This is a genomic window from Pilosibacter sp. NGB245 (assembly GCF_057397225.1).
Map to the genome: position 1 here is coordinate 2,040,810 of NZ_CM171584.1, position 57,671 is coordinate 2,098,480.

Here is a 57,671-nt window from a genome sequence, read left to right on the forward strand (position 1 = left end):
CATTCCGTGGGCTGTGTTGTATCCAACGAAGGATCCGATATCAGCACCTGCACCAGGGATGATACCGATCATGGTTCCGATGAGGCCCGTAACCGGAGCAACGCGAAGGATCGTCTTCACATCTTCCTTTGTCGGAAGAAGTCTTGTTACGCTCGCATCGATCTCATCGGTGCTGTAGATATCCTCGATGGTCTCGAAAGCCTGGCTCATCGCGAAGAGACCGATCATAACCGGAATGTACTGGATACCGGAGAGAAGGTTTGCGTTGTCTGTGAAACGAATATAGCTTGTTACGCTGTCGATACCGACAGTAGCTGTTAAGATTCCTAAGAATCCGCAGATCAGGCCCTTTGCCATGTTCCCGCCGGAGATACTCGCGATGATACAGAGGCCGAACACCGCAAGTTTCCCATAGTATAATACGTCCTCGTTTATCCCGCAACCAATTTTTAACCCCTGATCCGTTTCGTTTTCATCACCACATCCCCTTATTTTGGGACTTCGGCAAGAGCCTGCGTATAAAAAAGAAAAAGGAGCCGTCCCTAAAGGAACAGCCCCTGTACGCTTATTAGTTGTACTTGCGCTTTCTTGCCGCTTCAGACTTCTTTTTACGTCTTACGCTCGGCTTCTCATAATGCTCTCTTTTACGAATCTCCTGCTGAATACCTGCCTTTGCGCAGTTTCTTTTGAATCTGCGTAAAGCGCTGTCCAGGCTTTCGTTATCTTTAACGATTACGTTTGACATAGCTCACACCTAACCTCCCTCCAGTTGTGTAATTGTGCATAATACAACTGTTTGGGTATTTTTTAGCACTGGTATGATTATATCATAAATTACACATTCGTCAACCCGTTTTTACCGGAAAAATACATTTTTTTAAATTTTTTTGATTATATTACGATTTTAACTATTTTACCTGCTCAGAAACGACTTCCGCAACCTTTGCGAGTGCGTCCGCAACGCCCTCCGGTTTCTTTCCGCCGGCCTGCGCCATGTTCGGACGTCCACCGCCGCCGCCGCCTACAAGGCCTGCGATCGCCTTGATGAGGTTTCCTGCATGAGCGCCCTTCTTCTGGGCCTCATCGGTCACAGCAGCCATCAGGTTTACCTTGCCGTCGAGAACAGATGCGATCACAACAACGCCCTCGCCAAGCTTCTCCTTTAACTGGTCGCCCAAGTTTCTCAGACCATTCATATCAACGCCGTCTGCGCGGACTGCGAGAACTTTTACGCCCTTCACATCCTGAACCTGATCCATAACATCGCCCATTGCCTCTTTGGCAAGTTTGCTCTTTAACTTCTCATTCTCAGAGTGAAGCGCCTTGATCTCCTCCATCATGGACTCGATCTTTGTCTGTAAGTCTGCCGGAGTGGATTTTGCTGCAGCCGCTGCCGCATGAAGCTCCTGCTCCACATTCTCATAATGATGGATCAGACCATCGGAGGTCAGTGCCTCGATACGTCTCACACCTGCTGCAACGCCAGCCTCAGAGAGGATCTTGAAACAGCTGATCTCAGAAGTATTCTTTACATGGGTTCCGCCGCAGAGCTCTGTGGAGAAGTCTCCCATTCTTACGACACGGACCTTATCGCCGTACTTCTCGCCGAAGAGCGCCATCGCGCCTGTCTTCTTCGCGTCCTCCAGACCCATAACGTCTGTAACCACCGGAAGTGCCGCACGGATTTCTTTATTTACGATCGCTTCTACTTCCTTGATCTCAGCCGGAGTCATCGCGGAGAAATGAGTGAAGTCGAAACGAAGTCTGTCTCTTGTCACAAGGGAGCCAGCCTGCTCAACATGAGTTCCGAGAACGGTTCTCAGAGCCTTATGGAGGATGTGGGTCGCACTGTGGTTTCTTCCGATCAGGGCACGGTTCTCCTCATCTACCTTCAGAGTTACCGCCTCGCCTGTCTGGAACATACCGCTTACCATGTGTCCGATGTGTCCGATCTTTCCGCCCTGAAGGTGGATCGTATCTTCTACCTCGAACTTGCCGTTTGCGCTCTCGATCACGCCGCGGTCGCCGACCTGACCACCCATGGTTCCGTAGAACGGAGTCTCGGATGTGATGACACATGCCTTCTCGCCGTCTGTCACTGCGTCTGTGATCTCATCCTCGCCCTCTTCATCGGAAGCAAGTCTTACAAGAGCTGTCAGTCTGGACTCAGCTTCGAGCTTATCATATCCGACAAAAGCGGATGTTAAGGATGCGTCGAGTTTCTGGTAGATATCGTCGCGTCCCATGTAGTTTGTAGTCTTTCTGGCGCTTCTCGCAGTCTCTCTCTGAACCTGCATTGCCTTGTGGAAACCTTCCTCATCGACAGTGAGTCCCTTATCGTCAAGGATCTCCTTTGTCAGATCGATCGGGAATCCGTAAGTATCGTAAAGTTTGAACGCATCCTCACCTGCAAGGACTTTTGTTCCCTTTGCTTCCATGTCTTTTTCAAGGTCAGCAAGGATCTCAAGTCCTTTGTCGATCGTGTTTGCGAAGCGCTCCTCCTCCTGGTCGATGACGCGGAGGATCATATCTTTCTTCTCTTCCAGTTCTGGATAACCGTCCTTGGAGAGGTCGATCACAACCTGGGCGAGCTTTGTCATGAAGTTTCCTTCGATCCCGAGGATACGTCCGTGACGTGCAGCTCTTCTTAAAAGTCTGCGGAATACATAGCCTCTGCCCTCGTTGGACGGCATGATCCCGTCAGATGCCATAAATGTGCAGCTCTTTACGTGGTCAGCGATGATACGGAGGGAAACGTCTTTCTTGTCGTCCTCCTCGTATCTGCAGTGAGCCAGAGTGCCCACCTCGTCCATCAGAGCGCGGTTTGTATCTACGTCGAAAAGGGATGCAACATCCTGGCAGACAACAGCCAGTCTCTCAAGTCCCATACCAGTATCGATGTTCTTCTGGATCAGATCGGTGTAATTTCCGTGTCCGTCATTGTTGAACTGGGAGAATACAACATTCCATACTTCCATGAAACGGTCTCCTTCGCCGCCCATAACGTCCTCCGGACCTGTTCCATACTTCTCTCCGCGGTCATAGTAGATCTCAGAACACGGACCGCACGGACCTGCGCCATGTTCCCAGAAGTTGTCTTCCTTGCCGAAACGATAGATCCGCTCTTTCGGGATACCGATCTCCTCATTCCAGATACGGAAGGCCTCATCGTCATCAAGATAAACAGACGGGTAGAGACGGTCAGCCGGGATTCCCACGCACTCTGTCAGGAACTCCCATGCCCAGTGGATCGCTTCTGTCTTGAAGTAATCGCCGAAGGAGAAGTTGCCCAACATCTCAAAGAATGTGCCGTGGCGGGCTGTCTTACCGATATTCTCGATATCGCCGGTACGGATACATTTCTGACATGTGGTGACTCTGCGTCTCGGCGGGATCTCCTGTCCTGTGAAGTACGGCTTTAACGGTGCCATACCGGAGTTGATCAAAAGTAAGCTGTTATCGTTGTGCGGAACGAGGGAGAAACTCTTCATCGCAAGATGTCCCTTGCTCTCGAAGAATTCAAGGAACATTCTCCTCAGTTCGTTTACACCATATTTCTGCATGGTACTGCCTCCTGGTTACTGTTGTGTACTTTTTTTATCTCTGAATTTCTTACCCAGAACGATTCCCGCCAGGGCAACTGCGGCCAGAATCACAGCTTTGACGGCTGTTGAAACAAATGATGCGAAAAATGCGGACATAAAAACGCCTCCTTTTCCGGCTGTCCAAAATTCAGACGCCTGTGTTTAAAATGACACATTTGTACAGTTTCTATAATATTATTTTTTCGTAATCTGCCCGTAAAGCCGGTGGTCCGGTCTTTGGCGCAGATTCTCATAACTTATACTATAATCGTTTCTTGTTCGGTTGGCAAGATGTTTTTTACTTTTCCCCCGGATCTTCCCCAGGTTCCAGATAGTCCCCATAGCTCTTTAAGAGTTCATAGCACCGGTCCATTGTCATATTGGCCGATGTCCGGACATACTCGACGCTCTGGGCAGGTGTACCGGATCTTTTTGCGCTGGCCTTATCTGCCGCAAGATCCCTCTTTTTGATCCACTCCACCTCCTCGTGCCGGAGCGATTCCGCCGCATTCTCGTCCATCGCTTTGTGGATCTCTGCGTAGATTATATTCAGCTCCCGGTCCCAGAGATTCCGCACATACTCCGCCGCAGCATACCGGGAAGTCTGGCTCATCGACGGATCATCCTGGTATTTTTCCGCCTCGGTCCGCGCCGTCTCAAGACGTTCTTTAAAGTCTGAGAGCGTATATTCCGCCGCAGATTTCTCGTTCTTCTGTGCCTCCGAAACGGCACTGCCTGTTTCCAGCGGGGATTTCACGGTCTCCTCAGAAGCCTGCAGATCTTTTGCTGCGTTCTCCGCCGCTGCCCCTGTTTCGCTCTCCTCCACTGCCATCTCATTCTCTGCCATTGCAAGGGCACTGACTTCCGCATCTTCCGGAGTCTGTGGATCCGGCGTTCCCGCCGCCTTCATCCTGTTTTCTACCGCATAGGGATTTCCCGCGTCCACAGACCCCTGCGGCAGGGCATCCGCCTCAAAACCAACGACAGCCGCGGTATCCACTCCCCGTGAGGAAACAAACCGTTCCACTGCCCACGTGATGGATACCCCGGCTATCAGGATCCCGATAATGATCAACCATATTCTGCGTCTGCCCATATATGCTCTCTCCCGCTCTTTTCAGTCTCTTGTAACTGTTCGGTACTCTCACAGTTACAGCCCCTTTTACAGCTGCTGTCATTCTACTAAAAAGATACCATATCGGAAGATCTTTGTGAACAAAAAACGCAAATTAGTAATAGATTGTAAGACTTTTGTAAAAAGTGTCATCAAGCGACCGTGCAGACCAGCGGACTTTCATGCTGGAATACCCGGGTATTTGACAGTCCTAGTTTTCTACTCCTTCATCCACCAGCAGATTCCCTCCGTCCGCGGCGCCGGTGGCCAGCCGGTCACAGCGCTCGTTTCCGGGATGTCCGTCGTGGCCTTTGACCCAGTGGAACGTCACTTTATGCGGGTTCATCGCGGCAAGCAGCCGTTTCCAGAGGTCCGAGTTCTTCACCGGTCCTGTCTTCGGGCGGACCCAGTTGTTTCTCACCCAGCCATCGATCCATTTCTGGTTGAAGGCATCCACCAGATATTTCGAATCCGAATAGAGGTCCACCTCACAAGACCTGTTTAACGCCTCAAGTCCCGCGATCGCGGCCATCAGCTCCATCCGGTTATTGGTGGTCCGCACATATCCCGCGGACAGCTCCTTCTCGTGGAGAACCCCGTTTTTATCGATAAACTGGAGCACTGCTCCGTATCCGCCCGGCCCGTCCGGGTTTCCGCGGGCCGCTCCGTCTGTATAAAGTGTCACTTTCATGTCGTATTGTTTCCTCTCAGGATGTCTTATTTCATGATATTCCGGGCTCACTCAGTCATAAGCCGCAGTCAGAGATCCCATTTTTCGCAGAGTGCATTGACCTCCGCCGTAAACTTCTTGATATCCTTGTTTGCACAGTCGCGGTTCTTCTGGATGATCCGCACCAGACGTTCTCCTGCAGCCACGAGAAGAGCGAAGATCGACTTGTTCTCCTTCTGTCTTGCAGTCTCCTTCTGGATCGGAACGCCGACGGTCTGTTTGAGCCATACACCCGCTGCCAGATCGAACTCCGATCCCGAGAACGGGGCGTCCGCCACAAGGTCGTAGTCTGACCGCAGGAGATTCGCGAACTTCGTGCACACAAGGTCATCGCCGTGTACCATAAACACGCGGCCCGGTTTCTTCTTGAATGCATTGATCCAGGTGAGAAGTCCCTCCCTGTCCGCGTGACCGGAAAGTCCGTCTAACCTCACGATCTCCGCTTCCACGTCGATCGTCTCACCGAAGAGCTTTACGACCTCCGCACCATCAATCAGGCTTCGCCCAAGCGTTCCGATAGCCTGATATCCGGCGAATACGATCGTACATTCCTGCCTCCAGAGGTTATGTTTTAAGTGGTGGCGGATTCGTCCGGCATCACACATACCTGCCGCGGAAACAATGACCTTCGGCTCTGAATTGAAGTTTATAGCCTTGGAATCGTCACTGCTGACGGAAAGTTTCAGTCCGGGGAATCCGATCGGATTGATACCCCGGTTCACAAGATCCATTGCCTCCTCGTCAAAGCACTCGGAAATGTTTTTATTGAACACATGGGTCGCCTCGACAGCCAGCGGGCTGTCCACATAGACCGGGAATCCGTCATGTCCGGTGACGAGTCCCTCTTCCTTGATCTTACGGATAAAGTAAAGGATCTCCTGAGTCCTGCCCACCGCAAAGGCCGGGACCACAACGTTTCCTCCGCGGTCCAAAGTTCTCTGGATGATCTTCGCGAACTCCTCGATGTGCTCATGGGTCCTGTCATGGGAGCGGTCGCCGTAAGTGCACTCCATCACCACATAATCCGCCTCATCCGTATACTGCGGGTCCTTGATCAGCGGCTTATTCTTGTTTCCGATATCGCCGGAGAACACGATCTTTTTCTTTACGCCGTCCTCGTCGATCCAGATCTCGATGGACGCGGAGCCGAGCAGATGGCCGACATCAGTAAAGCGTACCTCGATCCCTTCACAGATCGTCAGGATATCGCCGTAGTGGCACGGGACAAAGTGCTTTAAGACGCCCTCAGCGTCATTGACCGTGTAGAGTGCCTGAACTTCCGGATTTCCGGCACGTCTCGCCTTTCTGTTCTTCCACTCTGCCTCCATCTCCTGTATGTGGGCACTGTCCTTTAACATAATGTTGCAGAGATCACAGGTCGCCTGGGTCGCAAAGATCTGACCCTTGAAGCCCTTCGCGTAGATCAACGGCAAAAGGCCCGTGTGGTCGATATGGGCGTGGGTGATAAAGATGTAATCCACATCGGAGAACGGGATTGGAAGATCCGCATTCTCATAGACGTTTCCGCCCTGTTCCATACCATAATCAATCAGGATGTTTTTTCCAGCCGCATTGAGATAATGGCAGCTGCCAGTCACTTCATGATCCGCGCCGATAAATGTCAGTTTCATGGAACCCCTCCTCGCGCTGCAAATCAGCTGTATTATTTGTATCTATTATAGCAAATTTCAGATAATTATGCAAATCATTCCTCCATTACTGTCATTGATAATTTTCTGTAGCGTATCCTGGAGTTTCATCTGGCAATCCTCTGTCATCTGGGAGATCTTCGCCTGCATGCCGTCCTCCACGATCTGTTCCACAGATTTTCCAAAGATATTCGTATCCCAGACGCCGTCCTCCGTCGCTTCCCCGTCCTTTATGTACGCGATCAGATCCTTCGCCTGCTGCTCGTTTCCGACGATCGGGGCGATCTCCGTCTCGATCCGCGCTTTGATAAGATTGATGGACGGAGCCTGGGCATGGATCTTCACCCCGTATTTGCTGCCGTGGCGGATCAGCTCCGGCTCATCCAGGGAAATCTCCGTCTTATCCGGCAGGACGATGCCGTATCCTTTCTGCCGGACCTCCGCCAGGGCATTTTTCACCTTCTCATACTCGCCCTGCATCTCCGCTGAATCTTTTAGGATCTTAAACAGGCTGTATTCATCGCGCACCGGCAGTCCGGAGATGTCGCTCAGGACCTCAAAGTACGCATTCTCGTCGACGACGACCCGGATCGTCACGCGCCCGCTCGCAAGATCGAGTTCATCCGCGATCAGCTTTTTCACCGCCCGGTCTTCTTCCGGGACCGTCTCCTTCGGCACATCTTTCATCTGAACAGAACGTTTTAAAAGCTTTTCCGCCTCCGCGATCATGTCCGCCTTGATCGCATGGGTATCCGGCAGGATCTCCGCCCACTTCGGGATCTCGAGGTCGAGTTCCGTCACGGGGAACTCCAGAAGGACTGTCCCCAGGATCTCCTCAATGTCCTCCTTCTTTAACTGCTCACAGTTTGCCGCCCGGACCGGAACTCCGTACTGGTTTTCCATCTTAAGCGCCAGCGCTTTCGTATCCGCCGCATACGGTCTCGTGGAATTGAGCACGATCAGGAACGGCTTTCCGATCTCCTTTAGCTCTGAGATTGTCTGCTCTTCCGCTTCCCGGAAGTCCTCCCTGGTAAGCTCCCCAAAGCTCCCGTCGCAGGCCACGACAATACCGATGGTGGAATGGTCCCGGATCACCTTTCTCGTCCCGATCTCCGCCGCCTGGGTAAAGGGGATCTCGTAGTCGTACCAGGGAGTCTTCACAAGCCGTTCCTCCCCGTTTTCCGTGTGTCCTGCGGCGCCTTCCACCATAAATCCCACGCAGTCGATGAGCCGCACCTTCGCCCGGATCCCCTCCGCGAGTTCCAGCTCCGCCGCCTCCTTCGGGATAAACTTCGGCTCCGTGGTCATGATCGTCTTCCCAGCGGCGCTCTGCGGGAGTTCATCCCTGGTCTGCGACTTTTTCTGCCCGTCCGGAAGGTTCGGAAGAACGAGAAGTTCCATAAACCGCTTGATAAACGTAGATTTCCCGGTGCGCACGGGTCCCACGACGCCCACATAGATCTCGCCGCCCGTCCTCGCCTCGATATCCTTGTATACATGGAAATCATCCATAAAAATACCCCCTCGCATATACTGTTTCAGTGTATGCGCGAGGGGGATGTTTTTATTCACTCATGCGGCAGGTCTGTCCGGATCTTTATTCCCACGGAAGGTCGCTGTGCTCGATGCGCTTGTCGCGGAGCATCAGGTCAGCAACGGCCTCTTTCGCCGGTTTTCCTTCAAACAGGACCTCGTTGACCTGTTCAACGATCGGCATGGAGACGTTATATTTCTTTGCAAGCGCTCTCGCAGCCTTTGCGGAATAAACGCCTTCCACCACCATCTGGACTTCCTTCATGGCTTCCTCCATCGTGTATCCTTTTCCGATGAGGATCCCGGCACGGCGGTTTCTGCTGTGCATGCTTGCACATGTCACGATCAGGTCTCCGATCCCGGAAAGTCCTGTGTAAGTCTGATATTTTCCGCCCATGGCAACGCCAAGTCTCGCGATCTCCGCCATTCCGCGGGTGATGAGGGCCGCTTTTGCATTGTCCCCGTAACCAAGACCGTCAGCGATCCCGGCCGCCAGGGCAACAACGTTCTTCAACGCTGCTCCTGTCTCGATCCCCAGGACATCCGGACTCGTGTATACACGGAATACCGGACTGATGAAGGTGGACTGGATATACTCCGCGATCTTCTTTTTGTGGGATCCCGCAACACAGAGCGTTGGGAGTCCGCGGCTTACCTCTTCCGCGTGGCTCGGTCCGGAGAGAACGGCCGTCTCAGCCATCGGGAGCTCCTCTTTGATGATCTGTGTCATTGTATCGAGAGTATTCTCCTCGATCCCCTTTGCGACATCGACAATGAGCTGGCCATCCTTACAGAACGGTTTCATCTTCTGCGCCGTACTGCGCACGAAAACAGACGGGACTGCCATCACAAGAAGATCTTTATCCGCCATCGCCTTTTCAAGATCCGCAGTATAGATGAGTCCTTCCGGAAGTGTCACACCCGGAAGATTCCTGTGGGTCCTTGTCTTTGCCATCTCCTCGATCTCTGCCGGGATCGCGGACCAGAGTGTCACCTCATGTCCGTTATTTACCAGCAGTACCGCAATTGCGGTTCCCCATGTACCGGAACCGATAATACCAATCTTTTCCATGTTCAGGAACTCCTTTTTCTACGCCCTAAGGTTGATTTTCTTATGTACGCACCTGATGCCGGTTTATTTCTTTCCGCCCCAGAGCTTATTCTCCGTACCGGATAACAGTCGTTTAATATTTGCCCTGTGTCTCCAGATCGCCATCGCCATCAGAATAAAGGAGATGGCAAAAAACTCCATGAGACTTCCTTCGGACACACGGTAATCCCCCCGTGATCCATAGATCAGCATCTGGATGAAGAATGAGATCACGACCAGGATCGATCCCAGGGACACATATCTTGTGATGATCACAGAGCCGAGAAACAGCGCCGCACAGACGAGCGTCACGCGCCAGTCCATGGACACGAGGATCCCCGCCATGGATGCGATCCCTTTTCCGCCTTTAAAGTGCAGATAGCACGGGAAATTATGTCCAAGGACAACTCCGAGACCCGCATAGAGCACATAGAGGTCTGTATCCGGGCTTGCTTTAAAGATGATCCGGGCTGCAAGACATGCGAAAACAGTCTTTAAAAAGTCGCCCGCAAAGACGATGAGTCCCGCCTTCTTTCCGAGAACCCGGAGCGCGTTTGTCGTTCCGGAGTTTCCGCTGCCGTAATTTCTGATATCGATATGGTTCATTTTCCCGTAAAGATATCCTGTCTGGAATAATCCAAACACATAACCTATAACAAGACAAAGCACTCTGCCCATCGCTTAATCCTTCTCCTTCCTCTCACGGATGATGAATTTCAGGGATGTTCCGCGGAAGCCAAAGGCCTCACGGATCTTGTTTTCCAGGTATCTCGTGTAGGAGAAATGCATTAACTCCTTATCGTTCACGAAAATTACGAAGGTCGGCGGTTTTACCGCAACCTGGGTCACATAGTAGATCTTTAAGCGTTTGCCCTTATCGGACGGCGGCTGCTGCATCGCGACAGCTTCTGTCACGATCTCGTTTAAGACGCCGGTCGCCACACGGAGCGTCTGGTTCTCGCGGACCATATCGATCAGCTCAAAGAGTTTTTCCATTCTCTGTCCGGTCAGTGCGGACACGAAGATATACTCCGCATACGGCATATAGGACAGGGTCTCTTTTAATTTTCTTGTGTACTCATAGATCGTCTTATCATTCTTCTCGATCGCATCCCACTTGTTGACAACAACGATCACGCCTTTTCCGCGGTCATGGGCGATCCCGGCGATCTTCGCATCCTGCTCGGTGATCCCCTCAACGGCGTCGATGACCATGAGGACCACGTCAGCGCGCTCAACGGCTGTTACCGTGCGGATGATGCTGTAGCGCTCGATATCCTCTTTGATCTTGCTCTTTCTTCTGAGACCGGCCGTATCGATAAAGATATATTCCGTGCCGTTTCTCACGATCTCCGTATCAACGGCATCTCTCGTTGTTCCGGCGATGTTGGACACGATCACACGGTTCTCGCCGAGAAGCTTATTGATAATGGAAGATTTTCCGACATTCGGTTTTCCGACGATCGCGATCCTCGGACGGTCGTCCTCGCTGTCGTCATACTGGTCCTCACGGAAGTATTTTACTACCTCGTCAAGGAGCTCACCGAGACCGAGTCTCGACGCTGCGGATACCGGAACCGGATCGCCGATTCCGAGGTTGTAGAATTCGTATACATCATTTCCGAATTTTGCCATACTGTCCACTTTGTTGACCGCAAGAACGACCGGTTTCTTGGACTTTCTGAGCATGTCCGCAACCTTGGAATCCGCGTCAACAAGTCCCTGGCGGACATCGACGATGAAAATGATCACGTCCGCGGTATCGATCGCGATCTGAGCCTGTTCCCGCATCTGGGCAAGGATGATGTCCTTGGAATCCGGCTCGATTCCGCCTGTATCGATCAGGGTAAAGTTGTTGTTTAACCAGGTGCAGTCCGCATAAATACGGTCTCTTGTCACACCCGGAGTATCTTTTACGATCGAGATCGTGCTGCCGGCAAGTACATTAAAGAGTGTGGATTTTCCCACATTCGGTCTGCCGACGATCGCCACTACTGGTTTACTCATATTTTTTCCTCATTTCTATACTTCGCCGTCCCAGTCCGGAATGACTTCTCCGTCTTCCGTGAGTCCGGCGTCTTTCATTGTAAGCTCATATGCCCCGTGTTCCGCAGTCTGCTCTCTCGCCGCTTCCGGATCGAGGATCGCATCGACAAGGTCATATCCGCTTGATTTTACTATATTTATCGGAATCTGTAAAGCATCTTCCGCCTGGGTCTTTGTGATGTCATCCAGGAAAACTTCTTCTCCGCTTTTGAACATGACGGCCGGAAGAAGCAATCTCTCTCCCAGCGGTCTTTCTTTCAGCTGTGCGATCAGATCCTGCCCCGTGATGAGGCCGGCCACCGTGATCTTCTCCCCGAAGAAGTCATTCCGGATCCGATATACATGGACGTTTCGTCCCGGATAGACCTTTTCGATCTCCCTCACAAGCTTTTCCAGATACGGGTACGGCAGGTATCCCGTCGCGATCGAGAGTTCTTCCTTCACCCCGTCGTCCTTCTTCCCGTCCAGAGCGTCCATCACCTCTTCCTGAAGGAGACGCAGCATGCCGACGCCATTTTCCAGCTGGATGTATCCGTCATAGCGTCCTTCCTCCGGCATCTCCCGTTCCGCCAGAATATACCACTCGTCGCTTGCATGGATAAAATGGATCCCGTGGCGCTCATAATTGATCTTCTGCCATTTTTCGATCAGGTCGATGACCTCACAGGCATCTTCCTTTGTAAACGGTTCCAGCGGATAAAGGCCGTCACGGTATTTCGAGAGTCCGACCGGAACAACCGACACACTCTGCATTACCGGCGCATACTTTGAGAGCTGCTCGATCGTGTACGCCAGTTCCTTTCCGTCATTGACGCCTTTGCAGAGAACGATCTGCCCGTTCATCTCCGTCTCCGCCTCGTAAAGCCGGTCGATCTTCTTTAACGCCTCCCCCGCAAACCGGTTGTGGAGCATTTTGCAGCGCAGCTCCGGGTTCATCGTCTGGACCGAGATATTGATCGGAGCCAGATGGAAACGGATGATACGCTCGATATCCTTGTCCTTCATATTTGTCAGGGTGATGTAGTTTCCCTGGAGGAACGAAAGTCTCGAGTCATCGTCCTTAAAGTAGAGAGTTTCACGCATTCCCGGCGGCATCTGGTCGATAAAGCAGAATATGCACTTGTTGGAACATGACTTGTAGTCACTCATGAGTCCGTTCTCGAAGGTGAGTCCTAAGTCCTCCCCGCCGCTCTCGATCTCAAGTTCCCACTCTTCGCCGTCTGCTTTCCGGACGACCATCACGAAGCTCTCAGCGTCCGTCATATAATCATAGTCGAAGATATCTTCCAGTTCTTCCCCGTCTATGGTAAGAAGCACATCGCCCGGCTCCAGTTCCAGTTCTTCTGCGATGGAACCGGGAGCGACTGCCGTAATTTTATGTCCCTGATATTTCACTTTATTTTCCCTTCCTGCATGGTTCTAAACACAATCATACCAATCTTCCTCCAATTTGTAAAGGAATGTTCTGACGAATTTTCATGCGAAACTATTGACGAAAAATGTCCGAAAATGGTATACTCGGCGTGGAATGCCTGCTCATCCCGTATAATAAGGAAATGCAGGTCAAAAATATGATCGGACAGTCTGACCTGACAAGAGATCAGACCGCACCACTAAAAATCGGAGGATTATCTGACATGTCTAATCAGTACGTTTTCAACGACCGTCTGCCGCTCGCACCGCTTAAGATCGCTGCTCTTGAGAGCTGCCGTGATCTTGCGCAGAAAGTCAATGACCACATCGTAAACTTCCGCCGCAACGATACGGAAGAATTAATTCGCCGTCAGGGCAATTTACAGTACCGCGGCTACGATGTTGACTCCTACCTTCTCGACTGCGCATGCCCGCGTTTCGGAAGCGGTGAAGCAAAGGGAATCGTAAATGAGTCTGTTCGCGGAACCGATATTTTCTGCATGGTCGATGTGACAAACCACTCTCTCACCTACAAGATGTCCGGATATGTAAACCACATGTCCCCGGATGACCACTACCAGGACTTAAAGAGGATCATCGGTGCAACCGCATCAACTGCACACCGCATCAACGTGATCATGCCGTTCCTTTATGAGAGCCGTCAGCACAAACGTACTCACAGAGAGTCTTTAGACTGCGCAATGGCACTGGAAGAGCTGGTAAACATGGGTGTTTCCAACATCATCACTTTCGATGCGCATGACCCGCGTGTCCAGAACGCGATCCCGTTATCCGGCCTTGACAACTTCATGCCGACTTACCAGTTCGTAAAAGCACTGTTTAAACATGACAATACCTTAAAGATCGATAAAGACCACTTAATGGTCATCAGCCCGGATGAGGGTGCTATGAGCCGTGCCGTATACCTCGCCAACAACCTCGGCGTTGATATGGGTATGTTCTACAAGAGAAGAGACTACTCCAAGGTCATCAACGGAAGAAACCCGATCGTTGCCCATGAGTTCCTCGGAAGCTCTGTAGAAGGAAAGACTGTGATCGTTGTCGACGATATGATCGCATCCGGCGAGAGCATGCTCGACACCGCAAAAGAGTTAAAGGAGCGCAAAGCTGAGAAGGTTGTTGTATGCTGTACCTTCGGTCTCTTCACTGCAGGCTTCGACAAATTCGACGAGTTCTACCAGAAGGGTTATATCGACAGCGTTGTCACAACAAACTTAAACTACCGTTCCCCGGAACTCTTCACAAAGGAATGGTATGTGGAAGCTGATATGAGCAAGTACATTGCTGCCATCATCAACTCCTTAAACCACGACGTTTCCATCGGAAACTCCCTGTCCCCGACAGACAAGATCCAGAAGCTCATCAGAAAGTACAACGAGGGACTTCTGTAATCCTGAATTTTAGAAAATCTTTTACGCCGCCCGGTTTCTATTATGGATTCCAGGCGGCGCTTTTTAGTTTCATAAGAAAGTGCGGACTTTGGCTCGCTGTTCGCGCAAACTGGAAAAAGGGCGGGAACCCTGACACTTCTGCCGGGATTCCCGCCCCTTCTTATATTATTGCAATTTTTAGTTTCCGTTCGTACGTCTCACCTTGCTGATATCCAGCTTATCGGCTGCGGAGGAGTCAAACTCGACCGCAAACTGTACATTGTCAGGAAGTGCTTTCTTCTTCAGGACCTCGAAGTACTGGGATGCATCCTTGATGACAAGTCCTGTTGTATTCCAGTTGTCGCCCGGAAGGATCCATACCTTTACGTTTGCAACTTTCAGCTCATACGGAAGCTTCTGGGATACCCACTCGGTCTTTCCGTATTTGGACAGACAGTTATATACATCGCCCATCGTAAGTTTTCCAGTCGATCCGTCAAAGAGTTCCGTCTTCTCGTAAGTGTTTGTTCCGCCCTTGTCGCTTGCCTCCTGGAGCGTATCGGCATTCAGTTTCAGATTTCCGGAATTTACGGCTGCTGCCTGTGTCGGCTGCGGATTTGCCTTTGTGGTCTCCTTCACAGTTTCTTTTACCGCCGCTGTCGTCTCCTTTGCCGCAGCGGAAGTTTCCTCTTCGGTCTCTGCCGCCGTTTCTTCTTCCGTTTCATCTGCAGCATCCGTCTCATCGCCGGCTGTCTCATCATCCTCATATGGATTGTGATCCAACAATTTTCCGTCCACATCCGCGAAACGTCCGTCCGGAGTCGTGTCGTCCACCAGCATTCTTCCGTCATCCTCGAAGTAATATACCGCGCCGTCAAGCTGCTGGTATCCTGTCACTGCACTCGCATAGAGGCGTCCGGCCGCCGAGCTGAAGTAATAAGAGCCGCCGGTCTCATCCGTATACCATCCAAGTCTCCAGGAACCGTCCTTGTTAAGGCAATATGTATAATCTCCACCGCTGATCACGCCCGCGTCATAGTTGGACGGAGCCAGTGCGAACGCACGTTTGTAATATTGGGAAGCGCCTTCCACATCTCCGGCCTCCAGGAGTTCATCTGCTTTCGCATATGCCTCATCCGCTGCGGAAGAACGATAACTGTCCAGTTCCTCTTTATAGCTCTTATTTCCAGGTCTCATGGAAGCTGCCTTCTCCCAGAATTTCAGGCATGCATCCATATCCTCAAGTTCCATATAATAGGAGGATGCTGAATTTAAGAATTCATCCAGCTGCTCATCCGTCACCGTGGAATTCTGGTTGACAAATCGCTCCAGTCCGCTCTGGACGATGCTCTCCGCCTCTTTTGCCTTTCCGGTATCAACATACACGGTGATCAGCATGGAATACGCATCGATCCGGTCCGGAGCCTCATCGATCACGGCCTTTAAAGTCTCAATCGCCTGGTCATTTTTCCCTTCGTCATAACAATACTGCCCGTAGGAAATTCTCGCCTCCAGCAGAGCACTTTTAATACTCTCATCGTTCTGATCCGCTTTCTGGAGGACTGCCACTGCGTTTTCGTAGTCATCCATCATGGAGTACGCTTCTGAGAGCTGTAAGGAGTTCTCCACGGTAACCCCGTCGATCTCCTGAAGCTTTAAGAGCCACGGGATCGCAGTCTCATAGTCTTCATTGTCTGTCAGGACCTGGCAGATCGAGCGGATGCAGTTCTCCTGCTCTTTCTCCAGGGACGGATCTTTCGTCTTTTCATATCCCTGTTTTAAGATTGTCTCCGCCTCGTCATATTCCTCATTTCCGATATATGCCTTGGAAAGCTGGATATAAGCTTTGCTGTAATTCGGATCGAGTTCAATACATTTTAACAGTGATTCGATCGCACTCTCATAATCTTCTTCTCCAACATACCCGGCTCCTTCCTTATAAAGGCTCTCCGCTTCTGTTGAACTTGCCTGCGCTTCCTGGGTCACACCGTTCACCGAAGTGTCTTTCTTTCCGCACGCGGAGCAGAGTACAAGCGCCGCGGCCATGATCAAAAACCATTTTCTCATTCTAATTCCTCATTTTCTGTCGGAGCATTCTGCATCCCGGAAATCTTTTATCCGATCAGCAGGCTGTCACGTTCCAGTCTTTGTTCATAAAACGATCATCCATAAACTGTAACGATTTTTCCGTTCATTCGTCTGCATTTATAGCTTATCAGTTAATAACTATACCATTTTTCTCTCTTTCTGTCCAGATGGAAGTCAATGGAAAACTATGGCATAAGTTCGGCAAAACTGTGAACGTTCCGGGAAATCTCCTCACTCCTGTCAGGAAGTCTGTATTTTAACAAGACCACGGAAGTCTCTTACCTCTTCTGCAAGGTAATAGGCAGGGAATGGAATTTGCCTGTATCAGGCGGAACGTAAATATCTTTTGACCTCAACAAGTGAAAACACGCTTCGCGAGTTTCCCCTTGTTATCGCGACAGTCGCCAAGGTCTCGCGCAAGAGCGGACTTTGGCTCGTTGTTCGCGTAAAAAAGGGGACCAGCCTTGCGGCTGATCCCTGAATTCGTAGTCTGTTCGTAACTGTTCAGTGCCCTCACAGTTACGTGCAAAAACCCATTCCAAATCAGCTCCGCCGATGGGATTTTTGCCTTCCGTCCCATGTTTTATTACGGTCAGCGCAGCAAGTGCGCAGACCTACTGAATAGTTACCTCTATTCTTATCTTTCAAAAGCTTTAAGCGTCCACTTCTCCGCCTGCGGTTCTCGCTTCCACTTCTTTCTTCTGTACATCGCCAGGAGCCTGCTCGTAACGGCTGAATTCATAGGAGAATTCTCCGATACCGCCGGTCATGGAGCGGAGATCCGTATTGTAGCCGAACATCTCGGACATCGGGACATCCGCCACGATCTCCTGTTTTCCGCCATGGAGAGAGTTCATTCCGAGAACGCGTCCTCTTCTTCTGTTCAAATCACCCATAACATCGCCGGTGAACTTATCCGGAACAACGACTTTCACAGAGGCGATCGGCTCTAAGAGAACAGGATTTGCTTCCATAAATCCTTTCTTGAAGGCCATTGTTGATGCCATCTTGAACGCCATCTCGGAGGAGTCTACCGGATGGTAGGAGCCATCGAGAAGAGTTGCCTTGATGCCGACTACCGGGTATCCTGCCAGAGGTCCCTTTAAGCAGCATTCCTGCACGCCTTTTTCAACTGCCGGGAAGTAGTTCTTCGGAACCGCTCCGCCGAATACTTTCTCTTCAAAAATATACGGGGTCTCAAGGTCGCCGGACGGTTCAAAGGACATCTTGACATCACCGAACTGTCCGTGTCCACCGGACTGTTTCTTATAGCGGCCAGGAGCTTCCACTTTCTTGCGGATCGTCTCGCGGAACGCAAATTTCGGTTTGGAGAGTTCCACATCGACTTTGTAGCGGCCGAGAAGCTTGCTGACTGTAACTTCGAGCTGCTGGTCACCGATTCCGTAGAGTAAGCTCTGACGATTCTCCGTATCGTTCACAACGCGGAGTGTCAGATCCTCCTCCATCATTCTTGCGAGTGCGCTGGAGATCTTGTCCTCGTCTCCCTTTGTCTTGGCTGCAAACCGCATATAAGTGTACGGTGTGGAGATCTTCGGTTTGTGGTATACGATCGGAGCAGATCTGAGGGCGATCGTATCGCCGGTCTGTGTCACGGAGAGTTTCGCTACAGCACCGATATCGCCGGCCCTTAACTCCGGAACCTCGATCACGTCCTTGCCTCTCAGCACGTAGACTTTTGCGATCTTTTCTTCTGCGTCTTTATTTACATTGTAAAGGGTGCTGTCCGGTTTTAATGTTCCGGTGCATACCTTCATTAAGGAATATTTTCCGATAAACGGGTCAACGATGGTCTTGAATACTCTCGCAGAGAGGGAAACCTCGTCATTGTATTTTGCGGTGAAATGCTCGCCGTTTGATACGTCAACGCCGACGCACTCGCCCTTATCCGGTGACGGGAAGTAGCGGTCGATCGCATTTAACAGCGCATTGAAGCCCTGGCAGTTGGTTCCGGAACCCATCATGACCGGAACGATCGAACCGTCGCACACATGAGTCTGTACTGCAGTATAAATCTCATCCTGCGTGAATTCTTCGCCGGAGAAGTAACGTTCCATGTACTCTTCACTCGTCTCGGCAACTGCCTCGATCAGGGCGTCACGGATAATTCCGAGGTTTTTCTTTGTATACTCCGGGATCTCGCAGTCCTCATAATCGGACAGGTTCGTAAAGCGGCGGCCCTGCATCTTGACTGCGTTTACGAAACCGACGAATTTCTCGTTTTCGCGGATCGGCACCTGGAACGGAGCGATCTTTCTTCCGAACTTCTTCTCAAGTTTTAAGATCAGTTCACGGAAGGATGCGTGATCATCATCCATGTTTGTGACAAATATGATTCTCGGGAGTTTATATTCTTCACACAGATCCCATGCTTTTTCTGTACCAACTTCGATCCCTGCCTTGCAGTTTACAACAATGATCGCTGCGTCAGCGGCGCTGACAGCCTCTTCCACTTCACCAACGAAATCGAAGTAACCCGGGGTATCAAGAAGGTTGATCTTGATCTTTCCTTCTGCTCCCTCGTACTCGATCGGAACCATTGTAGTGGAGATCGAGAACTGTCTCTTGATCTCTTCTTTATCATAGTCACTGATCGTATTTCCGTCAGCAACCTTGCCCATTCTCTTTGTAACGCCGGTCAGATAAGCCAGTGCCTCGGCTACCGTCGTCTTACCGGCGCCGCCGTGCCCTAAAAGTACAACATTTCGGATCTGTTTTGTTCCATAAATATCCATATGAATCCCTCCCGTATATGTTTTTTTGCCATTTTTTCAAAAGACTTCCGCAAATTACGGAGTTCAGATGTTCTGGCGATACTGCTTATTGCCTATGGTCATATTTTACCAAAACTTTTCGAATTTTTCAAGCTAAATATCGAAATTGCACAAAATATTTTCGATTGTTTTTGGGATATTGCGGAAAACATGGGCGTTTTGGCGGAAAAGCTTTTAAAAATCTGGGTGGGTTTCTTATTTTCTGCGATATTTTTGAGATTAAGGAAAGATTTGTTTTGCGGTGAGTTTCCGGGTGGGAGTGCCGGGATGCGGGGAGGGTTCCTCTAAGCGTGCAGGAGACTGCTAAAGGCGGAGAACAGGGGACACAACTCGCTACGCTCAGACAAGTGTCCCCTATTCTCCAACGCAGTCACCTGCGCGTCAAGAGGAAGCCAGCTCCCCGGATCAAGCACTCCCAGGAAACTCACCGCCCGCGAATGGAATGGCAGCGCGGGGTTTTCAATTTATAAAGTTTTATAGAATGTGAATAGGATCTCTCCTCCGCAGTCGTTACAGTGCCGTGCAGTTTTCTAAGTCAGAAAAAAGATAAGAAATGCATCGATGATCCGGGTCTTGATTTTGCCACTTTAAAGTGTTGATTTTTTCTGTTGACATTCCCACACCCATGTTATAAAATCGAAGAGATAAAGGAGGGATTACAAAATGTCTGATTCTACTTTTGGTTTTATCGGTCTTGGTCTCATCGGCGGTTCGATCGCCAGAGGCCTGCGCCGCGCAAATAAAGATATTACCATTATGGCGTACATGCGGACCCGCTCGAAGCTTGAGCAGGCAAAGAAAGAGGGGACGATCGATATCATCCTTGACGGGATCGATGAGACGCTCTCCGCATGTGACATCATCTTTCTCTGTACCCCGGTGGAGTACAATGCCATGTATCTGGAAAAGGTCCGTCCGTTCTTAAAACCGGGTGCCATTATCACGGATATCGGCAGCACAAAGACCGACATCCACAAGGCTGTGGAACGGCTCGGATATGAGGATGTCTTCGTTGGCGGTCATCCGATGGCAGGCTCTGAAAAGACCGGTTATGAGAGTTCAACTGACCATCTTCTCGAAAATGCCTACTATATTATTACTCCGACCGCAAGATCGACTCCGGAACAGATCGACCGGATCCGCGAAGTCGCCCTGGCGATCGGTGCCCTGCCGCTTGTTCTGGATTACCATGAGCACGATTTTTCTGTCGCCGCGATCAGTCATCTCCCGCACCTTGTTGCGTCCAGTCTCGTCAATCTTGTCCATGACAATGATTCGAAGGACGAGATCATGAAGCGGCTGGCGGCCGGCGGTTTTAAAGATATCACGAGGATCGCCTCCTCCTCCCCTGTCATGTGGGAGCAGATCTGCATGACAAATACTGAAAATATCCTGACTCTCCTGAAGCGCTACATCGCGTCCCTGGAGTCCATCTGTGATACGCTCGAGCACCATGACGGAAGTGCAATCTACCGGATGTTCGAGGAATCAGGAAAATACCGTTCTTCCTTCCCGAACCGCGGCCGCGGTCCGATCGAGCGCGATTATTCCTTCAGTGTCGATGTTCTCGATGAACCGGGATCCATCTCCGTCCTCTCCGCGATCCTTGCCGCAAAGGGCATCAGTGTCAAAAACATGGGCATCAATCACAGCCGTGAGGAAGGGGAAGGCGCTCTCCGCATTTCCTTTTATAAAGAAGAACAGAAAAATGAGGCAGCAAGTCTCCTGAAGAGTCACAACTACGTTCTGACAAAATAACAAGTGAAAACACGCTTAGCAAGTTTCCCCTTGTTATCGCGACAGTCGCCAAGGTCTCGCGCAAGCGCGGACTTTGGCTCGTTGTTCACGCAAATAAAAACATCGAGGTATTTACCATGAAACTCCATAAAGCAGCTCATATCCGGGGCGAGATCACTGTCCCGGGTGATAAATCCATCTCCCACCGCAGCGTCATGTTCGGCTCCATTGCGAAGGGGACTACGGAGATCCACAATTTCTTAGAGGGCGCTGACTGCCTTTCGACCATCAGCTGTTTCCGCCGCATGGGGATCGAGATTGAAAATAAAAACGGTACCGTAATCGTCCACGGAAAGGGCATGCACGGGCTGACCGCCCCGTCCGGGACGCTTGACTGTGGAAATTCCGGAACGACAACGAGACTCATCTCCGGCATTCTTGCTCCTCAGAATTTTGATGTAACACTGACCGGTGACGAATCGATCCAGAAGCGCCCTATGAAGCGGATCATCGAACCACTGTCCATGATGGGCGCTGACATCAAGAGCATCCGCGGCAATGACTGTGCGCCGCTTAAAATCTGTGGAATGCCGCTCGCAGGCATCCACTACACATCAAAAGTTGCCTCCGCCCAGGTGAAATCCGCCATTCTTCTCGCAGGTCTCTATGCAGACGGTCTCACGACCGTCACTGAGCCGCAGGTATCGAGAAACCACACGGAACTCATGCTGAAATTTTTCGGCGCTGAACTGGAGTCCAAAGAAACTTCCGTGACGATCTGGCCGGCAACGGAGCTTTTCGGCAACCAGATCGATGTCCCGGGTGACATCTCCTCATCCGTCTATTTTGTCGCAGCCGGCCTCATCCTGCCAAATTCCGAAGTCCTGATAAAAAATGTCGGGATCAATCCGACAAGAGCCGGACTCATCAAAGTCTGTGAGGCGATGGGCGCTGATCTGACGCTCTTAAATGAGAACCACGGGAACGCGGAGCCAACGGCCGATCTCCTCGTCCGTACCAGCAGCTTAAAAGCCTGCACCATCGAAGGGGATATCATCCCGACGCTCATCGACGAACTTCCGACGATCGCCATGATGGCATGTTTTGCAGAAGGTACCACCGTGATCCGCGACGCCGCCGAATTGAAAGTAAAGGAATCCAACCGGATCGCCATCATGGTCGAAAACCTGCGTGCGATGGGCGCTGATGTCGAAGAGACGGAAGACGGCATGATCATCCACGGTGGAAAACCGCTCCACGGCGCTGTCATTGACAGCCATAAAGATCACCGGATCGCAATGACCTTCGCAGTTGCCGCGCTGGCCGCTGAGGGGGAGACGGAAATCCATGACGCAGACTGCGTGAATATCTCCTATCCGGCGTTTTACGAGGAACTGGAGAGACTGACAGAATAAGAGCAAAGATTCGTATAAAAAAGGACATGGAACCATCCAATAACTGATGGTCCATGTCCTTTTTATATGGATCGAACACACGTGAGACTTCGTGCGTATTTTGTGGAAAGTCTAAAAAAGGCAAAGAAAAAAGATAACCCCAGGCACATAGGAATGCTCAGTACTAAGCGCCTACCCCATTTTGGGACCCAGTGTTAATCCTTCACAAGTTATCTTATTTGTATTATAATATTATGTTTGATCTTTGCCAATGTATAACATTAAACAGTAAAAAAGTATCATCACGGCAAGACCAATCAAGAATACAAATCCAAGCAGGGCCGACATTTTTTATGGATCCTTGATCATCCCATTGCAATCCGGTACAAAAAGCATACGTCAAAGCACGGAAGAGGTGGCAAACATCATGTCAGACACGCTTCTGAATGATCCTGTAGTTGTCAATCACAGGTAAAAATTCAACAGTAGACAAATAGTAGACAAATCACCTTTTTTGCCCTCTTTCGGACCTACTTTTCAAACCTGTAAAAACACGAAAACCCCTTGATTTCTCAAGGGGTTTTGTAATCAGCTCCCGGCCGGACTCGAACCGGCGACCTACGCATTACGAATGCGTTGCTCTACCAACTGAGCCACGGAAGCACCTTTAAAAAATGCTGCTGCTTACGCAACAGCAAGTGACCTGTCCGGGAATCGAACCCGGGTTTACGCCGTGAGAGGGCGTCGTCTTGACCGCTTGACCAACAGGCCTTGATTTGTATAAGTCGAGGCGACAAGATTCGAACTTGCGACCTCTGCGTCCCGAACGCAGCGCTCTACCAAACTGAGCCACGCCTCGATTACATACGTAAGTATAATACAGATTTACGGAAATGTCAACAGCTTTTTTTGATTTTTTTCTATTTTTTGCATTTTTTCTACATTAGCTACACTTTTGGCGTTTCTTCACTGTAAAACAGCCTCCTGCCAGGGAGTCTCTGGACTCCGCTCACTCTCCCACAAGCTGCTATCAGAGGTTTTGTATACTATTTTCACTCTTCTTGCGGATCACCTTTTCATTATCCTGAATTTCCGCAAAGAAATTAACAGAAAAGTTTTCCATTTTATCAAAATTGTGGTATAATATCTGTACACAAATATATTCATCCGAGGGGGCGTTCTTATGAAGGCAATCAGAATCATTCTTTCTATCGCAATGCTGGTCACTGCCGGTCTCGGCGCATTCAATGTGATCCCGCTTCGGACCGCATATTTCACACTGATCATTCTCGTTGCCGTTACGGTCTGTATCCGCATCACCCGCAGGATCATCAGCAATGACACCCCGCACACAGTCGTCCGCATTATCAGTGAGATCATCGCATCCCTCTGTATTCTGGGATTCGCGTTTTTTACTTACCGCACGATCGGATAAATGTTCATAAATCGCAAAAGCCTGGCATCGCATATATGATGCCAGGCTTTTATAATAGATACTATGCGGGCATGCTCACCACAGACTGCCCGTTTTCCGATTGCATGACTGACAGCAACTCAGGCGGCACTTCACCACAAATATATTTTTTACATCATCTTCTTGATCGTCTCACAGAGCTCTGCCACCGCAGTCTCCTCATTCCCATTCCGGATATCTTCCACCACACAGGTTTTGATATGATTTGACAGCAGGACCTTACAGAAGCCATTCAGTGCAGACTGCACCGCCGATACCTGGACCAGGATATCCGGGCAGTAGCGCTCGTCCTGGACCATGGCTTTGATGCCGCGGACCTGTCCTTCGATCCGGCTCAAACGGTTTAAAAGGTCCTTCTCTTCTTTTTCTGTCCTGTGTTTGTGGCGGCAGTGACAGACTGCATCATCGGTCCCTGCATCCGCAGCTGCCGCGTTTTCTGCCGCTTCTGCGCCTGTTTCCATATTTATGTTCATTGCCCCGTCTCCCCCGGAACAACAACATGATCGTTTTTCCATGTGCGACCTCCCAAATTTTTATATGTCCATGATAGCAGGAAAAGCCGCCCCGGAAGTATTTCATCCCGGGACAGCACATCTTCGACATCTGAGAAAATGCCATGATCCGTCTGAAAAACTGATCAGCCGATCACCTTATAATCCTTATCCTCGATCGCTTTCTTTAACACTTCTGTCGGAACATCCTTTGTAAGTGTCACAGTCGCAGTTCCTTTTACGTGATCTGCCTCTGCAGCAGATACGCCGTCGATCGCCTCGAGCGCCTTCTTTACAGTTGCCTCACAGTGACCGCACATCATACCTTCTACTTTCAGTGTCTTTTCCATAGTTTTACTCTCCTTCTCTTTCTTATGAGATTTTGTTTTTATCTTTTTGTCCCTGTCGGAACGCCGGATATCAAAGAAATTTAAACGCAAGGCGTTTGATACGACGCAGAAGCTCGATAAGCTCATCGCCGCAGCGCCGAACATCGGATTTAACTTCCACCCGAATACCGGGATCCAGAGTCCCATCGCGAGCGGAATTCCGATCACATTGTAGAAAAATGCCCAGAACAGATTCTCGTGGATATTTGTGAGTGTCGCGCGGCTCAGGCGGATCGCTGCCGGAACATCTGACAGGCGGCTCTTCATGAGGACCACATCCGCCGCATCGATTGCGACATCCGTTCCCGCTCCGATCGCAATTCCCATATCGGCTCTCGTGAGCGCCGGGGCATCGTTGATCCCGTCACCGACCATGGCAACCTTGCCTTTTTCTTTCAGCTTCCGGATCACGCTCTCTTTGCCGTCCGGAAGGACTTCGGCGATGACCTCGTCGACGCCGGCCTCTTTTCCGACCGCCTTCGCGGTGCGCTCATTGTCTCCGGTCAGCATGACCACATGGATTCCCATGTTCTGAAGCTCCCTGATCGCCTGCGGGCTGTCTTCCTTGATCATATCCGCAACGGCGATGATGCCGATAAGTCTCTCATTCTCTGCAAAGAACAGCGGAGTCTTTCCACTCTCCGCGAGAGTTTCCGATTTCTGTTTCATCTCTTCCGGCACATTCACATGACTTCCGATAAAGTTCATGTTTCCACCGTAGATCGTATTTCCGTTTAATTTCGCAGAAAGTCCGTTTCCCGGAAGAGCCGCAAAGTCTGCCACGTCGGCTGCGGAAAGTCCCATCTCCTCGCCTTTTAAGAGAACTGCCTTTGCGAGCGGATGTTCACTCTTCTTCTCGAGCGCATACGCCATCGATAAAAGTTCTGTCTCTGTGATCCCCTCCGCCGGGACAATGTCTGTCACGCGGGGTTCGCCGCTTGTGATCGTTCCCGTCTTATCCAGGGCAACGATCTCCACTTTGCCCGTCTCCTCAAGGGAAACCGCTGTCTTAAAGAGAATTCCGTTCTTCGCTCCCATTCCGTTGCCGACCATGATGGCAACCGGAGTCGCAAGGCCTAACGCACACGGGCAGCTGATCACAAGAACGGAAATTCCTCTCGCCAGAGCGAATGCCATCGTCTCACCCGCAAGGAGCCAGCCGATCGTCGTGATCACTGCGATCGTGATGACTGCCGGCACGAACACGCCGGAGACTTTATCTGCGATCTTCGCGATTGGAGCTTTTGTGGCTGCCGCATCGCTGACCATTTTGATGATCTGGGAGAGCGTCGTGTCCTCTCCGACTCTGGACGCCTCGCAGCGGATAAATCCGGACTGGTTTAAGGTTGCTGCCGAAACAAGATCGCCTGCTGCCTTATCGACCGGAATGCTCTCACCCGTGAGGGCGGACTCGTTCACCGCGCTGTTTCCTTCCAGCACGATACCATCCACGGGTATATTTTCACCCGGGCGGACAACAAAGACATCACCTTTCTTGACCTGTGCGATCGGGACTGTGGTCTCCACGCCGTCCTTTTCGATCACCGCAGTCTTCGGTGCCAGCTTCATTAAGCCCTTTAAGGCATCGGTGGTGCGGCCCTTTGATCTCGCTTCCAGCATTTTTCCGACCGTGATCAGCGTCAGGATCATCGCAGCAGATTCAAAATAGAACTCGTGCATATATTCCATGACCGCGTCCATGTTTCCCTTTACCTGGGCATCCGTCATCATGAACAGCGCGTATGTGCTCCACGCGAAGGACGCACTCGATCCAAGGGCGACCAGAGTGTCCATATTCGGGGCGCCGTGAAGCAGACTCTTAAAGCCGCTGATGAAGAATTTCTGGTTGATCACCATGACGATCACGGTGAAAAGAAGCTGTGTAAGCCCCATCGCCACATGGTTTCCATCGAAAAATTTCGGAAGCGGCCAGTTCCACATCATATGCCCCATGGAGAAATACATGAGGACCAGGAGAAAACCGATGGAGGAGACAAGTCTTTTTTTCAGGACCGGAGTCTCATGGTCTTCCAGGGCCGATTCATCGTAGAGCGCGCTGTCTCCGTCTCCATCTGATTTTTCTGCACCTTTTACGGACGCCCTGTATCCGGCAGCCTGGACCGCCGCAATAATTTCCGAGGAAGAAGCTGTCCCTTCGACTCCCATCGAGTTCGTGAGCAGACTCACAGAACACGAGGTGACGCCAGGCACTTTGGAAACCGCCTTTTCCACGCGGGTCTGGCAGGCAGCGCAGCTCATTCCTGTAACTGTATACTGTTCCATATCGTCGTTCCTTTCTGTTGCTGTATACCCATACCGGGTATATGTAAATAGTAACATAGAATACGGAAATGTCAAGGGCTGTTATTGAGATTTTTTGTCACTGATCCGTATACATGCAATCCGCCAAAGTCCTGTATCATCGGTACTCTTCTTGCACATTCCATTCTTTTATTCTATAATGATCGTAAAATATTATGCAGGAATACTCTTCTCTTAAAGAACACCAGAATCAGAACAAACAGGAGGAACTAAAATGGCAGTTGTAAAACCATTTATATGCATCAGACCAGCAAAGGAACATGCAGCGGAAGTAGCTGCTCTCCCCTATGATGTGTATAACCGGAAAGAGGCATGTGCGGCGGTAAAAGGAAATCCTCTTTCTTTTTTAAATATCGACCGGGCGGAGACCCAGTTTTCCGATGATGTCGATACCTATGCGGACTGTGTATACGAAAAGGCAAGAGAGCTGCTCGATTCGCAGATCGCGGACGGGATCTACGTGACAGACGCAGGGGATCACTACTATCTTTACGAGCTGACGATGGACGGACGCAGCCAGACAGGGATCGTCGCCTGCTGTTCCATTGATGATTATGTGAACGGTGTGATCAAAAAGCATGAAAACACCAGGGAGGAAAAAGAACTGGACCGCATCCGCCATGTGGATACCGTCAATGCGCAGACAGGTCCTATTTTTCTGGCCTACCGGCAAAATATAGCCTTAAAGGAGATCGTTGCAGAAGAAAAAACGAAACCGGCTCTCTATGATTTTGTGTCCGACGACGGGATCCGCCACCGGGTATGGCGGATCGACGGAGCAGACCGGACAGACGCCATTGAAGCTGCATTTGCTGCGATTCCGTCCACCTACATCGCAGACGGGCATCACAGAGCCGCCTCCGCCGTAAAAGTCGGTCTGAAGCGCCGTACAAAGCATCCCGGTTATACGGGTGAAGAACCGTTCAACTATTTTCTCTCTGTATTATTCCCGGATGAGGAACTTATGATCCTCCCGTATAACCGGGTGGTCAGGGATCTGAACGGGATGAGCACGGAACAGTTTTTTGAGAAATTAAAAGAAAAATTCGAACTGGAAGAAATCGGGAAAGAACCTTATGCTCCGGTTCAAAAAGGAACCTTCGGCATGTATCTTGACGGGACATGGTACGTGTTAAAGATCCTTCCGCAGTACAGAAGCGCTGATCCGGTAAAGGGACTGGATGTCTCGATCCTTCAGGATCATCTTCTTGCACCGGTTCTTGGGATCGGTGATCCGAGAACCGATAAACGGATCGACTTTATCGGCGGAATCCGCGGATTAAAGGAGCTGGAACGCCGCGTTGGTGAAGATATGGAAGTCGCATTTTCCATGTATCCGACGTCCATCGAAGAACTTCTTTCCGTGGCGGACGCAGGACTCCTGATGCCGCCGAAGTCTACCTGGTTTGAGCCGAAGCTCCGAAGCGGATTATTTATCCACCGATTAAGCTGATCACAAGACGCCCGCCCAGTGTTCATTCACCGGACGGGCGTCTGACCAGTTCAAATCCTGAACCGACAATATAAAACTCTAGTAAAGCGGACATTCGCAATCCGCTTCGCTACTTGCTCATGAACGCAGTCGCTTCGCGATCTGTCAGTGGGAGCTTTCAACTCCCACTGACATAAGCATCCCACTCACCCACCGCTTAGTGCTCCGCGCACTTGAAGCGGGGGAATGCTTATCTGCGTTCAAAATGAATGTCAACCGTTTTTTCGGGCGGTACACTTACTGTCTACAGGATCCTCCTGATCCTCTCCAGACACTCCTCCACCGTCTTCCGAGACGCTGCCACGTTGATCCGCTGGAATCCGGCTCCCGTCTTTCCAAAGATCTTTCCGCTGTCAAGCCACAGCTTTGCATCATAGATAATCCTGTAGTCAAGCTCGTCCGGATCAATTCCTGTCTTACGGAAGTCAAGCCACAAAAGATAGGTTCCTTCCCCGTCGATGACGTTTACGCCCGGCATATGATCTGCGATATATGCTTTTACATAGGCGATATTCTCCCGCACATAGGAAAGCATCGCATGATACCACTCATCGCCTTTTTCATACGCCGTCTGGGCCGCCACGATCCCCAGTGCGCTCAACTGGCTGATCCCCGCGGCATCCACTTCGTGCTGGAACTTCTTTCTCATCTTCTCACCAGGGATGAAGATATTGGAGATCAGCATGCTGGCCAGATTGAACGTCTTGCTCGGAGACGTGCAGACCACGCAGATATCCTCATATTCCTTCTTTACAGAGGCGAACACCGTATGCTCTCCCTGGAATACGAAGTCGTTGTGGATCTCATCGCTGACTACCTTGATGCCGTATTTCACGCAGAGATCTCCCATCCCGGTCAGCTCCTCCTTCGTGAACACTCTTCCGGACGGATTGTGCGGGTTGCAGAGAAGGAACAACTTCACATCATGATCCACGATCTGCTTTTCGAAGTCTTCCAGATCAATGTGATACCGGTTGTCCTCACCGAGAATCAGGTCACTGCTTACGATCACACGGTCATTGTCCCGGATCACCTCCGAAAACGGATAGTAGACCGGCTGCTGGATCAGGACACTGTCCCCAGGTTCCGTAAATGCTTTCACTGCCATCGCGAGGGCAAATACCACACCGGGCGTCTTGATCAGCCACTCCTCCCGGATTTTCCAGTGGTGATGGCGCTCCATCCATCCGGCCACCGCATTAAAATACTCCTCCTGGGTATCACTGTAACCAAAGATCCCATGCTCCGCCCTCTCGATCAGGGCATCCACCACATAGTTACATATAGGAAAAACCTATAACGAGTCGATAAAAAGAAACACCAATCCGGGGCATAGAACCGAATCATTTTCTAAAAAAGATGGGAGTCTTCTCGACTGAAATAAAAAACGAGCAACAAAACCGGATTTACACCAGTCTGCTACTCGTTCATCAACAATGACATCTACTGTTTTCCGAAAAAATCAAACAGAATTTTGTCCAATATGCTCAACGATCGTGTCGACGATCTCCTGCTTCGGCTTCCCGATGGCTGTTCCCAGTTCCTCATACAAGAGCTTTTCCGCGATCTGGAAATATTTCGTATCCGTCGCTGTGCATTTCTTTCCCTGCGCGAGTCGCTGCTGCTTCCGCTGGTAGATCATCTTTATGATCACAACCAACGCCTTCGGGTCATTCGCCTTGATCGCCTCTTTATACTTCTGCTCCCGCATCTTCTCGTTCTCCGTCCATGGCGTCGAAATTTCTGGGATCTTTTCGATCAATTTCCACGCATTCTCTTCTGTCAGGCATGGTCTCAAAGCAGAGTCCGAATTCGACACAGGCACATATATCGTTTCCTTTTCATCCTCCACCGGATGCATCCGATAATACAATTTATTGTCCTTCTTCCCCTGCGCATCCAGATACAAAATATCCTCTATCCTGCACACTCCTGTGACCGGCTTGCTGACAAAATCTCCAATCTCATATCTCATGAAATCATCCCCTTGCTGAACACTGACTTCAGGTTTCACACATCTGATCTCTGCCTCTAAAACCGCCGGATCAGCTCAGATAGTCTCCCACCGGAGATGTATTGTACTGCTTTTTGATCTCGATCACAATCGCTCCATCTTCATTCGTCTTTTCGGATAAAATTTTATACTTTGTCCCGCTTCTGTCCAACTGTACCTTATACTTTTCATATTCCTGACAGATCATCTTCTTCGCATATTCACTCGTATCACCGTCATGATTTGAAAAATACACCATCTGGGTAATGCAGGCTGCCTTGATTCTTTTCATTGTAAATACCTCTCATCTCTATTCTACATTTCGTGATCATCGAAATACAGAAATATATTTTGTGCTATATTTATTATAACAATTTTAGAGATTACATTCAAAAGGCATTTTTTACAATCTTTTACCGGCATTCTATTGGTACTTTTCACTATACCACATGAATTTTCCCAAGTGTATTCCGCTTAAACCGTAATCTCAACCTGCTCTCCCTATATCTTTTTCAAAATTTCTTTATGCATCCCTTGATACGATCGACCGACTTTCCATTTAGTTTCCGTTTATCTCCAGGACTTCGTCTTCTCGACAAGCTTCGCATACACCCGCTCCACAAACCACGGCTCCGTAGATTTCTTTAACGCCTCCTCCGGCGTAAACCAAGCGACCCCACTGTTCTCATCCGCCTTCACAGACACCTGTTCCTCAGAATCCGCTTCCAGAAGATACGTCACATTCAGATGCAGATGACTGGACACATACCGTCCTTTTTTCACATGTCCGTCAACGGTGAGTGATTCCAGCGAAAAAATCTCCTCCGACACTGGCCGCACATCGGAAATTCCTGCTTCTTCCTTTACCTCCCGGATTGCAACCGCCAGAAGATCTGTCTCCCCATCCGCATGCCCGCCAAGCCATGACCAGGAATGATAAATATTGTGATACACCATAAGGACTTTACTTCTGTCCTTATCCACCACCCAGGCCGAAGCCGTCATGTGCGCCACCACATTATCCCTAAGGAACGCGTCATCATTCTTCTCGATCCAGTTTAGGATCAAAGCCTTATCCGCCTCTTCCTGCTCATTATAAGGCACATACCTTCTGATCTGACTTACCAGTTTCTGCCGATTCATCGCATAATTTCCTTCCAATATCATTCTTCTCTATCTGATAAAATGTGTCCGCACGACCTCTTCCTTCTCCGGAAGACCATACTTCTCTTTTCCAAGCTCAATGCTCTTCATGAGAAATGTCATATTTCTCGCAAGAACCCGCATCGTCTGAAGACCTTCCGCATCCCCCACAGCTTCTCCCGGTCCGCGCCCGTGGATGGAGTTCCAGTACTGACTAGATGCGATCGGCATGTTGCTGATCGTAAAATACTTATTTAACTCGTCAAAAGTCGCCGAACATCCCCCGCGTCTCGCACAGGCAACGCTCGCCCCGACTTTCATTGTCTTATCAAAGGATGTACTATAAAACAGCCGGTCCAGAACCGCGATCAGGGTCGCATTTGCGGACGCATAATAAACAGGGGTTGCGACCACCAGTCCATCAGCCTCCGAAAGCTTCACCGCCAGCTTATTCACCACATCGTCGAACACACACTTCCCAAGCTCCGCGCATCGATTACAGGCAATACATCCTCTTACCGCCTCACTGCCGACCTGTACGATCTCCGCATCGACTCCCTCTTTTTCAAACACCGTCTTCATCTCATTCAACGCGATAGATGTATTTCCATTCGCCCGCGGGCTTCCATTGATCATCAATACTTTCATTATTTATCCTCCACACTCAATTTCAACACGTCCGGTCTCGCGTAATGTCCACAGACATCATGCTCCATCCGGCTCGCCGGGACCTTCTGCATGTCGAGGTCCGCGTAGATGATCTCCTCTTTATCCCACACAGTCTCACTCACCGCATGCCCGTAAGGATCGATCACGCAGCTTCCTCCCCGGCACACGATATCATTTAACTTCGCAATCTCCTCATCCCCGCTGGCGGTCTTCGGGTACATATCCTTCGTGAAATACATATCCGCATTGATGAAGAAGCAGTGTCCCTCGATGGCGATATGGCGGATCGTATTCTGCCACTCCTCATTGTCATTCGTATTCGGGGAAATATAGAGCGCAACTCCCTTCTGGTAAAGCGCCACTCTCGCAAGCGGCATGTAGCTCTCCCAACAGATCAGATTACCCATCGGTCCCCAAGGTGTCTCCATTACCGGGAAAAAATCCTTATCCGCATCTCCCCAGATCACACGTTCGCTGCCGGTAGGCTTCAGCTTTCTGTGATTCATCGTCTGTCCGTCTGGTGCGATCATGATATTGGAATTATAAAGTGTCGCCGTCACAGCGTCCCGCTCCGAATACCCAACACTCACATATACCGAATGTTCCTTCGCGCAGTCAACGATACTCTGCATCTCCGCTCCATCCGCCAGGATCGAATTGTCATAGTAAGTCTTCCAGTCCTCTCTTCCCGCCCTGCTGCGGCTTCCGACAGTAAATCCATAAGTCATTCCATATGGGTATCCCGGAATAAAAAGTTCAGGAAAAACGATCAGTTCCGCTCCCTTAGCGGCCGCCTCCCCGATCAGGGCGATGATCTTCTCCACACACTTGTCCTTATCGAACATGACTGGTGCTGCCTGTACCAGAGCGAGTTTACATGTATCCTTCTTGATAATCATAGTATTTTTCCTCCTGTCATTGCTGCAATCTTATATGTAAAACCTACCTGACGCCGATGATCTTTTTCTTTTCCCGCTTTCTCCGGCCTGCAACACTGTGAAAATTCATATATCTTCAAAACATTTCTCCCAACTATCTCTAAATCAGAAAAACTCATTCGCCTTATCCGGCTGACAGATCATTTTCAGTTTCTCCGAAATCATCTGGACCTTTTCAGGATTCCCGCTTCTGGCACTCTGCGGACAGATCTCCACACATCTCATACATGAAATGCAGACTTCTCCGTTCGTCATCTTCGGATCCTCAAACGGTATCGCTCCAACCGGACAGCTCTCCACGCAGCTTCCGCATCCCATACATTCAGCTGACACCTGGATGTCCATCGGCAGAACCTTGTATTCCTTATAAGGCCTGTTTCCCGGCACCTCGACCTGACAGACATTCCCCTTCAGGCGCTCCTTCACCTCAGCCGCAAACGTATCAAGTTCATCGTAATCCTGCGCCGACGGACGCCCCGCTTCGATCTGATGGGCGATCGAATGTTCCGCCACAATCGCAGCAGCCCCAATACAGACAAAGCCCTGAGCCTCAAGCACATCCTTCAATTCCACCAGAGTATCTTCATACGCTCTTCCGCCATATGTAACCAGCAAAAATGCCGGCGTGCGGTCACCCTTTATTTTCCGAAGTCTCTCGGTCGCAATTCCCGGAACACGTCCTCCGAAGGACGGAACTCCCACAATACAAAAATCCCCCTGTTCCATTTCATGATTTTTCATATCCCGTCTCGACAGGTCAATATTTTCCATACTGCCAAAGCTTTCTCCCATATGTTTTACGACTCTTTCCGTCGTGCCCGTCGGACTAAAATAAATATTATAACTTACCATAACTTTCCCCTTAAAAAAGCTCTCCTGAATAATTCAGGCTAAATAATAAAAATACATTAATTGTATTTATATGCTCCAGTATACCACTCTCCCTCAAAAACACAATCCCAACTCCCTCGACCACTCCACAATTTCACAATGCACCAACAGCCTTCACACCGCCACATCAACCTCGCGATGCCGCGGCGCCCAAAGGGCCCCGCGCATCGTCCAGCTTCCGCCACCCCCCTCTCTCCCACCACAACCTTCCCTTCATCCCTCACTCCCGCCAACACCCAGCGCCGGTGAGACTCCGGGCACGGACCGCCTGGGTGGAGGGAGCTGGCTTCCTCTTGGCTCGCTGGAAAATGCGTTGGAGGCCCGGGGACACTTGTCTGAGCAACGCAAGTTGCGAGTTGTGTCCCCGGGCCTCCGCCCTTAGCATTTTTCTGGGAGCATAGAGGAACCCTCCCGGAATCCCACTAAGCGTTCGCGCCCGGAGTCTCACCGGCGCGTACCCCAGCCACTATGAAATTTAGAAATCAAACAGCGACAGCTGATTCGACTCCGGAAGTCCCTTCAGGATTCCCAGCTCCTCCATCAGATCACAGATCGTCTTACTGACCTTCGTTCTGTTCCGGAAATCCTCCTTGGAGAGGAATTTTCCGGCCTTTGCAGCCTCCTCGATGGAATCAGCCGCTTTTTCTCCCAGACCGTCAATACTGTTGATGGAAGGCATCAGCTTGTCCCCCACGACCTGAAAATGTCTGGCCTTCGCCGTATAAATATCCAGCGGCAGAAAATCAAACCCACGGGCGTACATCTCCTGCACGATCCTCATATCCCTCAGCGTATCCTGCTCCTTCTTCGAAAGCGTATCCGCCCTCTTCTTATAATCCGCCAGATGATACTCCAGCTTCTCACGCCCCAGACACATGATCTCGTATGAAAACGCACTGGCGCGGATACTGAAAAACGCCGCATAATACGCAAGCGGATAGAATACCTTGCAATAAGCGATCCGCCATGCCATCATAACATAAGCTGCTGCATGGGCCTTCGGGAACATATATTTGATCTTCTTACACGACCAGATATACCAGTCCGGAACCCCGTGCTTCGTCATCTCCTCTTCCCACTCAGGCTTCAGTCCCTTGCCCTTACGGACCGCCTCCATGATCGTAAACGCAAGACCTTCCTCAAGTCCCTGCTGTATCAGATAGATCATGATATCATCACGCGTACAGATCGCAGTCTGAATCGTCGCCTTGCCCTCCTGGATGAGCGTCTGGGCATTCCCCAGCCATACATCCGTACCATGGGCCAGACCCGCGATACGCACAAGGTCCGAAAAATACTTCGGCTTCGTGTCAATCAACATCTGCATCGCGAAATCCGTACCGAACTCCGGAACCCCGAGCGCGCCAAGCTTACAACCGCCGATATCCTCCGGCTTGATCCCCAGCGCATCCGTACTCTGGAACAGACTCATGACCTCCCGCGAATCCAGAGGGATATCCTTAACAGGATCAAGTCCCGTGAGATCCTGCAGCATACGGATCATCGTCGGATCATCGTGTCCGAGAATATCAAGCTTCAGCAGGTTGTGGTCGATGGAATGGTAATCAAAATGGGTCGTGATCGTCTTCGTGGTCATATCGTTCGCCGGATGCTGTACCGGGGTAAACGAATAGATCATCTCGCCGAGCGGCAGAACAACGATACCTCCCGGATGCTGTCCCGTTGTCCGTCGGACGCCGACACAGCCCTGAACGATCCGGTTGATCTCACAGTTTCTCTTCCGCTCTCCATGCTCCTCAAAATAGTTCTTCACATAACCGTACGCCGTCTTGTCCGCCAGCGTACCGATCGTCCCCGCGCGGAACGTCTGGCCTTTACCGAAAATAACCTCCGTGTAGTCATGCGCACGGCTCTGGTACTCACCGGAGAAGTTTAAGTCGATATCCGGCTCCTTATCTCCCTTGAATCCCAGGAATGTCTCGAACGGGATGTCAAACCCGTCCTTCACCATCGGATGTCCGCAGACCGGGCACACCTTATCAGGCATATCACATCCCGCCATTCCGGCATACTTCTTCACCTCGTCCGAGTCAAAATCATAATAATGACAGTTCGGGCACGAATAATGCGGACTTAACGGATTTACCTCCGTGATACCGGACATCGTCGCGACAAAGGATGAACCGACCGATCCTCGGGAACCGACCAGATATCCGTCCTCATTCGACTTCCACACGAGCTTCTGCGCGATGATATACATAACCGCGAATCCGTTGGAAATGATGGAGTGCAGCTCTCTTTCCAGACGGTCCACAACGATCTTCGGAAGATTCTCGCCATACATCTCGTGTGCACGGTTGTAACAGATATTTCGCAGCGTCTCATCCGACTTTTCGATGACAGGCGGACACTTATCCGGGCGCACCGGCGCGATCGGCTCACACATATCGGCGATCATCCTGGTGTTCGTGACAACGACCTCGTAGCACTTGTCGCTGCCCAGATATTCGAACTCTGAGAGCATCTCCTCCGTCGTCCGCAGGAACAGCGGCGCCTGCTCGTCCGCATCCTTAAAGCCCATTCCGGCCATCAGGATCTTCCGGTAGATCGCGTCGTCCGGGTCCATGAAATGCACATCACAGGTCGCGCAGACCGGCTTGTTGAACTGCTCGCCGAGGGAGACGATCTTCCGGTTGATGTCCATGAGATCATCCACCGTCTTTACCGTGCTCTTCTCGTCCCGCAGCATGAACATGTCGTTTCCGAGCGGCTGGATCTCCAGATAATCGTAGAATTTTACGATCTTCGCAAGCTCCGCATCCGGAACCCCGCGGAGGATCGCCTGGTAAAGCTCTCCCGCCTCACAGGCCGAGCCGATGATCAGACCTTCCCGGTACTCATTCAGCACACTCTTCGGGATCCTCGGTCTTCTCGAGAAATACTTCAGGTGCGACCATGACACGAGGCGGTACAAATTCACGCGTCCCAGATCATTCTTTGCGATGATGATGACATGGTACGTCGGCATCTTCATGATCGTCTCGTCACTCACATGACTGAACTCCTCGAGCTGGTCGAGCGTCGTCATATCGTGCTGTTTTTTCAGCATTTCCACGAATTTCAGGAAAATTCCGGCAGTTGCCTCCGCATCATCGACCGCGCGATGATGGTTTTCCAGAGAGACGCCGAGCGCCTTCGCCACCGTGTCGAGCTTAAACCGGTTCAGGTTCGGGAGGAGCGCTCTCGCAAGCGTCACCGTATCGAGGACGGTCGGGTCGAACGGCAGTCCCAGAAGTCCCGCATTGTGGGAGATAAAGCTCACATCGAAGGACGCGTTGTGCGCCACTAACGCCGCATCCCCGACAAACTCCAGGAATCTCGGCAGGACCTTGTCCACCGTGTCCGCGCCCATGACCATCGCGTCGTTGATCCCGGTCAGGCGCTCGATGTCAAACGGGATCGGGACCTCCGGATTTACAAACTCATCCATCCGGTCAATGATCTCCCCGTTTCTCACCTTCACGGCGCCGATCTCGATGATCTTATTCTTTGTCGGGGAAAATCCTGTGGTCTCGATATCGAATACGACATACTCGCCGTCAAGACTCTGGTTCCTGGAATTGACGACCATCTCCTTCATGTCGTCGACGAGGTACCCCTCAACTCCATAGAGGACCTTGAAGGTATCTCCCTTGTCGAGCGCATGGTTCGCGTCCGGGAACGCCTGGACGCAGCCGTGATCCGTGACCGCGAGTGCCGGCATCCCCCACTTCTTGGCACGCTTTACGAGGTCTTTCACCTCGGAGACACCGTCCATGTCGCTCATCTTCGTGTGACAGTGGAGCTCCACACGCTTCACCGGGGCATTATCCACACGCTTGGACGTGAAGTCCTCGCTCTTTTTGATGCCGACGATGGAACCGATCGTGAGCTCACCGTCGAACTTGTCGATCGTCGTGATGCCCTTGATCTTGATGAAGTTTCCTTCCTTGATCGCCGCAGTCGCATCTTCCTCCTGGCCTTCCCTGAGGAACATTTTGACCGTGATGCTGTCCGTAAAGTCCGTGATATCGAAGATCATGAGTTTGTTTCCGCTCCGGAGCTCCCTCTTCTCCGCGCGGATCACCTTGCCGCGGATCACAACCTCGCCGATCTCACCGTCAATATCGTGAATATCTACCGCATCGCCTTCAAAATCGCGCCCAAACAGAACATCCGGATTCTCCGATTTCCGGTACGGGATCCTTCCGTCGGAACCTTTCCGGAAGCCGCCGGAAAAGCCGCCTTTTCCCTTCTCGCCGAAAGTCTTCTTTGTAAAACCGCCGCCGTTCTGTCCACCACCGGCAGACTTTCCGTTCTGGTTTCCGCCGGGCTTTCCTGCCGCATCCGTCTTCTGCTTCGATGCTCCGGAACCAGACGCCGTTTTTTCTCCGGGGGCTTTTTTACCGCCGTCCGCCGCGCCGGACCGTCCTGCGGATCCGGAATTTCCAGCGCTCTGTGCCGTGATCCCGGCCCCCGCGTCTCCATTGCCGTCTCCGAACGTTCCGCTGAATCCGCCGTTCGCCGGACCTTCGTCCCACGGCGCACTTTCCGCGGTGCCTTCCAGGTAATTCTCCTCATTCCGGGTTCCCATGATGAGCTCTCCGCCCGGCTTCATGAACACCGGCTGGTCCATCGGGTCCTTCTTCTCCGCTTCTTTATATAAAAACTCCACTTCCGCCGCAAGTCCGCAGCGCTCCGTAAAGATCTTCTCGAGGACGCGCCCGACTTCCTTCGACCGCTCCCTGTAGATCAGGTTGTCCTCGATCGTCATAACCATCTTGTCGTCGGTCACAAATTTTGTGTCCGCCCGACGGAGAATGTTGTACTCGATCATGCCGTAATTCTTAAGCTCCATGAGGATGCTGTCCCGGTAGACATCGTAGAGCTTCTCCGGGGTATACTGTGCCGACAAACGATACTTCTCAAGAATCTTGATCGTGATCGGTCTTCCCGGAAACAGCTGCTTCGCGATCCCGTCTTCCAGGGCATAAATGTTCTTTTTATGAATGAGTCTGGGACTTCTGATATAAACACGAATAGAGCTTCTGTCCTTTGTCATGGTGACCTTTTCCACCACGACAAGTTTCAAAAGCTCTTTCAGTTCATCCGCAATATGAAGCCCCGGGAAAACTTCAAGGAATGGTTTTTCCATACTTATTTCTGCATCTCCTGCATCTTCAAAAGTTCTTCCCGCAGAACGGAAAGAAGCTCATTTTCCGGTACCTTCTTGATGATCTCTCCCTTTTTGATCAGGAGACCTTCGCCGATCCCTCCGGCGATCCCGATATCCGCGCTTCTCGCCTCGCCCGGACCATTGACCACGCAGCCCATAACGGCAACTTTCACGTCAAGATCCATGCCGGATACCATATTTTCGACCTGGTTTGCGAGGTGGATCAGATCGATCTGGGTTCTTCCGCAGGTCGGACAGGAAACAACTTCCACGCCGCCTTTTCTGAGTCCCAGAGTCCTCAGGATCAGCTTTGCACTCTTTACTTCCTCCACCGGATCACCGGTCAGGGAGACACGGATCGTATCGCCGATCCCCTCATGGAGAATAATTCCAAGTCCCACGGAGGACTTGATATTGCCGGAAAGCAACGTTCCGGACTCCGTGATCCCGACATGGAGCGGATAATCTGTCTTTTTCGCAATGAGTTCATGCGCTGCCACGCACATCAAAACGTCGGAGGATTTGATGCTGATCACGATATTATCGTAGCCGAGCTCCTCGACAACGGCAACCTCCTTCAACGCGCTCTCAACGAGCGCCTCCGCGGTCACGCCGCCGTATTTCTCCAGAAGATCTTTTTCCAGGGAACCGCTGTTCACGCCCACACGGATCGGGATCCCGTACTCCTTCGCCTTATCCACGACAGCTTTTACGCGCTCCCGCGCCCCGATATTGCCCGGGTTGATCCGGATCTTATCCGCTCCGCTCTCGATCGCAGCGATGGCAAGGCGGTAATCAAAGTGGATATCTGCGACGAGCGGGATATGGATCTGTTTCTTGATCTCGCGGATCGCAGCCGCAGCCTCCATCGTCGGGACTGCCACGCGGATGATATCGCATCCGGCTTCCTCGAGGCGGTGGATCTGCTCCACCGTTGCCGCGACGTTCTCTGTCTTCGTGTTGCACATGGACTGGATCAGGACAGGATTTCCCCCTCCGATCTTTCTGTCCCCTATCTGAATTACTCTTGTATGATCTCTAAACATACATTTCTCTCCCAATTTCAAAAACTATAAAATGATCCTCAGATCATTAAAGATGACAAATACCATAAATGTCATGAGCAGCGCCATCCCGGCCATATTGACTGCGCCCTCGACTCTCTGGCTCACCGGATGTCTCGTCACGAGCTCCCAAAGCAGGAACACCAGCCGCCCGCCGTCAAGCGCCGGAAACGGGAGCAGGTTCATGACTCCGAGGTTTGCCGAGAACATGACCATGAAATTTAAGAGGTTCATCACAACCGTCACAAAGCCGTACTGCGTATTCTCCTCCACCGTCTGGTCGATGATCGTGACGATCCGCACAGGACCGGCGATATCGTTGGTCGAAACCTTTCCGCCGGCGATCATCTTTAAGCTGTCGATCACCGTGAGGATCCAGTAGCGCACCTCGTAGGCGCTGTACTGGAGAAGCTGAAGCGGGGATTCCGCCGCACTCCGGTATCCGCGCAGGATCACGCCGAGATAATATCTCCCATCCTTAAGCTCCGGCTGGATCACCGTATGTCCCGTCGTCCAGGAGGCAGAGCTCTCATCGTACCGTTGATATTCCACCTGCACCGGATCCTGTCCCGAATACATGAGGTACATGGAGATCTCTCTTGACAGATGGATCTTTCTGCCGTCAAGCTTCGTGATCACATCGCCTTCCTGAAGTCCTGCCGTCTGTGCAGGCATTCCCTCGGAAGTTCCCGCAAGGACCGGAAGATCGATCCCCGCCCAGGATAAGATCACAAACGAGAACACAAAAGCCAGAATAAAATTAAAAATCGGTCCGGCCGCGATCACCGCCATTTTCGCAAGCGGTCCTTTATCGAAAAAGGAAACTCCCTTCACATCCGGAATTTCTTCCTTTTCATCCTCATCTTCCCCGAATTCTCCCAGCATGGCGCAGGATCCGCCGAGCGGCAAAAGTTTTAATGAGTACCGGATCCCGGTCTTTTTGCTCACCCAGGAGAGAAGTCTCGGCCCAAAACCCACCGAAAACTCCACAACAGCGACCCCGTTTAACCTCGCCAGGAGATAATGTCCGAACTCATGGAACAGGATGATACCGCCAAGGACCACCACCGCTGCCAGATAACCAAGATTCAACTTTATTGTTCACCTGCTTTCTATTATTCGTTAGAATCCCCGTAACTGTTCAGTACCTTCACAGTTACGCGCAAAAATCCATTCCAAATCGGCTACGCTGATAGGATTTTTGCCTTCAAACCAATGTTTTCTTACGGTCAGCGCAATAAATGCGCAGACCTACTGAATAGTTACGAATCCCCACTGTTTCTTTAAAAACTCATATGTCTCCGCTTCCGCCTCGAGCACTTCGTCCAAGGACGGATGAGCGATCTTTTTATGATGCTCCATCGCCGCCTCGATCATATCCGTGATCTCAAGGTATCTGATCTTCTTCGCGAGGAATTTTGCGACCGCGAACTCATTCGCCGCGTTGAAGACGACCGGAACGGATCCGCCCGCTTTTCCTGCATCTCTCGCGAGTGCCAGGCCGCGGAAATTCTCATAATCCGGCTTGTCGAAGACGATCTCCTTCATTGTCCAGAAATCCAGACGATCTCCCTTCATCGGTCTGCGCTCCGGGTAATAGAGTGCATACTGGATCGGAAGCTTCATGTCCGGCGTGCCGAGCTGCGCCATCACCGCGCCGTCCTCAAACTGCACCATCGAATGGATCACGCTCTTCGGCTGCACAACAACCTGGACATCGTCCATTCCGACGTCAAAGAGCCATTTTGCCTCCATGACCTCGAGTCCTTTGTTGACCATCGTGGAGCTGTCGATCGTGATCTTTGCACCCATGGACCAGTTCGGATGCTTTAAGGCGTCCTCAACCTGTACATCTTTCATCTGTTCTCTCGTCCAGCCGCGGAATGGACCGCCGGATGCTGTCAGGAGGATCTTTTCAATCTTATTCCCGTGTTCCCCGTTTAAGCACTGGAAGATCGCGCTGTGTTCGCTGTCCACCGGGAGAAGACGGACTTTCTTCTCCTTTACGAGCGGGATGATCAGATGTCCCGCCGTCACGAGCGTCTCCTTGTTTGCCAGTGCAATATCCTTTCCGGCTTCGATGGCCGCCATTGTCGGTCGGATACCGATCATGCCTACCACCGCTGTCACGAGGATCTCATAGCCCTCCATGACTGCGATCTCTAAAAGTCCTTCCATGCCGGAGACGATCTTCGTATCTGTATCTGCCACACGGACAGCCAGTTCTTTCGCCTTCTCCTCATCCCAGACGCCGCAGATCTTCGGGGAAAATTCCCGGATCTGGCTCTCCAGCGCCTGAATATTTCTGCCCGCCGCGATCCCGACAACTTCAATATCGCCATTCGCACGGACTACATCAAGCGTCTGGGTCCCGATCGATCCCGTAGAACCCAGAATAGCAATTCTTTTCATAATTAAAACCCTTTCGTTTTCCGCAGGCGGCGGTCTTCTGTCTCTCTCGCCGGACTGCCGGTCTCATCCTTTCCTAGCGGATCCCCATGAACGTGATCGCAAAATAGATCGCCGGGGCCGTAAAGATCATACTGTCAAACCGGTCCAGGATCCCTCCATGACCCGGGATCAGATTTCCGTAATCCTTGATATCATGGTTTCTCTTGATAGCGGATGCCGCCAGATCTCCCACCATGGAGATCACTGCTGCGATCGCGCAGGCAGCCGCTGAGATCACGCCCGGGTTCGTCACCTGAATCATATTGTTCTTAAAGAAGGTTCCGTAGAGGAAACCCAGCACTGCCGCACCGACGATACCGCCGACCGCGCCTTCCACCGTCTTTTTCGGGCTCAGTTTCGGTGTCATTTTATGTTTTCCGAAAAGCTTTCCCACACAGTAGGCAAAGGTATCACAGCCCCAGGAACTTAAAAGGATCAGCCAGACAAGGTATTTTCCGTCCGGCATCTCTCGCACCTGATAGAGATAGGAAAACATGATCCCGACATAAAAGATCCCGAAAAATGCGACCGTGATCTGCTCTGTTCCGTATTTCGGGAACGTCACCACGTAGATCGTCATTAAGATCATGAGGGAAACGATCGCGAGGAACGTCACATACTGCTCTCTGCTTCCCATGATCCAGTAATAGGCCACGACAGCCGCATAGCCCACATATCCCGGCGCTGACTTTTCGATCTTCATGACCCGGTAAAGCTCATAAAGTCCGATCAAAGAGATCGCCAGGGAACCAAAATAGAGGACCGTGCTGCCCTCAACAAGCAGAAACGCCGCGATGATCACAAGGACGATTCCGCTGATCAGTCTGGTCGTAAACATAAGATCACCTCTTACTCTGTTTTTACCGCCGCAACTCCTCCGAACCGGCGTTCTCTCTTATTATACTGGCGGATCGCATTCAATAATTCTTCCTTATTGAAGTCCGGCCACAGGCATTCGGTCACGTAGAGTTCTGAGTACGCGAGCTGCCATAACAGATAGTTGGAAAGGCGGAGTTCCCCGCTCGTGCGGATCATGAGATCCGGATCCGGAATCCCCGCGGTGTCGAGATAGGAGGCGAAGACCTGCTCCGTCATCTCCTCCGGCGCGATCTTTCCATCCTTACAGTCCGCCATGATCTTTCTCACGGCTCTCGTGATCTCGTCACGGCTTCCATAGTTTACGGCGATCACGAAGGTCATTCCTGTATTCTCTTTCGTCTTTTCTTCCAGACCGTTGATCGCCTCGACGATATCCGGTGCAAACCGTTTTCTCTCGCCGATCATGCGGACCCGGATGTTATTCTTTTCCGCCATCGCGAGAAGTCTCTTCGCATAGAAGCGGAACAGCTGCATCAGCGCACCGACTTCCTCCTCCGGGCGCTTCCAGTTTTCCGTGGAAAATCCATATACGGTCAGATACCGGATTCCAAGCTGTGCTGCGTCCTCAACGACCTGCTCCAGTGTCTCACAGCCTTTTTTATGTCCAAGCTGTCTCGGAAGTCCGCGCTTCTTCGCCCATCTTCCGTTTCCATCCAGGATCAGCGCCACATGGGCGGGGATCTTTAAATTCTCTTCCATGATATTTGTTCTCCCTTTTATAACCAATGTAAAAACAAGGGACAGGAAATCTTCCCCTGTCCCTGTCTGTCATGTACCGTCATCCTGAACGATTTGGGATCTTCCATCCGGAAATTTCCCTCTGCTCAGGAATCAGGCTGTTCGTTTTTATACGGTAAGAACTTCCTTCGTCTTGTTCTCTACGGCCTTATCGATCTTGTCGATCGCCTTGTCTGTCAGCTTCTGTACCTTCTCGGTAAGATCCTTTAAATCGTCCTCAGAGATCTCATCGTTCTTTTCCATCTTTTTGAACGCTTCGTTCGCATCGCGGCGGATGTTACGGATCGCAACCTTCGCCCCGTCACCTTTCTTCTTTACGTCCTTTGCGAGTTCTTTACGTCTATCCTCTGTGAGCTCCGGGAATACAAGGCGGATCACTGTTCCGTCGTTGCTCGGGTTGATTCCAAGCTCGGAAGTCTGGATCGCTTTCTCGATCGGACGGATCAGGCTCTTCTCCCACGGCTGGATCAGGATCATTCTCGCTTCCGGAACGGAGATATTTCCGACCTGCTGGATCGGAGTCGGAGTTCCGTAGTAATCTACTTTGATCTTGTCAAGTACATGCGGGTTTGCACGTCCTGCGCGGATGGATGCGTACTCGTTTAAGAGGGCATCGATGGATTTTTCCATTTTCTCTTCATATACTTTTAATTCTTCGCTCATGGTTTCCTCCTGTTATCAGACGGTAACGATCGTACCGTTAATTTTTCCCTGCATGGCGTTCGCGATTCCATCCTTTTCGTTTAAGGAGAATACCGCCATCGGCATTTTGTGTTCCATACACATAATGGAAGCAGTCAGGTCAACGACTCCGAGCTGCTTGTCGATCACTTCCTGGATCGAGATCTCGTCATACTTTTTCGCATTCGGATTTACCTTCGGATCACTGTCGTATACGCCGTCGATGGACTTTGCGAGGAGAATGCAGTCCGCATCCATCTCGATTGCCATCAGAGTGATCGTTGTGTCGGTAGAGAAATACGGCTGTCCGATCCCGCCGGCAAAAAATACGACCATTCCATGCTCAAAATACTTGTTCGCACGGTCCTTGGAGAACAGTTTTGTCATATTTCCGCACTCGAACGGGGTGAGGATCTGTGTCTTCATTCCCGCATTGCGGAAGATCTCGGATACATAAATACAGTTCATCACAGTCGCAAGCATTCCGATCTGATCCGCCTTCGGACGGTCGATCGCGTCACTCGTGCGTCCACGCCAGAAATTTCCGCCGCCGATCACGATCCCGACCTGTACACCGGCATCTACAGACGCCTTGACCTGTCTTGCGACTTCCTTCACCGTATCTTCGTCAAAGCCAGTTTTTTTCGGACCTGCAAGGGCCTCTCCGCTGAGCTTTAAAAAAACTCTTCTGTTTTTCATCTTCTCTGCACTCCTCGTAAATCTTCTGTGACTTTTTCGTTCCAGACGCCACAGCTCTCTTTTTTCCTTCCCGCCAGGTAGCCCCCAGCCGCCCCGCGGACTTAGAATAAGTATATCACACTTTTACCTGTTTGCCAACGCTTCGTTATCTTTTCTTATCTTCCCGGAAGCTCTTGAGGACCAGCGTCGTCGGATACCGGTATGCGTAGGTGCAGCTCTTCATGAGCTCCACTTCCTCCGGATTTCTGCAGACACTTAAGATCATGTTCTCTTCCTCGGAGGTCAGATATGCCTCTCCGTTTCCGTCGCGATCCTTGATATCTTTGTAGATCCGGTATTTCTTATAGAAATCCGGGCAGGATCCCTGCCGCATCTTTACCGGCTCCGGAACGATATTGACCCGGTACTGATCCGACATTCTTGCCAGAATGTTGTGGATCCTTTCACAGTATTCCCTCGAGACGAGTCTCGGTGAAGGAATACAGATCATATAGTTCATATTTGTGCCTTCCTTTGTCATTTTTAAGAAGCAGATGGCAGACTTCTGCCACATGCCTGCATTAGTATAGCATGAAATCCGCCGCTTGTGAACCACTAAATCGAACACAGCCGGACTCCTGACAGGCGCGGCACAACAAGTGAAAACACGCTTCGCGAGTTTCCCCTTGTTATCGCGACAGTCGCCAAGGTCTCGCGCAAGCGCGGACTTTGGCTCGTTGTCCGCGTAAAAAATACCCGCAGCCGGATGTTTCCGGCCGCGGGCAGATCGGTCATTCTTATAGTTTAATGTTTTTTCTCCTCATCCTTCAGGAGATTCGTCATGCTGTGCATGCTGATGCACAGAGTTGACGTATTGTGGAGCAGGGCGGATGTCGCCGGAGCGAGTACCCCCATCACTCCCAGGATGATGAGACCGAAGTTAAAGCTGATGACAAAGCGGTAATTTCTGTGGACACGCTGCATCAGCGCATTGCTGATCGCTTTTAAGGTCACAAGCTGGAACATCGCATCCTCAGAGATCGTGATATCCGCAATCTCTCGCGCGATCTCAGCGCCCTCACTGATCGCGATGCCGACGCTGGCTGCGGAAAGAGCCGGGGAATCGTTGATGCCATCGCCGACCATGATGACCTTGTGGCCTGCGTTCTTCTCCGCCTCCACAAAGTTTGCCTTATCTTCCGGGAGAACCTCTGAGTGGTATTCATCCACACCGACTCTCGCAGCGATCGCACGCGCTGTTCTCTCGCTGTCGCCTGTCATCATGACGATCTTTTTGATCCCGAGTTTCCGGAGTTCTTTCATGACCTCCGGAGCTTCCGGACGGAGCGGATCCTCGATGCAGATCACAGCCGCCAGTCTTCCCGCGATCGCGAGATACAGGTGGGAGTACTCTGCCGGGAGTGCCTCAAACTTCTCTTCCTCGCCCTCCGGGATCACGCACTTCTCATCCTCAAATACGAAGTGGTAGCTTCCGATCAGAACCTTATCCTCTCCGATATGGGAGGCAATTCCATGGGCCACGATATAGTCGACTTTGGAATGCATCTCCTCATGGATGAGTCCTTTTTCTTTGGATGCCGCAACAACCGCGTTCGCCATGGAGTGTGGGAAATGCTCTTCCAGGCAGGCAGCGATCCGGAGCATCTCATCCTGATCGCGTCCCTCAAAGGTGACAACATCGGCAACGACCGGCTGTGCCTTTGTGAGTGTGCCTGTCTTATCAAAGACGATCGTGTCCGCCTCTGCAACGGCTTCCATGAAGGAACCGCCTTTGACGGTCATCTTGTAGCTGCTCGCCTCTCTCATCGCGGAGAGAACGGAAAGCGGCATCGCAAGCTTTAACGCGCAGGAGAAATCGACCATAAGGATCGAGATCGCCTTCGTCACGTTTCTCGTGAGAAGGTAGGTCACGATCGTGCCGCCGAGACTCCACGGAACGAGAGCGTCCGCAAGACCGGATGCCTTCGTCTCAAGGGAAGATTTCAGTTTTTCTGAATCCTCGATCATCTTGACGATACGCTCAAATCTTGTAGATCCAGCTGCCTTCTTGACACGGACAACGATATTTCCTTCCTCGACCGCAGTTCCTGCATAGACGTACATGCCGTTCTCTTTGCGGACCGGTTCGGACTCGCCGGTCATGGACGCCTGGTTTACCATCGCCTCGCCGGACTCAACGACGCCGTCAAGCGGGATCACGCTGCCGACATGGATGGAAACGAGGTCTCCTTCCCTGATATCGGAGATCGGGACAAGGACTTCCGCATCTCCTGTCTTCTGCCATACCTTCTCGATATTTAAGGACATGCTGCCAGCAAGATCGCTGACGGATTTCTTGTGGGTCCAGTCTTCAAGAAGCTCACCGATCCCGAGAAGGAACATGACGGATCCTGCCGTGTTGAAATCGCTTCTCAACATGGAAACCGTGATCGCGGTCGCATCGAGGACCTCGACTTCCAGTTTTCTTCCTGCAAGCTTTCTGACTCCTTTGATGATATACGGAACAGACTGGATCGCAGTCCATACCGCGCGGACCGGAGCCGGAAGGAAGATCTTTGTGAAGCATCTTGTGAGACACTTAGTCACAAGCTTTTCCTGGAATTCCTGATTTAACGCTCTGGTTCCGGTTGTCGGCACGAGTTCATTTAATTTCTCATCGTCAAACGAGAATTTTAAGATCTCTGCAATGAGGTCTTCCTTCGTGCCAGTATAACTGATCGCCGCATCTCCGATTCTCTCATATACCTTTGCTGCCGTTACCTGTGGAAGGGATGCGAGATAAAAGGAAAAGAGGTCCGCCTGTCTGATCGACAGGCGTCCTCTGGTGAGATGGATTCGGATACGGCCTCTGATTTCATGCTTTACCGTAAATCTGATTCCTGTTTTCATGATGATTATTCAGCGTCCTCTGTATTTTCTGCAGTCTCTGTGAGATCCTCTGCTGTCTCTTCTTCCTCACCGAACTCTTCTTCCGCACGGGCACGGTTGATCTCCTTTGCCTCTGCAAGAACATCCTCAGCGTTTGCCTGGATGTTGGAAGCAGTTGTCATCACGCACTCTTTTGCGCGGAGACCTGCTGCGAGACAGTTAATATATAATTTCTTTGCATCCTGGCTTCCAAGGACCTTGACACCTGCTGTTCCAAAGAGAACACCACTTGCGAATACAGCGACATTTTTTAATTTTAAGCATTTCTTTACATCTAACATTTTTAAATCCTCCTGTAAATAAAAAATAGAATCACTAGTTTATCTGTAACTGTAAAGATACGAAACAGTTACGGTCATCCCGGTCACTTATGTTTATAACCGGTATACATGACCATAGCAAAGCAGAAAACGGTTGCCCACGCCCAGAATTTATGGTGTTTCATCGGTCCTCACTTCCTTGCTTTCTTTTTTATACACAACGGGAAAAACCGGAAGGTCTTTCTGCGTTTCCAACATGGTAACACCACACCTCCCGGTTAGTCAAATATAATGTCTTTAATTGAGAAACTTTGTCAATTTTTGACAATTATCTCTTTTATGACGCGCTGACGGAACAGCATTTTTCGTCGTCTTTTTCAGTCTTTCTGAGCCCGCTTTTTCCGTGAAATTCCGGTGCGATGATCTCGCTCTCCCCATCGACCTGTTCTCCCGATTCATCGGTAAAAACATACTGGTAAACACGCTTTAAAACGCCCATCTCCTCCAGCATCCGGATCGTCCGGTAGACAGTGGAAAGTCCCACAGTCGAATCCCTCTGCACAGCCTCATAGTAAACTTCCTTGCAGTCTGTCCAGTTCTGTTCCAGGATCACGTCAAGGATGACCATTCTCTGTTTTGTAATGCGTTTTCCAAGCCTCTGGAATTCATTCACGATGTCTTTTTTCTGCCACATCCGGCATCCCTCTCATTCCTGTAAAATCGTTGCTGCCTGTACACAACATATCCGTCAATCTGATCTTGCCGATACTTCGCATTCCGAATTAAAAAATTTCCTACGCCTGCTTCCATTCAATATCGCGGAGCACATATCCGGCTTTGCTCACGATATCGCGGATCTCACGGTCCGTCATTTTTGTCTTCATCCGGACATCGGCTTCCTTCTTCTCGAGGTTTACCTCCGCCCAGTTGCCGTCCTTCTCGTTGAACGCATTCTCCACATGGAGCTTGCAGTGTTTGCATTTCATTCCATCGACGCCGACAACTGCATAGTACGGATAATCCGACGTATTTTTATCTTGCACCTTGATCTTTTTCTCCACGTCCTTCGATCCGCAGCAGCCGTAGACGAACTGGTGCATTGCCCCTTTCACTGCAAAGATCGCGACCACGATCAGTACAACGATAATAATTCCGTTTATCATTGATCACGCCTCCTTTTTATCGCAGCCATGCCATGACTTCACAACCGCAAAAACAGCACATTTCGGATTCCCTGTGGGGGTATCTTTATCGACTGTTAGTTCCTACTAACAAAGATTAGCACTAACTAACCAAGTTGTCAATCCTATTTGAGAAATTTTTTGAACAAGTGAAAACACGCTTCGCGAGTTTCCCCTTGTTATCACGACAGTCGCCAAGGTCTCGCGCAAGCGCAGACTTTGGCTCGTTGTTCGCGTAAATTAAAAGAATATGCCTCAGTACATTCGGGCGTCTCGCGCGGTCGCTTGCGACAACCTTCATCTCGCGCGAGTGCGCATCTTAGGCGCACAGTGCCTTTTTGCTTACAGGAAGTTCCATCGGAATTTTCTGTAAGCAAAAAGGACAGCCCTCTTTCAGGCTGCCCTCTGTTTTATATTTGTCTCAGCAATTTCGAAAAATCTTATGAATTCATGCTGACCAGAATGATACGCCAAGTCATACATGCATTCGGCATAAAGTTTTTACTGCGAAATCGAAAACATCTCATTTACGGTCTTCGGATCCAGGCTGTGGTTGTATACAAGGTTCTCGTACTCCATCAGCTGTTCCTTCCACTCGTACTCTCCGCTCTCCGCGTCCTCCCAGCCATGGTAAGTTCCGTCCGACTCCCAGATGCCGAGATGATGGATGATCGGGAGCTTTTCGGAAAGCTGCAGTAAAAACTCGTTGTACGGAGTCAGTGAGAGGTTCGCGCGCTTTAACACGTAGGAAGAAAGGTAGATTGCACCTAAGCGTCCCATATCCTCCGCAGGCTGGTTGTAGTTGGTCCAGATCACGAACGGAGTCTCGTACCAGCACATCTTCTGCTCGTTCGGGGCCTTCGCGCTCTCCACTCCCATCGCCTCGTCAAAGAACTCGTCCTCGATCCCTGGCTGGTGGTCGCCGAACATGACGATCATCGTCGGCTGGTCGCACTGGGAGAAATAATTTACGAGCCACTCAAATGCCTCATCCGATTTTTTCACAAGAGACAGGTACATATCCGCCTCCGGATACTTTCCTTCCATGTCCCCGGTAAGCCATACTTCCTGATCGAAGTTTGCGAACGGGATCGTATATCCGCCATGGTTCTGCATCGTCACATTGAAGAGGAATAACTTGTCATCAGGATTTGCCTTCTTTTCGACATACTCCGTGATGAGTTTAAAATCGCTCAGATCGCTGATATAATTTCGGAGCTCATCCCGGCCCTCATAGGCGCTGATATCCATGAAATCGTCAAATCCCATGTTATTGTAGCAGATCCGGCGGTTCCAGTTCTCTGCCGGGTACGGGTGCATGGCGACAGCCGTGTATCCCTGGTCTTTCACCGTGCTGACCATGGAGCGGACGCCGGGATTTACATAGAACTGGTAAGCGATGCTGCCTCTCGGCATCAGGTACATGGAATCACCGATCAGGAACTCAAACTCAGAGTTGCTGGTCATCGCGCCGAACACCGGCATGCAGAGTTTTCCCTTTACGGTATTCTCCGTCAGACTGTTGAGGAACGGGAAATACTCTGTATTCGTCGTAAATTTCCCATCCACCGACAGGTCGGAAAGACTCTCGTTCATGATGCAGATGATGTTGGTCGGCTGGACCGCATCTCCCGCTTCCACCGCGGCCGCCGTCTCCTCGTTCTGCTCTTCTTCGCTTCCCACATATTTTTCATAGATCTCCTGGATCTTCGCCTGGGAATAACCCTCCGGAGCTTTCTTTACCAGATATTTTAAGGATACCGCCGACGCCAGCACATAGCCGTTCTCCGCGTAGGAAGTCGTCGGGTCCCAGAGATTTACCTCCAGTCCCAGTTTCGGGACAAGGACCGTGTAGAAGCCGCCGATAAACACCGCGACCGCAGCAGCGGATCCGCCAAACACGGCAGCTCTTTTTTTCTTCCCCCTGATCCTCACCGGCACGAGCTGCGCCAGTACATTCCACATGATCAGGAGGATCCCGCAGATGATCATCATAAAGGTCGGTGTGTAGTTATAGCTCCCGGCCACCGTCATCGCGGTCTTCACCGCAAGGACATCACTCATCATGATCGGGCGGCTTCTGAAGGATACGACAAAGGCTTCCGCCAGAGAGATCACATAAAAGATCACGGAGGATACAGGGATGGAGATCCGGCTGCTTCCGGAGATTCCGAATACCAGAAGGTACAGCGCAAACATCCACACCATGTTCAGCACCGCATTTTTCGGCAGCACTGCGGCAAGATTTCCTGTCACTAGTTCAAACATGATGTAGGATAATACCGGCGACAAGAAGAATATCGCCGCGGCTCCCGCGCGCTCGAGCCCACTCCCTTCTTTTCTCTCGTATTCCTCTGTTGTTTCTTCTATCTTTTTGTTCATAATCTATTTCTCTTTCTGATTCTGTCTTCCGGAAACCATTCCGCCAAATGAATACTAAGATTTGCTGAACCGTTTCCTTCTCTCATTTCCAAATTCCGTTTCCGAGCCTGTTTTTTCTTTACATCCTGTGCGGATTTTCGCCATCCCGGATCGCCCAGCGCATCTTTGTGGATCTTGCACGCGGGTTTCTCTGGCATTCTTCCGCCGATGGACGGATCACATCGCTCGCAACGTCGCTGTAGATTCCTTCCTTTTTGCCGTCCTTAAAGTAATACTTTACAAGGCGGTCTTCCCCGGAATGGAAGGTCAGGATCGCAGCTCTTCCGCCCGGTGCCAGGATCCCCGGCAGTTTTGAGAGGAAGCTTTCCAGAACCTCGAATTCCTGGTTGACATCGATCCTCAGCGCCTGGAAACATCTCTGGCAGGATTTCTTCACGGCTTCCTTCCGCTCTTTTTCCGGGATAAAAGAAAGCACCTGCTCGATCACTTCTTTTAATTCCGTGGTCGTCTCAATATACTGACGTTTCCGGTTTCTCTTCGCGATCTCCCGTGCGATCTCCTCCGCATAAGGCTCATCGGAGTTTTCCGCGAACATGCCCGCGATCTCTTCCATATCCATCTGTTTTAAGCGCTCCGCCGCAGATATTCCTTTTTCCGGGTTCAGGCGAAGATCCAGCGGACCATCGGCCTTATAAGTGAAACCGCGCTCCGGGTTGTCGATCTGCATCGAGGAAACACCGAGATCTGCCAGGACAAAGTCAAACAGCCCCGCCTCCGGGACGAGCCTGTCGATATCAGCAAAGTTCATCTGTTTTATCGTAAGGATCTCCTCTCCGAAGCCGCGTTCCTTCAGGCGTTCCTTTGTCTTTACGATCTCGATCGGATCCACGTCAAGAGCATACATATGCCCCTGTCCTTCCAGCTTTTTTAACATCTCCGTCGTGTGACCGCCGTATCCAAGTGTGGCGTCCAGCCCCTGCATTCCCGGCTTGATATCCAGGAAATCCAGAATCTCTTTCACGCAGATCGAGATGTGCATGCCGGCCGGAGTGCTGCCCTTTTTGATGACCTTTTCGATCGTATCGGCATATTTCTCCGGATTCTGCTCTTTATACTTTTCTTCAAACCGTCTCGGGTGTGTCCCGCTGTAACGGACACGCCGTTTGTGCACCGGTGCTCCCTGTACCTCTTTTTCTTCCATCTCAAAACCTCATTTATCCTGTATTCAGCTTCCATGCGCCTTGCGCTCTTTCTGTTTATCTTAACACAAAAAGACGCGGCATGTAAAGCTGAGCATTTTCTGCCATAAGTAGCATAACGGGATGAGGTTCCCGTGTCAAGCGTCAAAAAGTACAAAAATATGACAAAAGACCTCCGCCCGGGATCCTGCGGCCTGATCTACACCGCATCATCCCTGCAGAGGTCTCGTTCTGAGAAGAATTTATCAGCTTCCACCGGCCGGAATTACGCGTCAAGTCTCACATGCGTTCGGCCTGAACTTGTTATGCGTCAGATCTTGAAAACGCGTTCTTCATGGAATTGCTGAGCTCAAAGAGCACATGATCCAGGGTATTCCCCGTCTCTTCCTTTAACATCTTTGCGATCTCACGGTTCGCTTTCTCCAGAAGTCTTCTGCTCTCCGCCGGATCCGTGATCTTTGCAGCCTCGGCGTCATACTTGCGGAGCAGGGCATGTCCTTTCGCCTGGACCGCATTCTGGTAGCGCTCGATGTGGATCGCAGATTTCGCAAAAGATGCGTCCGCCATCGCGGCGATCATTCTTGCCGACCAGTAGAAATTCTCTGTGGAAACTTCCTTTGTGGTGTTCGCAAGGTATTCCGGAGTCTCGTCAACAGCCGCATAGAACGGGACCAGCGTATTGAACGCGTTGGACGCGAATGCAAGCCACTGGACTGCCTGGCAGTTTGCCGGAACGTCCGGGCGCATCTGGATCAGAGCCAGGAAATCGTTGCGATTGATCCCGATCGCGCGGTATTTGCCCTTCTGGAGGCCGTCCCCGCTCTTCGCATACGGGTCGAACGGAGTTCCCTGGAAATGGGAGGAAAGTGCATATTTGACATCCTCGATTGTCACCTTCTTCTCCGGCACCATGCTCCACGGGATATCATCGGACTCCGGCGTATAGTCCGCATCCGGTCCATCCCACTTCTTTGTATGCGGGTTAAAGTAGCGGCACATGAACCATGCTCTCGGAGTATTGTAGATGTGATCGGAATCACTGTGGCTTCCAAACGCAGCTCTCGCATCAAAATGACTGCCATTTCCGCCGTTTAAAGAGAGGTCCAGATGGTTCTCTGCGATAAATTCACGAAGGTCCGAAGAACACATATGCTCCTTCTGCTCAGAGAACGCATCGTTTAAGTCAAACTCATCGATACCGAACTGGTTCGGCATCACCACATACCGGTCATCCGGAACACGCTTTGCGATCCAGTGATGGCCGCCGATCGTCTCGAGCCACCAGATTTCACCCGCATCCTGAAAAGCGATGCCGTTCATCTCATAAGTCCCGTACTTCTCCAGGAGACTTCCGAGGCGGATCACGCCCTCTCTCGCACTGCTGATGTACGGAAGTGTGATGTATACAAGGTCTTCCTCACCGATCCCGCCGGCAGCTTCCTCTTTTCCGTCCTCCGCCGGCTGATATTTTACAAGCGGATCTGCGCCGAGCACGCGGGCGTTCGATGTGATCGTCTCTGTCGCTGTCATTCCCACGTTCTTCTCATTAACGCCGCTGGCCGCCCAGATCCCCTTTCCTTTGATCGCATTCGGGACTGCCGTAAATTTCATCGGGTCGCCCGGAAGCTCGATCTCCACATGGGAAAGGACTGACTTGTATACCTTCGGCTGCTCCTCCGGATGGATCACCACGAATTTCTTCGCCGTGAAATGTCCGGAACCGGAGTCATCGTTTCGCGCGATCATCGTTGAACCGTCATATGATGCGTTTTTTCCTACCAGGATTGTTGTGCATGCCATATCAGATACCCCCAAAATTCAATTTTGTCATCATGGTTTCGCGGCTGCCTCCTGAGCTTTCCGCAGGAAACTGTCCTGCGAAGCGGTCTTCATTCGGCCATTCTGTCCGCCAGCCACGGATATCCTCAGTTTAGTACGCACTCTGGTTTCTGTCAACTAACTAAGTCACCGCGGTGATGCGGCAGGAAACAGCACCACAGCAAATGCCCCGGAGTACGCATCCCCCGGGGCATTCAAAGTATCAGTATTTCAATTATTTAAAGTACTTCACACCGCTCTCAAACAGCTTCAGATCCTGTTCTCCGGTGATGTTCTTTGCAACGAAGTCGCCACGTCTCTCTGCGTGACCCATCTTGCCGTATACACGTCCATCCGGACTTGTGATACCTTCGATCGCCATGAAGGAGCCGTTCGGGTTCCAGTACTCATCCATCGTCGGATTGCCGTTAAGATCCACATACTGGGTCGCAACCTGTCCGTTTGCAAAGAGCTTGTCGATCCACTCCTTCGGAGCTACGAAACGTCCCTCACCGTGGGATACCGGGTTCGTGTAGATACCGCCGAGCTTTGCCTCAGCAAGCCACGGGGACTTGTTGGAGACAACCTTTAAGTTCACCATCTTGGAGACATGACGTCCGATCGTGTTGTAGGTCAGGGTCGGAGAATCCGGCTTCTGCTCTACGATCTTTCCTTCCGGAACGAGTCCGAGCTTGATGAGTGCCTGGAAGCCATTGCAGATACCGAGCATGAGTCCGTCACGCTCATTTAAGAGCTTCATGATCTCGTCCTTTAATACCTCGTTGCGGAACGCGGTAGCAAAGAACTTCGCGGAACCTTCCGGCTCATCGCCTGCGGAGAATCCGCCCGGGAACATGACGATCTGCGCCTGCCCGATGGATTTTCTGTAAGTTTCGACAGAATCACGGATATCCTCGGCGCTCATGTTCTTAAATACCTTCGTGATGACATTCGCTCCGGCGCGCTCAAATGCCTTTGCACTGTCATACTCACAGTTTGTACCCGGGAATACCGGAATGAATACGGTCGGAGTTCCGATCTTGTGGTCACAGATCACGATGTTGTCTGCCTTAAATACTTCGTTCTTAACTTCTTCCTTCTTCACGCCGCTCTCGGTCGGGAATACATCCTCAAGAGTCGCATCCCATGTCTTTAATGCCTCATCGAGCGTGATGGAGACATTGCCGTACTCAAAGTCTGCCTTGTCGGTAACCTCACCGATCACACGGTAGCTCATCTGAAGCTCTCCGACCTTATCTGCCGGAACCTCGCATACGATGTCGCCCCATGCCGGTGCGAAGAAGTCTCTCGGATCCACGTCATGCTCGATCTTTACGCCTAAGTGGTTGCCGAATGCCATCTTGCTGACAGCCTCTGCGATACCGTTCGCCTCAGCGGCATAAGCGGAGATCACGCGGCCTGCCTTGATGTCCTCATGAAGTTTATCATAACCATCCATGATCTGCGCGTAATCCGGGAGATCATAGGAATCTTTCTTGATTTCAAATACAACGATCTTGTTTCCGGCTTTCTTGAATTCCGGAGAGATCATGTTCTTTGCGTTCGCCACGTCAACTGCGAAGGAGACGAGTGTCGGCGGAACGTCGATCTCCTTTCCGCTCTCCTCATCGAAGGTTCCGGACATGCTGTCCTTTCCGCCGATGGACGGAAGCCCGAAGCCGAGCTGTGCGTTGTAAGCACCGAGAAGTGCTGCGAACGGCTGGCTCCATCTTGTCGGCTCGCTGCTCATTCTGCGGAAGTACTCCTGGAATGTGAAGCGGATCTTCTTATAATCGCCGCCTGCTGCCGCGATCTTCGCAACGGATGTGAGAACCGCATAGATCGCACCGTG

Annotated in this window: 45 protein-coding genes and 3 tRNA genes (2 of these 48 cut by a window edge); 5 read left to right on the top strand and 43 right to left on the bottom strand. The window is 51.1% G+C overall.

Annotated features, from left to right (window positions below; all coding sequences use genetic code 11):
* The 12 genes from ACXMYH_RS09180 to ACXMYH_RS09235 all read right to left on the bottom strand — a co-directional run.
* Window positions 1-399, bottom strand: the beginning of a protein-coding gene (locus tag ACXMYH_RS09180; RefSeq protein WP_486554742.1) for a tripartite tricarboxylate transporter permease. 630 nt of this gene lie to the left of the window's left edge; only the first 399 of its 1,029 coding nucleotides appear in the window; the start codon lies at window positions 397-399; its stop codon lies beyond the left edge, outside the window.
* Between the two features lie 169 nt (window positions 400-568).
* Entirely contained in the window at window positions 569-745 is a 177-nt protein-coding gene (gene rpsU, locus ACXMYH_RS09185) for a 30S ribosomal protein S21 (RefSeq protein ID WP_003504099.1), read from the bottom strand.
* 163 nt (window positions 746-908) lie between these two features.
* The gene (gene alaS, locus ACXMYH_RS09190; RefSeq protein ID WP_215702995.1) at window positions 909-3,563 is read right to left on the bottom strand and encodes an alanine--tRNA ligase; all 2,655 of its coding nucleotides are present in this window, start codon (window positions 3,561-3,563) and stop codon (window positions 909-911) included.
* 15 nt (window positions 3,564-3,578) lie between these two features.
* On the bottom strand, window positions 3,579-3,701 hold the full coding sequence (locus tag ACXMYH_RS09195; protein WP_275950589.1) for a hypothetical protein: 123 nt from the start codon (window positions 3,699-3,701) through the stop codon (window positions 3,579-3,581).
* Window positions 3,702-3,882: 181 nt separating this feature from the next.
* Entirely contained in the window at window positions 3,883-4,680 is a 798-nt protein-coding gene (locus tag ACXMYH_RS09200) for a lysozyme inhibitor LprI family protein (RefSeq protein ID WP_486554743.1), read from the bottom strand.
* A 229-nt stretch (window positions 4,681-4,909) separates the two neighbouring features.
* Window positions 4,910-5,389, bottom strand: a complete 480-nt coding sequence (gene rnhA, locus ACXMYH_RS09205; protein ID WP_215702993.1) for a ribonuclease HI — start codon at window positions 5,387-5,389, stop codon at window positions 4,910-4,912.
* 68 nt (window positions 5,390-5,457) lie between these two features.
* The gene (locus ACXMYH_RS09210; RefSeq protein WP_118529756.1) at window positions 5,458-7,059 is read right to left on the bottom strand and encodes an MBL fold metallo-hydrolase RNA specificity domain-containing protein; all 1,602 of its coding nucleotides are present in this window, start codon (window positions 7,057-7,059) and stop codon (window positions 5,458-5,460) included.
* 57 nt (window positions 7,060-7,116) lie between these two features.
* Window positions 7,117-8,589, bottom strand: a complete 1,473-nt coding sequence (spoIVA, locus tag ACXMYH_RS09215; RefSeq protein WP_215702991.1) for a stage IV sporulation protein A — start codon at window positions 8,587-8,589, stop codon at window positions 7,117-7,119.
* A gap of 85 nt (window positions 8,590-8,674) precedes the next feature.
* A complete protein-coding gene (locus ACXMYH_RS09220; RefSeq protein WP_118529754.1) occupies window positions 8,675-9,682 on the bottom strand; it encodes an NAD(P)H-dependent glycerol-3-phosphate dehydrogenase in 1,008 nt (335 codons plus the stop codon).
* 63 nt (window positions 9,683-9,745) lie between these two features.
* Window positions 9,746-10,378, bottom strand: coding sequence for a glycerol-3-phosphate 1-O-acyltransferase PlsY (gene plsY, locus ACXMYH_RS09225; protein WP_486554744.1), 633 nt, complete (start codon window positions 10,376-10,378; stop codon window positions 9,746-9,748).
* 3 nt (window positions 10,379-10,381) lie between these two features.
* Complete coding sequence (gene der / locus ACXMYH_RS09230; protein WP_015554291.1) at window positions 10,382-11,707, bottom strand: ribosome biogenesis GTPase Der; 1,326 nt, start codon at window positions 11,705-11,707, stop codon at window positions 10,382-10,384.
* Between the two features lie 15 nt (window positions 11,708-11,722).
* On the bottom strand, window positions 11,723-13,141 hold the full coding sequence (locus tag ACXMYH_RS09235) for a DUF512 domain-containing protein (RefSeq protein ID WP_215702989.1): 1,419 nt from the start codon (window positions 13,139-13,141) through the stop codon (window positions 11,723-11,725).
* Window positions 13,142-13,383: 242 nt separating this feature from the next.
* Here ACXMYH_RS09235 and ACXMYH_RS09240 point away from each other — a divergent pair, with 242 nt between their 5' ends.
* Window positions 13,384-14,571, top strand: coding sequence for a ribose-phosphate pyrophosphokinase (locus ACXMYH_RS09240; RefSeq protein ID WP_486554745.1), 1,188 nt, complete (start codon window positions 13,384-13,386; stop codon window positions 14,569-14,571).
* Between the two features lie 177 nt (window positions 14,572-14,748).
* On the opposite strand, the gene ACXMYH_RS09245 is transcribed toward ACXMYH_RS09240, so the two are convergent.
* The gene (locus ACXMYH_RS09245) at window positions 14,749-16,617 is read right to left on the bottom strand and encodes a tetratricopeptide repeat protein (RefSeq protein WP_486554746.1); all 1,869 of its coding nucleotides are present in this window, start codon (window positions 16,615-16,617) and stop codon (window positions 14,749-14,751) included.
* Window positions 16,618-17,291: 674 nt separating this feature from the next.
* Window positions 17,292-19,391, bottom strand: a complete 2,100-nt coding sequence (locus tag ACXMYH_RS09250) for an elongation factor G (RefSeq protein WP_118297904.1) — start codon at window positions 19,389-19,391, stop codon at window positions 17,292-17,294.
* A gap of 702 nt (window positions 19,392-20,093) precedes the next feature.
* Here ACXMYH_RS09250 and ACXMYH_RS09255 point away from each other — a divergent pair.
* Window positions 20,094-21,188: a prephenate dehydrogenase gene (locus tag ACXMYH_RS09255; protein WP_118529750.1), complete on the top strand. Its 1,095-nt coding sequence runs from the start codon at window positions 20,094-20,096 to the stop codon at window positions 21,186-21,188.
* Between the two features lie 116 nt (window positions 21,189-21,304).
* Window positions 21,305-22,582 carry a 3-phosphoshikimate 1-carboxyvinyltransferase gene (gene aroA, locus ACXMYH_RS09260; protein ID WP_486554747.1) on the top strand — a complete coding sequence of 426 codons (1,278 nt, stop codon included), beginning with the start codon at window positions 21,305-21,307 and terminating at the stop codon, window positions 22,580-22,582.
* A 569-nt stretch (window positions 22,583-23,151) separates the two neighbouring features.
* Here aroA and ACXMYH_RS09265 read toward each other — a convergent pair.
* From ACXMYH_RS09265 to ACXMYH_RS09275, 3 genes are all read right to left on the bottom strand, one after another.
* Window positions 23,152-23,224 (bottom strand) — tRNA-Thr (locus ACXMYH_RS09265).
* 36 nt (window positions 23,225-23,260) lie between these two features.
* A tRNA-Glu gene (locus tag ACXMYH_RS09270) sits at window positions 23,261-23,332 on the bottom strand.
* Window positions 23,333-23,346: 14 nt separating this feature from the next.
* A tRNA-Pro gene (locus ACXMYH_RS09275) sits at window positions 23,347-23,420 on the bottom strand.
* 324 nt (window positions 23,421-23,744) lie between these two features.
* Between ACXMYH_RS09275 and ACXMYH_RS09280 the strand changes: the two genes are divergently transcribed.
* Complete coding sequence (locus tag ACXMYH_RS09280; RefSeq protein WP_118529748.1) at window positions 23,745-23,996, top strand: hypothetical protein; 252 nt, start codon at window positions 23,745-23,747, stop codon at window positions 23,994-23,996.
* A 149-nt stretch (window positions 23,997-24,145) separates the two neighbouring features.
* Here ACXMYH_RS09280 and ACXMYH_RS09285 read toward each other — a convergent pair whose 3' ends face one another.
* Window positions 24,146-24,508 carry a metal-sensing transcriptional repressor gene (locus ACXMYH_RS09285; protein ID WP_243022226.1) on the bottom strand — a complete coding sequence of 121 codons (363 nt, stop codon included), beginning with the start codon at window positions 24,506-24,508 and terminating at the stop codon, window positions 24,146-24,148.
* Between the two features lie 164 nt (window positions 24,509-24,672).
* The gene (locus ACXMYH_RS09290) at window positions 24,673-27,198 is read right to left on the bottom strand and encodes a heavy metal translocating P-type ATPase (RefSeq protein WP_215703090.1); all 2,526 of its coding nucleotides are present in this window, start codon (window positions 27,196-27,198) and stop codon (window positions 24,673-24,675) included.
* Between the two features lie 253 nt (window positions 27,199-27,451).
* Here ACXMYH_RS09290 and ACXMYH_RS09295 point away from each other — a divergent pair, with 253 nt between their 5' ends.
* On the top strand, window positions 27,452-28,690 hold the full coding sequence (locus ACXMYH_RS09295) for a DUF1015 domain-containing protein (protein ID WP_215703089.1): 1,239 nt from the start codon (window positions 27,452-27,454) through the stop codon (window positions 28,688-28,690).
* Window positions 28,691-28,973: 283 nt separating this feature from the next.
* Here the strand turns inward: ACXMYH_RS09295 and ACXMYH_RS09300 are convergent, their stop codons facing one another.
* From ACXMYH_RS09300 to ACXMYH_RS09415, 24 genes are all read right to left on the bottom strand, one after another.
* The gene (locus tag ACXMYH_RS09300; RefSeq protein WP_486554748.1) at window positions 28,974-29,999 is read right to left on the bottom strand and encodes a MalY/PatB family protein; all 1,026 of its coding nucleotides are present in this window, start codon (window positions 29,997-29,999) and stop codon (window positions 28,974-28,976) included.
* 192 nt (window positions 30,000-30,191) lie between these two features.
* Window positions 30,192-30,704 (bottom strand): CarD family transcriptional regulator, encoded by a 513-nt coding sequence (locus ACXMYH_RS09305; protein ID WP_118514318.1) that lies wholly within the window; start codon window positions 30,702-30,704, stop codon window positions 30,192-30,194.
* 70 nt (window positions 30,705-30,774) lie between these two features.
* A complete protein-coding gene (locus tag ACXMYH_RS09310) occupies window positions 30,775-31,014 on the bottom strand; it encodes a hypothetical protein (protein WP_486554749.1) in 240 nt (79 codons plus the stop codon).
* Window positions 31,015-31,292: 278 nt separating this feature from the next.
* Window positions 31,293-31,865 carry an NUDIX hydrolase gene (locus ACXMYH_RS09315; protein ID WP_345941749.1) on the bottom strand — a complete coding sequence of 191 codons (573 nt, stop codon included), beginning with the start codon at window positions 31,863-31,865 and terminating at the stop codon, window positions 31,293-31,295.
* A 30-nt stretch (window positions 31,866-31,895) separates the two neighbouring features.
* Window positions 31,896-32,513 carry a flavodoxin family protein gene (locus ACXMYH_RS09320; RefSeq protein WP_329751411.1) on the bottom strand — a complete coding sequence of 206 codons (618 nt, stop codon included), beginning with the start codon at window positions 32,511-32,513 and terminating at the stop codon, window positions 31,896-31,898.
* Window positions 32,513-33,433 carry a carbon-nitrogen hydrolase family protein gene (locus tag ACXMYH_RS09325; protein ID WP_329751412.1) on the bottom strand — a complete coding sequence of 307 codons (921 nt, stop codon included), beginning with the start codon at window positions 33,431-33,433 and terminating at the stop codon, window positions 32,513-32,515. The genes ACXMYH_RS09320 and ACXMYH_RS09325 overlap by 1 nt, the downstream gene beginning before the upstream one ends.
* 144 nt (window positions 33,434-33,577) lie before the next feature.
* A complete protein-coding gene (locus ACXMYH_RS09330) occupies window positions 33,578-34,324 on the bottom strand; it encodes an EFR1 family ferrodoxin (RefSeq protein ID WP_486554750.1) in 747 nt (248 codons plus the stop codon).
* 514 nt (window positions 34,325-34,838) lie between these two features.
* A complete protein-coding gene (locus ACXMYH_RS09335; protein WP_118529740.1) occupies window positions 34,839-39,518 on the bottom strand; it encodes a PolC-type DNA polymerase III in 4,680 nt (1,559 codons plus the stop codon).
* A gap of 2 nt (window positions 39,519-39,520) precedes the next feature.
* Window positions 39,521-40,585, bottom strand: coding sequence for a flavodoxin-dependent (E)-4-hydroxy-3-methylbut-2-enyl-diphosphate synthase (gene ispG / locus ACXMYH_RS09340; RefSeq protein WP_118322072.1), 1,065 nt, complete (start codon window positions 40,583-40,585; stop codon window positions 39,521-39,523).
* Window positions 40,586-40,609: 24 nt separating this feature from the next.
* Window positions 40,610-41,695 carry a M50 family metallopeptidase gene (locus ACXMYH_RS09345; protein ID WP_486554751.1) on the bottom strand — a complete coding sequence of 362 codons (1,086 nt, stop codon included), beginning with the start codon at window positions 41,693-41,695 and terminating at the stop codon, window positions 40,610-40,612.
* 159 nt (window positions 41,696-41,854) lie between these two features.
* On the bottom strand, window positions 41,855-43,015 hold the full coding sequence (locus tag ACXMYH_RS09350; protein WP_329751416.1) for a 1-deoxy-D-xylulose-5-phosphate reductoisomerase: 1,161 nt from the start codon (window positions 43,013-43,015) through the stop codon (window positions 41,855-41,857).
* 73 nt (window positions 43,016-43,088) lie between these two features.
* On the bottom strand, window positions 43,089-43,892 hold the full coding sequence (locus ACXMYH_RS09355; RefSeq protein ID WP_118529737.1) for a phosphatidate cytidylyltransferase: 804 nt from the start codon (window positions 43,890-43,892) through the stop codon (window positions 43,089-43,091).
* Between the two features lie 11 nt (window positions 43,893-43,903).
* Complete coding sequence (gene uppS / locus ACXMYH_RS09360) at window positions 43,904-44,632, bottom strand: undecaprenyl pyrophosphate synthase (protein ID WP_329751417.1); 729 nt, start codon at window positions 44,630-44,632, stop codon at window positions 43,904-43,906.
* A gap of 147 nt (window positions 44,633-44,779) precedes the next feature.
* Window positions 44,780-45,334 carry a ribosome recycling factor gene (frr, locus tag ACXMYH_RS09365; RefSeq protein ID WP_118322076.1) on the bottom strand — a complete coding sequence of 185 codons (555 nt, stop codon included), beginning with the start codon at window positions 45,332-45,334 and terminating at the stop codon, window positions 44,780-44,782.
* Window positions 45,335-45,349: 15 nt separating this feature from the next.
* The gene (gene pyrH / locus ACXMYH_RS09370; protein ID WP_118298446.1) at window positions 45,350-46,051 is read right to left on the bottom strand and encodes a UMP kinase; all 702 of its coding nucleotides are present in this window, start codon (window positions 46,049-46,051) and stop codon (window positions 45,350-45,352) included.
* 145 nt (window positions 46,052-46,196) lie between these two features.
* Window positions 46,197-46,550, bottom strand: coding sequence for a hypothetical protein (locus ACXMYH_RS09375; RefSeq protein WP_118298487.1), 354 nt, complete (start codon window positions 46,548-46,550; stop codon window positions 46,197-46,199).
* 284 nt (window positions 46,551-46,834) lie between these two features.
* Complete coding sequence (locus ACXMYH_RS09380; protein ID WP_486554752.1) at window positions 46,835-48,940, bottom strand: heavy metal translocating P-type ATPase; 2,106 nt, start codon at window positions 48,938-48,940, stop codon at window positions 46,835-46,837.
* A gap of 5 nt (window positions 48,941-48,945) precedes the next feature.
* Window positions 48,946-49,260, bottom strand: coding sequence for a DUF6110 family protein (locus ACXMYH_RS09385; RefSeq protein ID WP_329751418.1), 315 nt, complete (start codon window positions 49,258-49,260; stop codon window positions 48,946-48,948).
* A gap of 316 nt (window positions 49,261-49,576) precedes the next feature.
* A complete protein-coding gene (locus ACXMYH_RS09390; RefSeq protein ID WP_118298444.1) occupies window positions 49,577-49,933 on the bottom strand; it encodes a Fur family transcriptional regulator in 357 nt (118 codons plus the stop codon).
* A gap of 100 nt (window positions 49,934-50,033) precedes the next feature.
* A complete protein-coding gene (locus tag ACXMYH_RS09395; protein ID WP_329751419.1) occupies window positions 50,034-50,402 on the bottom strand; it encodes a heavy-metal-associated domain-containing protein in 369 nt (122 codons plus the stop codon).
* A 519-nt stretch (window positions 50,403-50,921) separates the two neighbouring features.
* The gene (locus tag ACXMYH_RS09400) at window positions 50,922-52,802 is read right to left on the bottom strand and encodes a sulfatase-like hydrolase/transferase (protein ID WP_486554753.1); all 1,881 of its coding nucleotides are present in this window, start codon (window positions 52,800-52,802) and stop codon (window positions 50,922-50,924) included.
* 118 nt (window positions 52,803-52,920) lie between these two features.
* Complete coding sequence (gene rsmH / locus ACXMYH_RS09405) at window positions 52,921-54,003, bottom strand: 16S rRNA (cytosine(1402)-N(4))-methyltransferase RsmH (protein ID WP_118298441.1); 1,083 nt, start codon at window positions 54,001-54,003, stop codon at window positions 52,921-52,923.
* A 301-nt stretch (window positions 54,004-54,304) separates the two neighbouring features.
* Window positions 54,305-55,801: a C69 family dipeptidase gene (locus ACXMYH_RS09410; protein WP_486554754.1), complete on the bottom strand. Its 1,497-nt coding sequence runs from the start codon at window positions 55,799-55,801 to the stop codon at window positions 54,305-54,307.
* Window positions 55,802-56,054: 253 nt separating this feature from the next.
* Window positions 56,055-57,671 carry the final stretch of a phosphoribosylformylglycinamidine synthase gene (locus tag ACXMYH_RS09415; RefSeq protein ID WP_405578962.1) on the bottom strand. Its footprint extends 2,148 nt past the window's final position, so 1,617 of the gene's 3,765 nt are visible here — the last part of the coding sequence; its start codon lies beyond the right edge, outside the window; the stop codon is at window positions 56,055-56,057.

Bases quoted from the DNA above. Each gene is read 5' to 3' on its own strand.
- rpsU (WP_003504099.1), bottom strand. From the start codon at position 745: ATGTCAAACGTAATCGTTAAAGATAACGAAAGCCTGGACAGCGCTTTA.
- alaS (WP_215702995.1), bottom strand. From the start codon at position 3,563: ATGCAGAAATATGGTGTAAACGAACTGAGGAGAATGTTCCTTGAATTC.
- ACXMYH_RS09195 (WP_275950589.1), bottom strand. From the start codon at position 3,701: ATGTCCGCATTTTTCGCATCATTTGTTTCAACAGCCGTCAAAGCTGTG.
- ACXMYH_RS09200 (WP_486554743.1), bottom strand. From the start codon at position 4,680: ATGGGCAGACGCAGAATATGGTTGATCATTATCGGGATCCTGATAGCC.
- rnhA (WP_215702993.1), bottom strand. From the start codon at position 5,389: ATGAAAGTGACACTTTATACAGACGGAGCGGCCCGCGGAAACCCGGAC.
- ACXMYH_RS09210 (WP_118529756.1), bottom strand. From the start codon at position 7,059: ATGAAACTGACATTTATCGGCGCGGATCATGAAGTGACTGGCAGCTGC.
- spoIVA (WP_215702991.1), bottom strand. From the start codon at position 8,589: ATGGATGATTTCCATGTATACAAGGATATCGAGGCGAGGACGGGCGGC.
- ACXMYH_RS09220 (WP_118529754.1), bottom strand. From the start codon at position 9,682: ATGGAAAAGATTGGTATTATCGGTTCCGGTACATGGGGAACCGCAATT.
- plsY (WP_486554744.1), bottom strand. From the start codon at position 10,378: ATGGGCAGAGTGCTTTGTCTTGTTATAGGTTATGTGTTTGGATTATTC.
- der (WP_015554291.1), bottom strand. From the start codon at position 11,707: ATGAGTAAACCAGTAGTGGCGATCGTCGGCAGACCGAATGTGGGAAAA.
- ACXMYH_RS09240 (WP_486554745.1), top strand. From the start codon at position 13,384: ATGTCTAATCAGTACGTTTTCAACGACCGTCTGCCGCTCGCACCGCTT.
- ACXMYH_RS09245 (WP_486554746.1), bottom strand. From the start codon at position 16,617: ATGAGAAAATGGTTTTTGATCATGGCCGCGGCGCTTGTACTCTGCTCC.
- ACXMYH_RS09250 (WP_118297904.1), bottom strand. From the start codon at position 19,391: ATGGATATTTATGGAACAAAACAGATCCGAAATGTTGTACTTTTAGGG.
- ACXMYH_RS09255 (WP_118529750.1), top strand. From the start codon at position 20,094: ATGTCTGATTCTACTTTTGGTTTTATCGGTCTTGGTCTCATCGGCGGT.
- aroA (WP_486554747.1), top strand. From the start codon at position 21,305: ATGAAACTCCATAAAGCAGCTCATATCCGGGGCGAGATCACTGTCCCG.
- ACXMYH_RS09280 (WP_118529748.1), top strand. From the start codon at position 23,745: ATGAAGGCAATCAGAATCATTCTTTCTATCGCAATGCTGGTCACTGCC.
- ACXMYH_RS09285 (WP_243022226.1), bottom strand. From the start codon at position 24,508: ATGAACATAAATATGGAAACAGGCGCAGAAGCGGCAGAAAACGCGGCA.
- ACXMYH_RS09290 (WP_215703090.1), bottom strand. From the start codon at position 27,198: ATGGAACAGTATACAGTTACAGGAATGAGCTGCGCTGCCTGCCAGACC.
- ACXMYH_RS09295 (WP_215703089.1), top strand. From the start codon at position 27,452: ATGGCAGTTGTAAAACCATTTATATGCATCAGACCAGCAAAGGAACAT.
- ACXMYH_RS09305 (WP_118514318.1), bottom strand. From the start codon at position 30,704: ATGAGATATGAGATTGGAGATTTTGTCAGCAAGCCGGTCACAGGAGTG.
- ACXMYH_RS09310 (WP_486554749.1), bottom strand. From the start codon at position 31,014: ATGAAAAGAATCAAGGCAGCCTGCATTACCCAGATGGTGTATTTTTCA.
- ACXMYH_RS09315 (WP_345941749.1), bottom strand. From the start codon at position 31,865: ATGAATCGGCAGAAACTGGTAAGTCAGATCAGAAGGTATGTGCCTTAT.
- ACXMYH_RS09320 (WP_329751411.1), bottom strand. From the start codon at position 32,513: ATGAAAGTATTGATGATCAATGGAAGCCCGCGGGCGAATGGAAATACA.
- ACXMYH_RS09325 (WP_329751412.1), bottom strand. From the start codon at position 33,433: ATGATTATCAAGAAGGATACATGTAAACTCGCTCTGGTACAGGCAGCA.
- ACXMYH_RS09330 (WP_486554750.1), bottom strand. From the start codon at position 34,324: ATGGTAAGTTATAATATTTATTTTAGTCCGACGGGCACGACGGAAAGA.
- ACXMYH_RS09335 (WP_118529740.1), bottom strand. From the start codon at position 39,518: ATGGAAAAACCATTCCTTGAAGTTTTCCCGGGGCTTCATATTGCGGAT.
- ispG (WP_118322072.1), bottom strand. From the start codon at position 40,585: ATGTTTAGAGATCATACAAGAGTAATTCAGATAGGGGACAGAAAGATC.
- ACXMYH_RS09350 (WP_329751416.1), bottom strand. From the start codon at position 43,015: ATGAAAAGAATTGCTATTCTGGGTTCTACGGGATCGATCGGGACCCAG.
- ACXMYH_RS09355 (WP_118529737.1), bottom strand. From the start codon at position 43,892: ATGTTTACGACCAGACTGATCAGCGGAATCGTCCTTGTGATCATCGCG.
- uppS (WP_329751417.1), bottom strand. From the start codon at position 44,632: ATGGAAGAGAATTTAAAGATCCCCGCCCATGTGGCGCTGATCCTGGAT.
- frr (WP_118322076.1), bottom strand. From the start codon at position 45,334: ATGAGCGAAGAATTAAAAGTATATGAAGAGAAAATGGAAAAATCCATC.
- pyrH (WP_118298446.1), bottom strand. From the start codon at position 46,051: ATGAAAAACAGAAGAGTTTTTTTAAAGCTCAGCGGAGAGGCCCTTGCA.
- ACXMYH_RS09375 (WP_118298487.1), bottom strand. From the start codon at position 46,550: ATGAACTATATGATCTGTATTCCTTCACCGAGACTCGTCTCGAGGGAA.
- ACXMYH_RS09380 (WP_486554752.1), bottom strand. From the start codon at position 48,940: ATGAAAACAGGAATCAGATTTACGGTAAAGCATGAAATCAGAGGCCGT.
- ACXMYH_RS09385 (WP_329751418.1), bottom strand. From the start codon at position 49,260: ATGTTAGATGTAAAGAAATGCTTAAAATTAAAAAATGTCGCTGTATTC.
- ACXMYH_RS09390 (WP_118298444.1), bottom strand. From the start codon at position 49,933: ATGTGGCAGAAAAAAGACATCGTGAATGAATTCCAGAGGCTTGGAAAA.
- ACXMYH_RS09395 (WP_329751419.1), bottom strand. From the start codon at position 50,402: ATGATAAACGGAATTATTATCGTTGTACTGATCGTGGTCGCGATCTTT.
- ACXMYH_RS09400 (WP_486554753.1), bottom strand. From the start codon at position 52,802: ATGAACAAAAAGATAGAAGAAACAACAGAGGAATACGAGAGAAAAGAA.
- rsmH (WP_118298441.1), bottom strand. From the start codon at position 54,003: ATGGAAGAAAAAGAGGTACAGGGAGCACCGGTGCACAAACGGCGTGTC.
- ACXMYH_RS09410 (WP_486554754.1), bottom strand. From the start codon at position 55,801: ATGGCATGCACAACAATCCTGGTAGGAAAAAACGCATCATATGACGGT.